Source organism: Paenibacillus sp. FJAT-27812, assembly GCF_001273905.1.
GTDB lineage: Bacteria > Bacillota > Bacilli > Paenibacillales > Paenibacillaceae > Pristimantibacillus.
In genome coordinates this window covers 356,248-413,918 of record NZ_LIGH01000001.1, presented here as the reverse complement: position 1 = coordinate 413,918, position 57,671 = coordinate 356,248, and the positions used below count along the sequence as shown (strand labels likewise).

Below are 57,671 nucleotides of genomic sequence, written 5' to 3'. Positions count from 1 at the left end.
CGCCCTATCAATTCATTCGGCGGGATTGCCCGCCGACCGATACGCTTAGAAATAACGGGAAGGGCATGCCGGTCAATTATACCGGTATGACCTGGTCAGGCTTCCGTCCAAGCGACGATGCTTGCACGCATGGATATTTGATCCCATCGAACATGTTTGCGGCTGTCGTTCTGAGGTACGTGGAGGAAATTGCGGACTCGATCTATAAGGACAGCGATTTAAATGGCAAAGCGGCTGCCTTGAGGGAAGAAATCGAATACGGCATTGAAACCTACGGCGTGATCAACCATCCCAAATACGGCAAAATGTATGCCTATGAAACGGATGGATTCGGAAACTACAATCTGATGGATGACGCCAATGTGCCGAGCCTGCTGTCAATTCCTTATCTCGGTTACAGGGCGAAGGACGATGAGGTTTACCAGAACACAAGGCGGTTTATTCTCAGTGAAGACAATCCGTACTACTTTGAAGGAACGGCAGCCAGAGGGATTGGCAGCCCGCATACGCCGCAATCCTATATTTGGCATATCGCGCTGAGCATGCAGGGACTGACTTCAATTGACGAGCAGGAGAAACGCGACATTCTGGCGATGCTGTCGTCCACCCATGCGGGAACCGGATTTATGCATGAAGGCTTCCATAAAGACGATCCATCTACTTTTACGAGACCATGGTTTGCATGGGCAAACAGCTTATTTGCAGAATACGTCTCTCTAATAGCCGAACAAACATCTTAAGAATGGACGGGATAACATGAAAACAATTCAAATTCAAGCAAGCCAAAACGGGCAGCCGATCGTTAAATCATGCTCACAGCTTATTATGGGCTCTACTAACTTTTTGCGTGCAGACGATATGGACTACATTCACGAGATGTTTGGCGCTTACCTCGCGGCGGGCGGCAATACGTTCGATACGGCACACCAGTACGATGATTGCGAGCAGAAAATAGGCAGATGGCTGGAGGAGACAGGCAAGCGCGAGCAGGTCAACATTATGACAAAGGGCGCGCATCCGGACGACGGCGAGCCTGGCAATCGGGTGAATGCAAAGGCGATTAACAAGGATGTGCTTGAGAGCTTAGAGCGGCTTCGCACTTCTTACATTGACCTTTACGCGCTGCACCGCGACGATCCTTCCATCGAAGTTGGGCCGATTATGGAGGCGCTGAACGCGCATGTGGAAGCGGGACGCATTCATGCGATCGGGGCATCGAACTGGAGCCACGAAAGAATTCAAGAGGCTAACGACTATGCCAAAACGCATGGCTTAATCGGATTCACATTCAGCAGCCCGAACCTCAGCTTGGCAAAATGCCGCATCCCGCGTTGGCCGGGCAGCATATCGGCTGGGCAAGAGATGATCGAATGGCATCAGAGCAATAATTTGCCGCTTCTGTCCTGGTCCTCGCAGGCTGGCGGGTTTTTCTCAGGACGTTATACGCCTGACAATTTGGAAGATGAAGAAATGGTTGACGTTTATTATACAGCGGACAACTGGGAGCGTTATCGCCGCGCGACTGAGCTAGCTAACAGCAAAGGCGCGTCAGCTATTCAAATCGCGCTTGCTTACGTGCTGCACCAGACGTATCCGACGGCAGCGCTCATCGGTCCCGAGAGACTGCCTGAATTGCAATCATCCCTTCAAGGAATGAGCATTCCGCTTACAGAAAACGAGATTAAATGGCTGGATTTGGTTACAGACCGCATTTAACATAGAGAGGAGCAACAATAATGGAACATAAATTTGCCGCTCAGCTATATACACTTAGGAACGAGCTTAAGAAGGATTTCTATGAAACGCTTCGCACGCTGAGCAAGATGGGCTGGAAAGCCGTTCAAATCGACGGCTTGCACGATTATCCGGCAGTCGAAATCGCCGCTGTCCTGAAGGAGACGGGATTATCCGTTGCAGGCATGCATGTCGGTTTGGACCGGATGACGCAGGAGCTTGATGTCGTGCTGGAAGAGGCGCGGCTGTTCGGTACGACGGACTTCTTTAATCATTATTTGGAGGGCGAATTGCAAAATGAGGCAGGTTACCGCCTTGCGAAGCGCCAGTTGCTTGAAATCTCCGACAAAGTAAAGCCGCTCGGCTTCCGCGTCGGCTATCACCATCACGAATTCGAGTTCGAAACGGAAGTCGACGGGAAGCCGGCGCTGGATTTCGTGCTGGAGCCTGAGGGCGACCGCTTCATTTATCCGGAAATTGATACCTATTGGGTAAGCTTTGCAAACCGTGACCCTCTTTCATACATGTCCAAATTCCCGAACAAAATACCGATTCTGCATTTGAAGGATATGTCCGCAGATGAAAGCAGAACGTTCACGGAAATCGGTAACGGCGTCATTGATTTTGAGCCGATTTTGAAGTGGGGCGAGCAAAGCGGCGTTGAATGGTATTGCGTGGAGCAGGATTACTGCCCAGGCAGCCCATTCGACAGCTTGGAGATTAGCTTTAACTATTTGAAAGAAATGACAGCCAAATGGAACAAGTAGATTAGCGGTGGAAATAGGTGGAGTGAGCTTCTTTACAACTCGCTCCCTTTTTTCTTCTCATAAAGGTTGGCTCACATGGATATTAAGGGAGGCCTTGAAACGAATGACGACGATTCGGCTTACGATGGCGCAAGCGCTGCTGCGTTTTCTGGATAACCAGTACGTATCGGTAGACGGCATAGAGACAAAGTTTATAAAAGGCGTTATGGGTATTTTCGGGCATGGCAACGTAACGGGCATCGGCGAAGCTTTAGAGAGAAGCGCCGGTGATCTGGTATATGTGCAGGGGAAAAACGAACAAGGGATGGTGCATGCGGCAGCCGCATTTGCGAAACAAAGCAACCGCAAGCAAATATTTGCCTGCACTTCCTCTATCGGTCCCGGCGCTCTGAATATGATAACGGCAGCGGCGACCGCAACCGTGAACCGCATACCGGTACTGCTGCTTCCGGGCGACAACTTTGCAAGCAGGCAGCCGGACCCGGTGCTTCAGCAGCTTGAGGTAAGCAGCGACTACACAATTTCGGCGAACGAGCCGTTTAAAGCGGTAAGCAAATATTGGGACCGCATCGTGCGGCCGGAGCAGCTGATGTCGGCATGCGCGAATGCGATGCGCGTATTGCTTGATCCCGCAGAGACAGGAGCCGTTACGCTTGCCCTGCCGCAGGACGTTCAAGCGGAAGCGTACGATTACCCGTCTGATTTTTTCGCGCGCAAGGTTCATTATATCGATCGGCGCCCGGCAGCAGCCGATGCCGTTCAACGCGCCGCTGCTGTAATCAAAAGTAAGAAAAAACCGCTAATCATCGCAGGAGGCGGCGTGCTGTACGCCGATGCGATGAAGGAGCTTGAGGTGTTTGCTGAAGCCTTCGGCATTCCCGTATCGGAGACGCAGGCCGGCAAAAGCGCTTTGCCGTGGAATCACCCGTTAAACGTTGGGGCGATAGGCGTTACGGGGACTCTGGCGGCCAATAAGCTGGCAAGGGAAGCGGATGTAATCATCGGTATCGGCACTCGGTATTCCGATTTTACGACATCATCCAAATCGGCATTCGGCAACCCGGATGTCCAGTTCGTGAACGTAAATGTAAGCAGCTTCGATTCCTCTAAGCTAAATGGCGCCGCTATTACGGCTGATGCCAAAGAAGGGCTGAAGGCTCTGCATGCTGCACTGGGTCAAATCGGTTACCTCAGCTCGCATGACCCGTCCGTCATCGCAGCTTTGAAGCAGGAATGGGACAGCGAGGTCGACCGGCTTTACGCGGCTGAGCATGAAGCGGGCTTTGCCCAAACGAGGGCGCTTGGCGTTATTCAAGAAACGCTTGATCCATCCTCGGTCATCGTATGCGCGGCAGGCAGTCTGCCAGGCGACCTTCATAGGCTTTGGAGGCCTGCCCAGCCGAAGACCTATCATATGGAATACGGCTTCTCTTGTATGGGCTATGAAATAGCGGGCGCGTTTGGCGCAGCCTTAGCAGAGCCGGGTCGCGAGGTATATGCTGTCGTTGGGGACGGAAGCTACTTGATGCTTCATTCTGAAATGGTAACGAGCCTCCAGGAGGGGCGTAAAATAACGATTTTATTGTTTGATAACCACGGCTTCCAATGCATTCACAATTTGCAGCGCGGTCATGGCAGCGACGGATTCGGCAACGAGTTCCGCTATCGCTCCCAGGAGACGGGCAAGCTGTCCGGCTCTTATATGCCGATCGATTTTGCAGCGCATGCCCGCAGCTTGGGGGCGAAGGCTTACAAAGCCGGCAATGCAGAGCAATTAAAAGAAGCGCTGCAGCTCGCTAAGCAAGAAACGGTGACGACGTTAATTGAAATTCCTGTCGTGCCGGGCACGAATACGGGAGGTTATGAGTCTTGGTGGAACGTGGGCGTTCCCGAGGTATCCGTCAGCGATGTAGTCGTTAGGGCGGGCAAAGAGATGAATGCCAAAATTCAATCCGTCACCCTCCGCTAACGGCTGAGTAAGTAAAGTCCAAAGAAAGCAGGGAGCTCACAAATGACTTATATCTCTTTTTCAAATAATAAAAAGTTCGATTTTACCGCTATCGGCAGGCTTTGCATCGATTTGAACGCGAATGAAATTAACCGTCCGATGGAAGAGACGATGACGTTCACGAAGTATGTCGGCGGCTCCCCCGCCAATATAGCAATCGGCATGTCCCGCCTCGGCCGAAAGACCGCTTTTATCGGCAAAATCGCAGATGACCAAATGGGACGTTTTATCGCCGATTATTTGAAGCGGGGCGGCATCGACGCTTCAAATGTGGTGACCGATCACACCGGCGCGGTGACAGGACTCGCTTTTACGGAAATAAAGAGCCCTTCTGATTGCAGCATCCTAATGTATCGCGATAACGTCGCTGATCTTATGCTGGAAGCGGGAGAAGTAAGCGAGCAGTTGATCGCCGATTCGAAAATGCTTCTGATTTCCGGGACGGCACTTGCCAAGAGCCCTTCGCGGGAAGCGGTCTTCCAAGCGCTGCACTATGCCAAGAAACATCGGACCGTCATCGCGTTTGATCTCGATTATCGCCCTTATACATGGGCTTCCAAAGAAGAGACGGCTGTCTATTACAATCTTGCCGCTGAAAAATGCGACATTATTCTAGGTACGCGCGAAGAGTTCGATATGATGGAGGCGTTCGAGCAAAACCCGGATCACAGCGATCATTTTACGGCGTCCAAATGGTTCGATTACTCCGCTAAAATCGTCATCATCAAACACGGCAAGGAAGGCTCCATCGCCTACACGGCCGACGGAACGACGCATCGCGCCAAAAGCTTCCCGGCGAAAGTCATCAAAACCTTCGGAGCGGGAGATTCTTATGCAGCGGGCTTTCTATATGGCATTATGGAAGGCTGGACGCTCGAGAAAAGCATGGAGTTCGGAAGCGCAGCGGCCTGCATCGTCATTTCGAGCCATAGCTGCTCCGATGCGATGCCAACAAGCTCGCAAGTCCATCAATATATTGAAGACTGCAACAATGGTAAAATAACGATCTCATAGTCATCCATAGATTTGAAAGGGGCTAACGACAATGACGCAAGTACTGAATAACTGGATTGGCGGAGCTTGGGTTCCATCAACATCTGCGACAACTGAAGAAGTATATAATCCCGCAACGGAAGAGGTGCTGGCGCTTGTTCCGCTTTCTACGCGCGAAGACCTAGACCTCGCCGTTCAAACGGCGAAGGAAGCGTTCAAAACATGGAGCCGCACGCCGGTTCCGCGCCGCGCACGGATTCTTTTTAAATACCAGCAGCTTCTGGTTGAGAATTGGAGTGAGCTCGCGCGCCTCGTTACGCTGGAGAACGGTAAAAGCTACAGCGAAGCTTATGGCGAAGTGCAGCGCGGCATTGAATGCGTCGAGTTCGCCGCTGGCGCTCCTACGCTTATGATGGGCAAGCAGCTCCCGGATATCGCTACGAATCTGGAGTCCGCGATGTACCGGTATCCGATTGGGGTTGTTGGGGGCATTACGCCGTTCAACTTCCCGATGATGGTGCCGTGCTGGATGTTCCCGCTTGCGATCGCCTGCGGCAACACCTTTGTCTTAAAACCTTCGGAGCGTACGCCGCTGCTGGCTAATCGCCTTGCGGAGCTCTTTACGGAAGCAGGCCTGCCGGACGGCGTATTCAATATCGTCCATGGCGCGCATGATGTCGTAAACGGCATTCTTGAGCATAAGGATGTTATTGCCATTTCCTTCGTCGGCTCGCAGCCGGTAGCGGAGTATGTCTATAAAACGGGAACCGCACATGGCAAACGCGTTCAAGCGCTTGCGGGCGCGAAGAACCACTCTATCGTTATGCCGGATGCAGACATGGACATAACGGTCAAAGAAATTATTAATGCCGCATTCGGCTCCGCGGGCGAGCGCTGCATGGCATGCTCCGTAGTAGTAGCTGTCGGCGAGGTAGCGGATACGCTCGTGAGCAAGCTGATGGAAGCGGCGGACCGCATCACGATCGGCAACGGCGCGGAGGAAGGCATTTTCCTCGGTCCGGTCATTCGCGGCCCGCATAAGGAGCGCACGCTTAAATATATCGAGATCGGGGAGAACGAAGGCGCGATTCTTCTGCGTGACGGACGCAAAGATGCTGCCTGCGAGGGCAAGGGTTACTTTGTCGGGCCGACGATCTTTGATAACGTGCAAGGCGGGATGAAAATTTGGGAGGACGAGATTTTTGCCCCTGTGCTGTCGATTATGAGAGTGGATACGCTTGAGGAAGCGATTGAGCTTGCCAACGCATCGGACTTTGCGAACGGCGCATGCCTGTTTACGAAGAGCGGAGGTTATGTTCGCCAATTCCGCGAGACGATTGAGGCTGGCATGCTCGGCGTAAATTTAGGCGTTCCTGCCCCTATGGCGTTTTTCCCGTTCTCGGGCTGGAAAAAGTCGTTCTACGGCGATCTTCATGCCAACGGCACCGACGGCGTAGAGTTCTATACGCGCAAAAAAATGATAACGACGCGTTGGTAAGAATCAAACCGGAAGGCAAGCAGCCGCTGCGCTTGTAATTTGAGGCGAAGCGGCTTGCCTGATGAGCACGAAAAAACGCGGCTGCTCGGCAGCTCCGGCAAAGCGTAAAGGAGGAAATAAAACATGTCCAAACTAATCGTAGCTCCATCGGCTGAACCCAATCATGAAGGCAGCCTTATGCAAATTACACCCGAATCAGCGGAGTGGCAGTATGTTGGCTTTGAATTCATTCGGCTCGCTAAGGGGCAAGACTTACACAGGGAAACCGCCGATAAGGAAGTATGTCTCGTCTTGCTGAGCGGGAAAGCAGATGTGACAACCGCGGAGCAGAAGTGGCAGGCAATTGGCGAGCGGATGAATGTGTTCGAGCAAATCCCTCCTTATTCGGTGTATGTTCCAAACGGCGATCGTTATCACATCCACGCGCTTACTGAGCTTGAGGTAGCCGTATGCTCGGCGCCAGGATACGGAAACCACAAGGCGAGATTGATTGCGCCTGCGCAGGTAGGCACCGAAACGCGCGGCTATGGAAACATCGAACGTCGGATTCATAATATTTTGCCAGAGCAGGATCCTGCGGATAGTTTGCTTGTTGTTGAGGTGTTTACGCCTAACGGACATTGGTCAAGCTATCCACCGCATAAGCACGATCAGGATAATCTTCCATCGGAGTCGCTTTTGGAGGAAACTTATTATTTCCGGGTCCAGCCTGAGCAAGGGTTTGCGATCCAGCGTGTCTATACCGATGACCGATCGCTCGATGAAACGTTGGTCGTGAAAAACGGGCATGCCGTCATGGTGCCGCGCGGCTATCATCCGGTATCTGCCCCTCCGGGCTATGATTGCTATTATTTGAATGTGATGGCTGGCCCGACCCGCATCTGGAAGTTTCATAATGACAAAGACCATGAATGGATCATGACGAAACCTTAAGATGACAGTTGATGAGGCTACGGCTTATGATGATTGTAGAGTCTCGTCAAGCATAGATAACGCATCGAATAAGCAGACCGATGAAGATCAATGGAGGGAAAAGGATGTCCGCCAGCCTAAAATTTCGTGATGACGGCACTTTTAAAATTTTGCAATTTACCGATATGCATCTTGGAGACGGCAAAGAGGAAGAGCGTGAGAGAGACGAGAAAACGGCGGATTTAGTTAGCGGCATCATTGCAGCCGAGAAGCCGGATCTGGTCGTACTAACGGGTGACATGATATGGAGCGACGGCGTTGCCGATCCGAAAGCTTCTTTTCGCAGGGCGATAGCGCCTGTAGTGGGGTCAGGTGTTCCTTGGGCCGCTGTGTTCGGCAATCATGATGCGGAGGCAGGCGTAACCAGGGAGGAGCTTCTGGCTATTCAGCAGGAGGATGAAAAATGTCTTTCTGAAGCAGGGCCTCATGACATCAACGGGATTGGCAACTTTATGCTCAAGGTTGGAAATGCTAACGGAACCAAGGACGAGGCAGCGCTTTATTTCTTCGACTCCGGCATCAATGCTCCGGAACCAATTGGCGGCTATGCATGGATTCACCCGGATCAAATCCAGTGGTATACCGGGCAATCCAGGCAGCTTACCGCTCAAAACGGCGGTCCGGTTCGATCACTGGCCTTTTTCCATATTCCGATTCCCGAATACGACGCGGCGTGGCGCGGAGAGCAAGTGACGGGCACACGTGAGGAAAATGTAGAGTGTCCCAAAGTAAATACAGGCTTGTTCGGGGCGATGGTACAATCAGGCGATGTGGTTGGCACATTTGTCGGCCATGACCATGACAACGACTATTGCGGCACTTTGCACGGTATTCGTCTTTGTTACGGACGGGTAACCGGATATAATTGCTACGGAAAGCTGCCGAGAGGCGCCAGAGTCATTCGGCTCGAGGAAGGGAAAAGGGAGTTCGAAACGTGGATCGTTCAAGAGGATCAAGTGACAGGTTAATCTTGGTTTAAACATCATGGGCGGAGGCGGGGGCTTTTAGACATCAGGAGCTCCTAACCGGGATAGAACTAGAAACTAGCTCTATTTTGTAAAAAATGACCTTAAGCGAGGAAATAAGGCTAGAAAATAGTCTTAATGCATCCGCACACTCCGCCAATTGGCGATTATCGCACCATTTCTTCAAGAATAGAGCTAGAATGTAGATCTATAATGATCAAACGGGCTACTTTTCCAGAAATAAGTCTAGAAAATAGTGTTAACGGAGCGCAAACCTCACCAACTGGCGATGATCAGGCAATTAAAAAGGACGGAGCAGCTATCATACGCTGCTCCGTCCTTTTGTTTATTCGTCTTCGCTTAACACGGGTTTGATATGAAGCTCGAAGCGGAACTGCTTCTCATTCAAGCGATACTGATCCAGCAGCTCCGGTCCGCAAGAATTGGAGCCGACGCCGCTCATTTTGTAATCCAGATGAACGATAGTTTCCTTCCGCGCCTTCAATTCATGATCATGGGCAGCGATTGTAAGGTCAAGCGGCGTATAGTGCGACGCGTTGAACGAGAACGGCTCCGGCGAGGCAAACTTTAAGCCCATCCCTTGCTCGTTCGATATGACCGCCCAATGAGTGCCATAACGCGAGCCGTTTTCCTGCGGCATAATATAAGGCTCAAACATTTCGTCCACGGTCGTAACATATCTGCTTTTGCGCACGCTTTGGCGTTTATCAACGTAGCTCTCATGCGGCCCGTAGCCAAAGTATTCGACTTGTTCATTTCCGCTTGGCATAGTAAGCTGCAGCCCGAAGCGAGGCAAGTAAGCTGCAGATTCCCTTACTTTCACTTGGACGTCAAGCTTGATTTCCCCAGCCGCGTCAACCTGCCAGCTGGCTTCGCCGTGCAGAATCGGATTCTGCGTATACCCGCCTAAAGAGAATGCTGCGCGAACTTCTATTGTGGACTCGCTCAGACGCGTCCATTCACAGCTGTAAACCTTCATAACAGCACGGTCGTATCCTTGCAGCTCCCATTGCTTGCGGATATGCATATCGTTGTCGAGTGGCGCCCGCCAGATGTTGAAGCCCATCGGCTGCTCTACCATTACGATGCCATTGCGGGCAAGCTCCACGAACAATCCTTTGTCCAAATCAAAGGCGTAGCGGAAATCGTAGCCTTCGATGGACAATACGCGATCATTCTCGGCTGCATGCAAGGAGGCAGCGGATAGGTTTGCCGGTTCATCGGAATATTCAGCCTCAAGCAGGGTGAACTGCTTGAACGCAACTTCGTAACCCATCTCCGCCCATGAGGTTTCCTTGTTCATCCAAAAGGATAAGTTGAGCGTATAATAAGCATCCTCAGTTGATGGCCATGCATAAGGCAAAGTTATGAGCTGGTGCTCATGCGCAGCGGCATCGAGCTGCCAGATTTGGCCTTGTTCGATTGTTTGGCCATCCTTCTCTATTTTCCAGTGAAGGCCGAGATGGGACAGATCAATAAAATCATGCAAATTGTTGATCCTGAGCTTGCCGCCTGTTAAGTCAACCGCTTCTATATGAACCGGCGCTATAACCTGCTTTAGCTCAAGCAGGCCCGTATGCGGCCTGCGATCCGGATAAACGAGTCCGTCGATGCAGAAGTTGCCGTCATTCGGCTTGTCTCCGAAATCGCCGCCGTAAGCGAAGAACGGCTGGCCTTCCGTCGTTTCGGTCTTGATGCCATGGTCGCACCATTCCCAGACACAGCCGCCCATAAGCTTCGGATACTGATGGATAACGTCCCAATAATCCTTCAAATCGCCGGGGCCATTGCCCATGGCATGGCTGTACTCGCAAAGGAACAGCGGCTTTTTATTCGATTCTTCCTTGGCATATTCCTCGATATACTGGACGGACGAGTACATGCGGCTCTCTACGTCGAGAGATTCGATATTCTCATGCCCTTCGTAATGGGGGGCCGCACCCTCGTAATGCACAAGCCTGGAGTCATCTCTCTGCTGAATCCATTCCGCCATGGCGATGTGGTTAAGCCCGTATCCGGCTTCATTCCCAAGCGACCACATGACGATGCAAGGCTGGTTTTTGTCTCTTTCCACCATCCGGGCTGCCCGCTCTACGTAAGCTGCTTTCCATGTAGGATCAGTAGCGAGCTTGTGCGCAGACCCGCCAGCTCCATCGTCCGGCACGCCCATGCCATGTGATTCCAAATCCGCCTCATCCACAACATAAAACCCATACTCGTTGCACAATTCATAAAAACGAGCGTCGTTCGGGTAATGGGAGGTACGGATGGTGTTCACGTTATGGCGCTTCATTAGCTTCAAATCTTGAATCATATGGTCCACGGGAATCGTCTGCCCAAGCTCGGGATGGGAGTCGTGACGATTGACGCCGCGGAGCTTCACTGCTTGTCCATTGACTTGGAATACGCCGTCATTAATTTCGACCTTGCGGAAACCGACATGGAATCTAATGACTTCTTCGCCGGCATACAAATAAAGCTCATAAAGGTAAGGGGCTTCCGCATTCCACAATATAGGCTTCTGTATATCCAGGGTGATCGAGCCTTGGTTCGCAATGACGGCTTGTGTGGCCGCGATAAGCTGATGTGCGGAATCCCGCAGCTCGGCTTTGACTTCAAGCGTTCCCGTAGTTTCGATTTCTGTTTGCAGAGACGCCTGCTGGAAATCGTCTGTGAATACTGTTTTGTTAAAAACATCGCGGATATGCGTTTCATCGCGGCCTAGCAAATAAACGTCCCGGAAGATACCGGAAAAACGCCATGCGTCTTGATCTTCCAAATAAGTGCCGTCGCACCACTTCAATACCATTACGGCAATGCGGTTCTGCCCTGGGCGAAGGTAAGGAGAAATAAGAAACTCAGCAGGCATGCGGCTGCCTTGGCTGTAACCGACAAATGCGCCGTTCACCCAAAGGTAGAAGCAGGAATTGACGCCCTCAAATACGGCATATTTCTCCTTGCCTGTCCAGTTGTCCGGCAAATGGAAGTCTCTGACGTATAGACCGGCGGGATTGTCATCCGGTACGAACGGCGGGTCACAAGGGATCGGATAATTGAAGTTTGTATATTGCAGCTGGTCGTATCCGTTTGTCTGCCAGCAAGATGGCACGATCAAATCATCCCAAGCGCTAACATCGGTTTCCTCTTCATAGAAAGCATCCTTTACTTGCTGGACGCTTGGGTAATACTTGAACTTCCAGCTACCGTTAAGCGTCTCATAATAAGGGGAACGTCCTCTTTGGCGTTCTTTGGCCGCAGCAGAATCGGCATATGGAATATAGTAAGCGCGCGGAGCCTCGCGGTTCACGTGCAGCTTCTCCGGGTTTTCCCAAAATTTATCAATTTTGATCATCGGTCACTCATCCTCTCGGTCTTGGCTTGACTTCATTATAAACGTTAGATAGGATGGTTGTTCAGGAGACAAAACAGACAACTTATAGGACAAAATGGACATTTTGGAGGAAATGCATTGGAACTGCTCAGCTTGCGAAGCAACAGCTTATACCAAATAGATGAAGCGCTTCCGTTTGCGGTTTATACGGCAGGAACGGAGATCCAGACGCCAATTACCCGCTTGGGAGGATTCTCGGCGAACCAACTGTTTTTAACCTTTTCGGGCAGGGGTAGATTTCGTATGCCTGGGCAGGATAAATGGGACATCCTACAGCCGCATATGCTGCTGTATATACCGGCCGGCAGGCCGCATGAGTATATGCCGGAGGGCGATGAGCCTTGGTATGTCGGATATGTAACCTTCGTTGAGAAGGAGGCTGGGCTGCTGGCTGGCTGGGGTTTCGGGGGTGATTCGTTTCATTGCCCATTCAAGGAGAAAGAGCGATTATATAAGCTTTTGAAAAAAATATGGTCTTTATCAGGGCCGCAGCATGATGATTGGGCCGCGACGGAGTTTTTATTTGCCTTTTGTCTAGAGCTGAAGAAGCAGCTTCAGCCTAATTCGAAGGTACCTATATCAACGCTCACAGGTCAAACGGAAGGTGCTGCCCATCCCATCGTTGATGTTACCGTTCGTTTTTTGCATGATCATCTGGAGCGCCATATTACGATGGATGAGCTTGCCGCACATATCGGTTATTCGCAGAAGCATCTCACCCGTCTGTTTAGAAATTCGCTGCAAATGACACCGCTGCAATATTTGCAGCAATTACGTCTAAGTACAGCCGCGTTACTGCTCGCCGAGCAGCCGAATCTGACGATCCGGCAGGCGGCGTCTTATATTGGAATGGAGCCGGTTTATTTTACTCGATTGTTCCGCAGGGTTTACGGGATAACGCCTTCCGAGTCACGAACAGCATCGGACAAGGAGAAGGAAAGGAAAGGGGCGCAAGCGCAGCCTCTTAACGAAAATTAAACCTGCTTTGAAAATGCCACGGCACTTCGAAATGGTCGTATTCGCCGGTCAGATATTTGAAGTCCGGGTAGGCTAATGGACGCTTGGCAAAATGCTCGACCCATGGCGAATAAGTGCGAAAGTATATCCGGCCGGCGGCTTCGTCGAATTCCGCCAACCGCATCCAGCCATTCCCGCCGCGATATTCACTCTGGTAGTTGACCAGCAATTGAATGACATCATGCCCGTACCGATTCTGCTTGATGCGATGAGCCGTGTTGAAGTAATGGCCGTTAACCGTCATAAAAATCTGATCATGGCTGTCCACGAGCTGCTGCCAGATGAAGCTGCCGGTCTCGGAGTCAACCGGCAGCCTCCGTCCGCCGCTCATCGTCCAGTCCAACATATCATGCGAGACGAGAATGGTTGGGAGCTTGCTGTTCTCGCTTAGCATATGCTTCGCCCAGTCTAAATCCTCTTTGACATGAAGCATGTCCAGCATGAGGAAAACATATTCATAGGAGCCGGCGGCAATGACCGCACACGAGCTGTAGCGTGAGGGAGAGAAGCCTTTGCAGTACGTTTTATGAGCGAACCTTTCAGGACCGTAATAATGAAGGTAAGGGTCTCCGATTCCGTAATCATGATTGCCGGCTGTCATCATATAGGGCACATCGCTCTCATCGAGCAAGGAAATTGCTTCATGGGATCTTTGCCACTGCGCAGCATCACTGCTGCCGTCAACGATATCGCCTACGAAGGCGGTCATCGCGATTCGTTTGCCGTTGCCATGCTCCGCAGCCCAAGCCATCTGGGCAGTGAACATTTCCGCGTTGTACTGTACCATTTTTTGAGCGTCGGGAATAAACAGAAATTGATAGCTTGCGGCTCCAGAGAGGAGCGGGATCGCATCATTGGTTCCTTGCAGATGCTGCATTTCTACAGGGCCAGTCAGCCACTCCTGCGGGGATAACGCTCTCCCTGTTATGCGTATCTCCTTCAAGCTTCCGGCAAAGCACTGCTCAATCTCATTCGCCCATTCGGATGCCCCGACGTTCCAGCCTTTTCCCGCAACCGCTGCGATTCCATTCGTGATTTGATCGGTAAGCCGGAAATCACAAATGCCATTTACATATAGAGAGGTTAAATGACCGTCATTCACTGCTGCGACATGCAGCCATTCGCTACTTTCTATGCACCGCGACCAATGCGTGATCGGATAGGAGGAGCGAGAGTCGAAGCTGACCCATTGAAATTCCTTATTGTTCGATACCGACAATGTAGCAAGCAGGCCGTTCTCCCCTTGTCTGCCTAGCTCGGCGCCTTGTCCCTGCCTCGTTAGAATGCCCATCCAGCTGTGCTGTTGCTCGTCGAAATGCTCAGGCAGCTTCAAAATGACCTCGATCGTGTAGCCTTCCTCGAATACAGCCTCATTCAAAGGAGAGCCGCTGGCCGTTTGGAAATAATGCCGCACAGCATTGTCTTTCCGATTGTTGAATTGGAGCGAACCGCCATCGGATGACCACTGCAAGATATCGCGGGCATAAGGCTTAGTCTGATCGCCGATAGAGGCGAGCTGCAAAGCATTCCCGTTGCCGCTTAAATCCTCTAGTATTAGGCTGGCGTCTTCTATCGAACCGGAATTAATGCGCGATTGGGCAAATTGCCAATGGGCAAGAGCTTCTATAGGGAAGTTCTTCATATTAATCACTCCTATAATCGATAATGCAACAAAATCAAACATAAACTCACTGCAACCAATCATATAGCTGTACTGTTTTCTTGATGTTAAAACAAGAGCTATCAATTGTAAATAATGCGTTTATTAGTTTACAAGCGGTCTGCTCGTGCGTTAGAATTAAAAACGGAAATCCACAAAAATCCACAATATAAAAACTAATAATCGATAAATGAGGTGCGTACGAGTGTCGGTCCTGGCGGAAGAGCGCAAGCAAACGATTATCAATCTATTGAATTCGGAAGGGAAGGTCAGAGTCGTTCCACTCGCGGAGCAATTTAACGTATCACCCGAAACGATTCGAAGGGATTTGGACGTTCTAGAGAAGGACGGGCTGCTGCGCCGCGTATACGGAGGAGCGACAAAGCCGCTGTTCCAGACATCCGAAGCGCCTTTTACGCAAAGGCAATTTAAGCTGGTCAAAGAAAAGGAAGCGATCGGGCGCTGCGCGGCAGCGTTGATCGAAGATGGAGATACGATTGCGATTGACGTTGGGACGACAGCGCTTGAGCTGGTCAAGGCGATTACGGGAAGAAGACGGCTGACGGTGCTGACGAACAGCGTATCCGTCGCGATCGGTCTGATGGACGGCGTAAACCAAGGCAGGTTTAGCGGAAAGATCATTTTGCTCGGCGGAGAGCTTAATCCGGAGCAGCAGTCAATCAGCGGCTCCATTTGCGAGAGGACGATGCAGCAGTTCCGCGTCAGCAAAGCGTTTTTGTCGTCAGGCGGCGTTTCGATGCCCGGCGGCATCAGCGATTACGATCCGGACGAGGCATCGATGTCGCGTATTTTCGCGCAGACGGCGGAGCGGGTTTATGTATTGGCGGACCACTCCAAGCTTGGCGTCATCTCGTTCACTCATATGCTGTCCTTTGAGGAAGTTGACTCGGTCATATCCGACAGTCCTTGCCCTGAGGGCTGGGCAGAGCATCTTGCGGAAAACGAAGTCGAATGGATAGAAGCTCCCGTAATCGATTAATGGTTTTAATAAAATAGATGGAATAAACAGAAAGAGCCGTACGGCGCATAACGATGCGCGTATGGCTCTTTTTTAATGTGAGATCAAACATTAATAACAGGCAAACAGACATTTTTACATTTGCGAAAGATAAGAGGAAATGTTTGGTCGACGTTGACCGAACGTTGATAAAACGTTGATAAATCAATGAATTTTAACGCTGTCTTAACAAAACATAGATTGTTTATTGAGATTGTGTTAATGTTTGATCAAACATATTGTCAAATGACAACTAACATTATACGATGTGATTGTCTCTCGTATGCGAGGCCAGCAGAAGGGCAGACAACACCAAAAGGAGCAGAAAAATGGTATTAAAATGGGATGGACACACACACACGAATTTTTGCCGCCACGGCAGCAGCTCGAGCATGGAGGAGTATTTGGAGCAGGCGATCCGGCTCGGATTTCAGCGATACACATTCAGTGAGCATCCCCCGCTGCCAGCAGGATACATCGACGATCTTCCGCTGATGAATCAGCTGGCCATGAAAGAAGAAGAACTGCCGCTCTATTTTGACCAAGCAAGAAAAGCAAAGGAGCGCTATGAAGGCAGAATCGAGACGACGATTGGGCTCGAGCTGGATTATTTGCCCGAAGACCCTGATTTTGCATTACGGTTGGTCGACAAATACGGAGAGCGGCTAGAGGATGTTGTATTTTCGGTTCATTACTTGCCTGGAATCGGAGGCAACCAGTGCATCGACTACACGCCTGAGACGTTCATGGACAAGCTGATCAAGTATTACGGCTCAATGGACAAGGCTGCAGAAGAGTATTACAACCATGTCGAAGCGGCTATTGAATGGGCAGCCGACCTACCGTGCCGCAAAAGAATCGGACATATCAATTTGATTGAGAAATTCCGCCTTGCATTGCCGGAACTGGACGAGACACTGGTCACGCGCAGACTAAACTGCATTTTGCCGAAGCTTGCAGCTGCTGGAGCTGGCGTAGACGTGAACACGGCAGGATTCCGAAAGCCAACCTGTGAAAGAGCCTATGTGCCGGAATGGTTCATGGGCGAATGCTTGCAGCGCGGCATCCCGCTCGTATTCGGCTCGGACTCCCATAAGCCGGAAGAGGTTGGGTCAGGCTGGGATTGGTTTGAGAAAACAGTGGCACAAGCGAGTAAACGTATTGGTGAAAATTTAGAGAAGAGGTGACTGCACCCTCATGAACGCGAGTTCGGCAGCCAAGCAGCTAAGAAGAATTGCTACTCATCGTTATTTGTACATCATGGTTCTGCCTTGCCTGTTGTTTTTTGCAATATTTAATTACATCCCGATGGCGGGACTTCTTCTCGCATTTAAAGAGTACAAGTTCAACACGACCATTTTTAACAGCCCGTGGGTCGGAATGGAATATTTCAAAAGGTTTTTTGACGATTATCAAAGCGGGCAGCTCATTCGCAATACGCTCGTTATCAGCTGCATGAAGCTTTTGCTTGGGATGCCTTTTCCGATATTGCTGGCGCTCATGTTCAATGAAGTGAGAAGCAAGTGGTTTAGGGGACTGACACAAAGCATTATGTACTTACCGCATTTTCTGTCTTGGGTCATTATCGTAGGTTTGATGCAGCGGATTTTTGCGCCGGAGATCGGAATCGTTAATGAAGTGATCAAATGGTTCGGCGGCGACGGCAGCACTTTTTTTGCGATGGATGCCAAGTATTTCTACCCGATGATGTTCTGGAGCTACATCTGGCAGACGATTGGCTGGGGCTCGATTATCTATTATGCGGCAATTACCGGCATTAACCCGAATCTATTCGAAGCAGCCAAAATAGATGGAGCAAACAAATGGCAGGAAATTCGCTACGTTACGCTGCCTTCCATTATGCCGACAATCGTTATCGTGTTTATCCTCTCATTGGGAGGCATTATGACTGCGGGCTTCGATCAGCTTTATTTGATGAGAACGCCGGGCAATATGCATCTCTCCGACGTGTTGGACACGTACATTATCCGCGTCGGTATTCAAAGCGCGCAATTTGGTTATGCGACGGCAGTTGGTCTTATGCAAGGCTTGATCGGATTTGTGCTCGTCGTTCTAGCTAACCGGGTAACCCGAAAAGTATCGGACAATTCGTTATGGTAAAGCAAGTATTCCTTCGGAGAAGCGTTTAACACGTTTTTCATAAATCAGACAGATAGGAATGGGAGAGAGATCATACATGAAAAGATGGAGTAAGCTGCTCATTACACCAATTGTTGCTGCTTTGCTGCTAGCGGGCTGCTCGGGGAATGGGAACAATGAACAAGCAAACGCTGGGAACTCGAAGGATAATTCGGCAGCAGGCAAGCCGGAGACTTGGATTGCTGATCGTACGATCAAAGGACTTGTGTTTATGGACAGCGACATCGACACTGAAATGAACCCGGAAATTGCAGCCGAGCTTAAGAAAAAGACAGGCATCACGCTTGAAATGCAGGCGGTTCAGGGAGGTGATTCCACCGAATTGCTGGCAGCCGGCATCGCTTCTGGCGATCTGCCCGATTTCATCGCGTATTATTTGGACAACAGCGGGCGTCCTGAGATGGCGGTCATCCTGAAAGCGGCAGCCGAAGGAATGTTTACGGATCTAACGCCTCTATTTAAAGATACGAAAATATACAGCAAGTATATGGAGGAAGGATACCTCCCGAAGGATACGAAATACGGCTCGATGTTCCGTCCTGAATTCAATGGATCATCCTACCTTGCCCATATGAATATTTGGCGCCAGCCAGGCTACAACGTCCGGAAATATGTTGCAGGCCCGTATATCCGCAAGGATATTGCCGAAGCGCTAAAAATCGATCCAAGAGAAATTCGCACGACGGAGCAGTTCTACGAGCTGGCCAAGAAGATTAAAGCTGGCGGCTTCAAGGATAAAAACGGCAAGGATGTATACCCGATTGGTCCTGACTACCACGGCGGCAGGGAAGACAGCTCGCTGTACGCCGACCTTGTATGGGGGGAGAACGATCAGCTCATTAAACGCGATGCGGATGGGAAAATCGTTCACGAGAGCCAAACGGAGTATCCGATGAAGCGGGTCGCGTACATGCAGAAGCTTTTGAGTGAAAAACTGATGGACCCTGAGTTCTTCACAATGGAAGAGACACGGGCAACAGAAGGCGCCCTGAACGGCTCCTACGCCATCATTGGCATGCACAACTATATGGATTTTAACAAGGACGAGCATTATTTGCCGATGGGACCGATGAACACGACTGATGGTCCTTATCAAATGATGGTACCGTATAAAACGGCTTACGGCGCATGGTCGATTCCAGCAACGACTGAGCATCCGGAGGAAGTCGTGAAATTCGCTGATTTCCTAGCTAGCCGCGAAGGAAAGCTGCTCTGGCAGTACGGAATCGAAGGAAGAGACTATACGCTTGACGAGAAGGGAAATCCCATCGTGAAGCAAGAGGTGCTGGATGTCGTGAAAAACGATCCGGATCAAGGGAAAAAGCTGGGCTTTGAAGTGGCGGGCAACACTTGGGGAGAGCCGCTTGGTGCAACCGACAAAGATCAATTGGTTGATTTTGGTGAAATGTTCTACGGCGATTCCGTTAATCCAGAGCTGAATGCTGCTCCGGAGAGAATGGCGGAATACTGGGGCTGGGACAAGCTTCGCAGCAATGCCCGCCTGGTGGATGGATACAGGCCATTGTCGTTCCTTTCGGTTTTTGCGAAGGGCGAGCAATTGCAGGCGGCTCTTGATAATTACAAGGACAGCATGATCAGAGCTTATTACACCAAATCTTTGGATGAAGCGAAAAAAATCGTAGATTCCGCCTCGGCACAGCTTAATGCCGCGGGATTGGATGAATATTTGACGCTTATAGACCAAAAGGATAAAGATGTAAAAACAAAGCTGATTATGCAATAAGTTGAGGAGCGGGCGCCTTCTTCCGAAGTTGGCTGAAGGCGCCCCTTCTTCCTTTACGCAGCTAGAGAGGATGACCATCGTTGAACGAAACGTATAAATTATCTCCGGGGGAGAAGGCTTTTCGAATCATCAATGCCTTGCTTCTAATACTGTTATGCTTGACTATCATTCTTCCTTTTCTTAATGTAATCGCGCTTGCTTTCAATGAGGGCAAGGACGCTGAGCAAGGCGGCATTTACTTCCTGCCGCGCGCATTGTCGCTCGAAAACTTTGAAGAGCTGTTTTCTTCCGGAAATATTATGCAGGCTTTCTTCATATCTATGTTCCGTACAGTTATCGGCACGGTGGCTAGCGTCATTTTTACCGCGATGGCGGCTTACGCTTTGAAGAGCAGAACGATGCCGGGCGTCAAGCTGTTCACGATGGCTATCTTTTTCACCATGCTGTTTAACGGCGGCTTGATTCCGTATTATATCCTGTTAAAAGATATCCATTTGACCAATTCAATATGGGTTTATATTATTCCATCTCTGTATAGCGTTTGGAATATTTTGATCATGCGGACGTTCTTCCAGCAGATTAGCGGAAGTCTTGAAGAGGCTGCCCGAATCGACGGCTATAATGATTTTGCAATTTTTTGGCGGATCATCATGCCTCTCAGCAAGCCCGTAGTCGCCGTTATTAGTTTGTTTAATGCCGTCAGCCATTGGAACGATTGGTTTACGGGCGCATTTTTTGTGCGGAATGCAGATTTGAGGCCTTTATCTACTTTACTTCAAGAGATGTTGACCAGGCAGGAATCGCTGAAGCGGCTGCTGACCAACATGGCAAGCGGCGCCAATCTCGATATGCTGGATAGAATGCATGTAACCGGCAATTCGCTCAAAATGGCGACGATTGTTATCGTAGTGACGCCAATCATTATGATTTATCCGTTTATCCAGAAGTTTTTTGCAAAAGGCGTGATGATCGGTTCTTTGAAAGAATAGGGAGGAGGAAATGATATGAATGCTATGCCAATCTTTAAGCTAGGCCAGGGCGGTGCGGGCCGGGTGATTATATTTCCTGTCTTTAAAGATAGCTTCGAGCAAGCGCACAGCGGAGGGCTGCTGGCCTCGTTTCTTGAAAAGCATGAGCCGCGTAAGCGGATGGGCGAGCGTGGAGAAGTAACATGGTTCTACGGCCACGGCGAGCAGCCTCATTATCTGTTCGTTGGCGTGGGCGAGAGAAGCCAAAACGCCGCATTCCGTATAACCGAAGCAGCCGGAACCGCTGGACGAGCGGCGGAGCAGGAAGGACTGCAATCGGCGGTTATCTCCTTTGAGGCGCTTGGCAAACGGAAGGACGAGGAAGAAGAATCCTTCGTTGCAGCATGGGTGGAAGGCTGGCTGCTTGGGACGTATGCCTTCGATCGCTACCGTTCGAAAAAAACGCATCGCTCCGTAACGGCTATTTTGATCGAGGCTGAGCGTAAGGAGAGTCTGGCCGAAGCGGTTCGCCTTGGAGAAATCAGGGCGCAAGGCACGATGCTGGCCCGTGATCTGACCAACGAGCCATCGAACGCGCTTACTCCGCTTAAATTTGCCGAACGCGTTCGCGAGCATTTTGAGGGCGTAGAGGTTAGTGTCGATATTAAAACGGGTGAAGAGCTGGAGCACCTCGGCATGGCTGGCCTTCCCGCCGTCGGCCGCGGGAGCATCAATCCGCCCGTATTCATGGATCTTCGATATTGCAGCGATCCGGCAAAACCGCTTACCGTTCTAGTCGGCAAAGGGATTACCTTTGATACAGGCGGCATTAGTCTGAAGCGGGACAACGACATTAGCGATATGCGAATGGATATGGCGGGTGCCGCTGGCGTAATCGGCGCCTTGAGCATTATCGCGGCGCGCGGCATCCCGGCGAACATTGCCGTGTTGGTTGCGGCAGCGGAGAATGTGCCGGATGCCAATGCATTACTGCCAGGCGAAGTGCTTCGGTATGCGAACGGAACGACCGTCCAAGTCGGCAATACCGATTCGGAAGGACGGCTGGTGCTGGCGGATGCGCTTGTGTACGCGGGTCAAATCGGCGCTCAGCGGGTTGTCGACATGGCAACGCTAACCTATTCCTGCGTAGGCGCAATCGGCTCGAAATTAGCAGGCATTTGGGGAGACGATAGGCTGGTGCAGGCGATCCGAACCGCAGGCGAAGGTGTTGGAGAAAAATTGTGGCAGCTTCCACTTGTGGATGAATATGAAGACTATTTGAAAAGCGATTATGCCGATATTTGCAATATTAGCCGTGTTGGCGAAGCCGGAGCGATTACCGCCGCTTTGTTCCTTCGCAAATTCACAAGCCCTTCGTATAAGTGGGCTCATATCGATATGAACGGATTGAAGGAAGCGTCAGGCTGCAGTGGCCATTTGGTTATTGGCGCAACCGGATATGGCGCTAGGCTGCTTGCCGAGTGGGTTGCTAGCGACGTCTAAAGCGCAGTTATAAACTAAGCAAAGGGGAGCCTTCTGAGAGGCTCCCCTTTCCTATGCTTTAATGGCCTGAAGCTTCATGGTCATTGGATATTTTAAGTACATCAAACACTTTAAACAGGAGGCTAAGCAGAATCGCAACGACAGTTGCGAGTGCCATTCCGGACAAAGAGAAATCGCCAATCGTAAGAGTCACGCCGCTAAGGCCCGTAACAAGCACGACGGTTGTTAGAAACAAGTTGGTTGGCTTGCTGTAGTCCACCTTCGATTCTACGAGCATCCGAAGGCCGGAAGCGGCGATAACGCCGAACAGCAGCAAGGAAACGCCGCCCATAACCGGTCCTGGAATCGCGGAGATGAGCGATGAAAATTTTCCTGAGAACGAAAGCACGATGGCAATGAGGGCCGCCCCTCCGATAACAAAGGTCGAATACACCTTCGTAATCGCAAGCACGCCGATATTTTCCCCATACGTCGTGTTAGGCGTGGAGCCTACAAACCCGGATAGGATGGTAGAAATCCCGTTGCCCAGCATGGAGCGGTGAAGGCCGGGGTCCTTCGATAGATCTTTGTCTACGATGTTGCCGGTAACGACCAAATGCCCGATATGCTCGGCGATGACGACAAGCGCCGCAGGCGCAATGGCAATGATCGCCGTCCACTCAAACACAGGTGTGGTGAAATGCGGCAGCTGCACAACACCGCTCGCTGCAACGTTGCTGAAATCGGTAAAGCCCATGAAATAAGCGAGAACATAACCGGTTACGATACCGATCAGAATCGGAATGATGCGCATGAATCCGCGGAACAGTACCGAGCCGAGCACCGTTACGGCAAGGGTAACCGTCGAGAGCGCTACCATTTTAGGGTCAGGCGACCATGCCGCAGTAGAGGAAACATCCGTAGGCCTAATCCAGCCAGCCATGCGTGCTGCGACCGGAATAAGCTCTAAACCGATAATCGCGACGATTGCACCCATCGCTGCAGGTGGAAATACAACGTTGATCCAGCCCGTCCCGGCTGCTTGAATGATAAGCGCAACGACCGTGAAAATGACGCCCGATATGATAAATCCGCCTAGAGCAGCCGCATAGCTGCCGCCAGATGCATGATCACCGATAACGGCGCCTGCTGGCGCGAGAAAGGCAAAGCTGGAGCCCAGATAAGCCGGAATTTTGTTATTGCATATCCAGAGATAAAGCAGCGTTCCGATTCCGTTCATGAGCAAACAGATTGCCGGATCGACGCCGAGTATATTCGGAACAAGCACGGTTGAGCCGAACATGGCAAAAAGATGCTGCAGGCTAAGCAGAAAGCTTTGCAGAGCTGGAGGCCTTTCGTGAACCCCAATAGCGTTTTTCATGAGAATAAGCTCCTTCAATATGATAGGTTGTCTATTTTTGACCCTTGTCGATTCTACATAGTCAGCATCGGTTTGGCAAGTGTTTTCTTATCATACGATTGACATCTACGAATACATTAATGAAGAAGGGGAGGTGACAGGATGGAATTGTGGGTGATCTGGCTCATTCTCGCTGGCATATTGGTAGTCGTGGAGATGCTAACGCTTACGTTTTACTTGCTGTGGCTAGCCATCGGGGCAGCGGTTGCTGCTGTCATTGATTGGATTTGGCCGGGCTCCTTTGTGCTTCAGCTGGTTGCTGCCTGCATCATTGTTCTTGTGCTTACGGTCTTTACCGGGCCGATCGCTAGACGTTTTCACTCCTCACGCGGCTATAAGGATGTCGTGGACGAGCTGGTCGGCAAGCAGGGTATTGTGCTGGAGCAGATTGCGGCGGAAACGCCCGGCATCGTCAAGGTAGGAAATGAAACGTGGAGCGCAGTGTCCGCCGAGACGCTGGAAAAAGGAGATGCAGTAGTCGTCGTTAGTCGTGGAAGCGCAGTGCTCCAAGTTGAAAAATGGGGAGGCTAATGGTTAATGGGTATAATTGTAGCGATCATTTTGCTGGCTATCGTCGTTGTGTTCGTTGCTTTGTCGATCAAAATCGTCCCGCAGCAAAGAATAGGCGTCGTTGAGCGTCTAGGCAAGTTCAATCGGCTGCTGACGCCTGGCGTCAACATCCTGATTCCGATCATCGACCATGTCCGGACGTATCATGATTTGCGCATTCAGCAAGCGAATGTGCCGCCGCAGACGGTCATTACAAAGGATAATGTACAGGTGAAAATCGATACGATTATTTTTTATCAGGTGACGGGCCCAGAGCAGGCAACCTACGGCATTTCCGATTATGTATACGGGGTACGCAATATTAGCACGGCCACGATGCGGCAAATTATCGGCAAAATGGAGCTTGACGAGACGCTGTCCGGACGCGAGAAAATCTCATCCGATATTCGAATCGCGCTTGACGAAGCGACCGAGAAGTGGGGCGTGCGCATCGAGCGTGTAGAGGTCATCGACATTCAGCCTCCGGTCGATATTCAAGATGCGATGGATAAGCAAATGAAAGCGGAGCGAAGCAAACGGGCGATGGTGCTTGATGCGGAAGCGGCGAAGCAGGATATGATTTTGCGGGCAGAGGGCGATAAGCAAAGCAAGATTTTGAAGGCAGAGGGCGATAAGGAAGCCCGTATCCGCCAAGCGGAGGGGCAGCGCCATGCCCAAGAGCTTGAGGCGCTCGGGGAGGCAAAGGCGATCCAAGCGATTGCCGAGGCGGAGAAAAACCGGATCGAGCTTATCCGCTCCGCCGGCCTTGATGAGAACGTGCTGACGTACCGCTCGCTCGAGGCGCTCTCCGATATTGCTCAGGGCGCGGCGAATAAGGTGTTCATTCCAACTAGAGCGGTCGAGACGCTTGGCAGTATTGGCGCAATTGGAGAAATGCTTAAAGCAAGTAAAGGATAAAGCTTTACAACCAAATAGATGCCCCATTTGCGGCTGTGGCTGCTTTGGGGCATTTTTTTATGGCGCTGCAAGGAGTTGCGATGAGGGGGCGGAGAGAAGAAACTAGCGAAAGTTAGTTGGTTTGGAGTACGAATCGTAACATTCTTGGCTAGTTCTGCCATTTGATCGGCTTTACACTGATTTAAGAAAGCGCTTTATAAATGAAACGAGGCAGAGGAGGAAATGATGTTGAGCAAGATGAAATTCGGGCGAGGCTTGATCGTTATTTTAGCATTGGTTCTGTTATTTGGGGCGGCAATGAACGTTCCTAATGCGCAAGCCGAGGACCAAGCGGGGGCTGTGAGCTATTCCTTTGAGGCTGAGGCAGCAGGCAATCTGCTGAGCGGCAAAGCGGAAATTAAAAATTGCGAGGCGGCTGTTGGCTGCTCAGGCAATCAGCTGGTTGGAAGCCTTTGGGGAGGCTCGGCGCTGCAATTTAATGGTGTAAATGTTGCCGCCGCCGGTGTTTATACGATGACGGTGCATTATATTTCCGGCGATCCGAGATCGTTTGCCGTTTTGGTGAACGATGGGACTAGCGACCGCTATGATCTTCCGAAAACGGCGGATTGGAGCACACGGGGCAGCTACGAGATTGAGATTCCGCTTAAGGAAGGCAATAATACGATCCGATTCGATGACGAGAGCGGCTATTCCCCCGACATCGATAAAATCGATTTGCGCTTATCGGATGGAGGAACAGATCCGGGCGAGCCGCCGGTCGGCAGCGGACAAGTCTATGAGGCGGAAGCGCCAAGCAACCAGCTTACAGGAAATGCTGCGGTACGTGCTTGCAAGGCGGAAACCGCATGCTCGGAAGGGAAGAAGGTAGGCGATATTTGGGGCGGTTCAACGCTGCAATTCAATCAAATAAACGCGCCTTCCGAAGGCAACTATACGTTAAAGATCAGCTATATCTCAGGTGATCCTAGAGCTGTATCGATAAAGGTGAACGGCGGCGAGCCGGAAGCCTATTCTTTACCGCAGACTGCAAACTGGGACACAACGGGCTTGTATACGATCGAAGCCAGGCTGCAGGCAGGCAGCAATACGATTCTGTTCGACGATAACGGAGGATGGTCGCCGGATATAGATAAAATTGAAGTGATCGGCTCGGAGGCGCCAGGCGAGGAGCCGGGTGAGGTTGGAGAGATCGGCAATATCGGCGCGAAGATCGATTCTGCCAAGTATGGCCCGATTAAGGTGGAGGAGCATAAGTCGGGCTTGATCTTGTCGAACGGCGAATACAAGCTGACTTACAACACGAAATCCGGGCTTGCGGCATACGAGTGGAACGGCAAGACCATTGCCAACGGCGTATACAGCAGCATCATGCTGGATAAACAGCTGGACAGCAAAAGCTACGCTGAGCATCTGTTCGCGATGAAAAAAATCGAGAAAATAAAAGACGGCCATGGCAAAGGCATTCGGGTAACGATTGAAAACAAGCAGGCAGGCCTGCCGACGATGAAGCAGATTTATCACATTTATGAGAATCTGCCATACTTCTTGGTGAGTCAACAAGTGGTGAGCGATTCTGCGCTTAGCACGAATGATATCGCACCGCTTGTTGTAAGCAACAAGGGCGGCATCGATATCGGCAGCTATTCGGACAATAGAGTGCTTGTTGCTCCGTTTGATAATGACGCGTGGTCGAGATACCAATCGCGTACGATTAATACAAGCCTGAACAATAATAACTATGTCAGCTCCGAATTAACGGCGATTTACGACAATACGAGCCGCAGCGGCCTTATCATCGGTTCGGTTACCCATGACAATTGGAAAACGGGCATTTTTTGGAGCGGCTCGGATGATCGTTTGAACAAGCTGAAGGTATATGGCGGGTTCTCATCGTCTACCTCAACGCATGATACGATTCCTCACGGCAAGGTGACGGGAACGACGATAACATCGCCGCAAATTCTCGTAGGCTACTATGGGGACTACCGTGAAGGGCTGGAAAGCTTTGGCGAGGCGAATGCGGCGGTTGCGGCACCCCTTGAATTTGACCACGGCGTTCCAAAAGGCGTGCCGGTGGGCTGGAATAGCTGGGGCGCATACGAGAGTGACCTGAGCTACGATAAGGTTGTTGCCGTTTCCGATTTCTTTAAGGCGAATTTGCAAAAATCCTCCTTCGCAAATAAAGGCGACGTCTACATTAATATGGATTCCTATTGGGATAACCTGACCGAGCAGCAGCTTAAGCAAGCCGTCAAGGTCATTAATAAGAACGGACAGAAGGCAGGCATTTACTATGGTCCATTCGTCTATTGGGGCGATAATATGGATCAGCCTGTCGAAGGCACGAATGGAAAATATACGTACGGCGAAATCATTCTGCGTGACCAAAGCGGCAATCCTTTGCCGAAGGTAGACGGCGCCTATGCGATTGATCCGACCCATCCTGGCTCGAAGCAGCGGATCGAATATTATTTTAATCGCTTCATCGATTACGGCTTTACGTATATCAAGATCGACTTTCTAAGCCATGGCTCCTTCGAGGGCAAGCACTTTGATCCGAAAGCGCAAACGGGCATTCAAGCTTACAATCAAGGAATGGCGCATATCAATAAGGTGCTGGGCGGCAAAATGTTCATCAGCGCGTCGATCGCGCCGTTGTTCCCGAGCCAGTATGCTCATGCAAGGCGCATATCATGCGACGTTGACGGGACGCTCTCCAAGACGGAATATCAATTAAACAACCTGACCTACGGCTTCTGGCAAAATGGAACGATCTATCCGTACACGGACCCTGACTATATGACGCTCGTGAAGGGCGGCTCGTTCGATGCAGCGCAGACAAGAGTCAATTCCGCCGTCATCTCCGGTACAGTATTTATGAATTCCGATGATGTAAACAATCCGGCAGCGCAGGAGCTTATGAAGAAGCTGCTGACGAACAAGCAGGTCAATGAAGTGGCGCTCAAAGGCAAAGCTTTTAGGCCGATTGAGGGCAATACCGGGACGGGTGCCGCGGATATGTTCGTCATGAAGGACGGAGCGGATTATTATGTCGCGGTGTTCAACTATACGAATGAGCCTGCAACCAAGACGTTAGATTTCAAACGCGCAGGCATACCTGCAACTTCTAAAACGAAGGCAACCGATCTCTGGACGAATAAGGCCAGCGATATTACAGCAGGACAATTGAAGGTAGAATTGAACGGCGCGCAGTCGAAGCTATTCAAAATTAAAGCCAAATAAATTTTAAAATCCCCCGGGCGGAAGCAACGACGCTGCCCGGGGGATTTTTTTGAGCCAAGAGGATGTAAGGTCACTTTCCGGGAATACGGATCGTGACGGTCGTGCCAATGCCTAATCTGCTATAAATCGAGATGCCATAGGAGTCGCCATATAACAGCTTAATCCGATTGTCGACGTTGCGGATGCCATAGCCCGACAAGGTGTCGCCGCTCGTTGGAAGCTCGCTGCCGAGCTCTCCCTGCATGCGCATGCCCATGCCATCGTCAATGATTTTAAGCAAAATATCGGGTCCCTCGCGGTAAGCCTTGATCATAATGTTAATACCAAGCTTGTCATCCCATATAGCATGGTTCATTGCATTTTCGACGAACGGCTGAAGCGTCAGCTTCACGATTGGGCACGGCAGCACCGACTCGTCGATTTGATAGTGGACACGGATAAGATCGGCGAAGCGCACCTGCTGAATAGCTACATAGTAGCGGGTCAGCTGCATCTCTTCATGGATCGATATTTGGTTTTTGCCCTTGTTAAGCGATATCCGGTAAAACTTAGCCAGATCGGTCACCATCTTATTCATCCGCTGGTCCGAATTGCGAATGGCGAGCGATGAGATGGATGCCAGCGTATTGTATAAAAAATGGGGATTGATTTGAGCTTGAAGCACATTCATCTCTGCTTCCCGCTTATCGATTTCCTTCTTATAAACGTCAGAGATCAGATTGCTGAGCCGCTGCGCCATTTTTCGCAGCACGTTGCCCAGCTGCCCGATCTCATCCCGCCCAAGCGGCCGAATGTCGACGAGGTCAAATTCCTCCCGTTCGATGCGGCGGATCATGCCAACCAAGTACTCGACGCGTTTGGTGAACAGCCGCGCTGTGACGTAGATAAGCAGAGCCATAACGCCAAAGCTGATTAGCGCATAAATCAATATCCGCTTAGCGGTGTTATTGGCTTTGGATAGGAAGCTGCTGTAAGGAACGAGAGAGACGCTCTTCCAGCCAAACTTGGTCGTGTTGTAGACAACAAGCATTTTTTCTCCGTTAAAGGTGCTGTCGAATCTGCCTTGACTGCTGCTCGGAAAATCATCCTTCACATATTGCTCAAGCGGACGGTTCAACATCGACTTGTCCTTCGCCGACATAATGATTCCTCTTTCATTTGCGATGAGTACCGTTTTCTCCGATGTTTCCTTCTCCATTAAGCGGTAAATATCCGATTCCAAAATGTTAATGGTTAATATTCCGTACGCATTGTCGAGATTGCTAATGTTAAGCATGCGCGTCAACGTGAACATAGACGGCTGATCGGCGGCCGGCGGCGTAGAAACAAAGCGTACGTTGCCGTAGCTGTTGAGCAGCGAGCGATAAATGACCGAATTTCTGAACGACTGATCCATTCTTTTGATATAGATGCCGTCAGCCGGCAAAGAATCATTATTGATATATATCGATATGGATTGAATGTCAGGATTCGTTGTGAGCATATTGGAAAACGTATTATTGATGTATTGATAGGCATCAACAAACAGAGAAGGCTCTACCGAGTAATTATTCGTTAAATAAGCGCGCAGCGTAGTGTTCAAATAAAGGGTCGCGGAAAGCTTCGTGTACGAGTCCAGTTTATTTTCCAGATTGGAATTGATTTGCGCGACGGACGATACGGAATTTGTATACATTTGGTCCGAGAGCTCGCTCTTGATCGTTTGATAGGAATATAAGACAAAAAACAGCAGCGGGATTATCGCGCCGAGCAAAAACATGACAAACAGCTTTTCCCGCAGCCGCAAATTGTTAAAAGGCCTAGTCAGCCATCCTGTTAGCCTTTTCATGCACGCTCACTCCAGCCTATAAATACATTTTCCGATATTCGTTAGGGGTGCTGCCTCTATGCTTTTGGAAGATGGAGCAGAAATACGAGACATTCTCGTACCCGACGTTGTGGGCAACCTCGCGAACCTTTAACGATTTATCCTTTAAAAGGTCAGCAGCCCGGTTCATTCGGATCTTCGTTAAATAATCCAAAATCGTCTCGCCCATCTTTTCCTTAAAAATCGTACGAATATAGTTCGGTGAAAGGTAGACCTCCTTAGCGATCTCTTCAACCGTAAGCGGAAGATGATATCTCTCGCCGATGAGCTTTACGATTTGGTCGGCAACCGATTGGTTGCGGTCAACATCGCGCTCGCTTGCCGCCTTTCTCATCTCATCGCAGAAATGGCTGACATATGCTTGAATATGGGCGGCTGAGCTCATCGACGATATTTCCTTCCAATGATCCATAAGCAGCAGCTCCTTGAGCGAGCCTGCCAGCAGCATGGAGAAATGCTGTTCCAGAGCGGTTAATAACCGCAGAATCGTCCGGATGGCATAATTGCGATCGATGCGCTCGTCTCTAATCGTTTGGAAGAACGCTTCCAGCTGCAAGGCTAACTGCTCGGCGTCGCCAGACTGTATAGAGGACGCAAGCCGGGCTGCGGCCTGCTCGCCGTCTTCATCCTTTTGCTTGTACGGCTTCAAATCATTAGTCGTTATTACACCCCCATTTAGCTTGTAAAATTTCTCGTCATTGCATGACCGCGCTTGCAAGTAGGCCTCCCAGATTTGGTGAAAGCCGATAAACGGATTGGACAAGCCAATCGTCATTTGCGATCCATCGGCGGGTGCTGCCTGCTCGCGGAACAGCTCCCAGAAATCTGCTGCAGACTGAGCCGCGCGCTGCTCGCTCTTCCATTGAAAGAGGACGAATATGGCGTTAGGCTCGGCCTCCACGATGACATAGGAATCGAGTTTTTGCCTCGCAACGCTGCGGAATAGCTCCGTCCGGTCGGTTGCTGCCGGGCTCGAAGGGAGCGCTGCTGCATTCGGATATGCCGGCGGCAAGTCGAAGGTGGCGTATACGGCCGCATACGGCTTGCTTTCGATAAAATCGGCTGCGCTCAGCGCCCACTGCCGGGTATAGTCATAACGTTTCTCCTGATCGGGCTCCCGTATAATGCGCATCATCAGCTTCTCCCGTACCCAGTCGCCGCCCTGATCCGCTAATTGATCCTCCTCGCATTTCTTCTTCACCTTCTCCAGCAAGGAGAGCAGCTCCTCCATATCGATGGGCTTCAATAGATAGCCGGTCGCTTCGATATTAAGCGCCGCCTTAATATATTGAAACTCATTATGTCCGCTCAGATATATGATTTTGACATTTTTATCGATTTGCTTTGCTCTTCTTCCGAATTCCAGTCCGTCCATAATAGGCATGCGCACATCCGTTAAGATGATGTCGGGCTTTAATTCGGCGAGCTTGCCGAGCGCTTCCTTCCCATTGCGTGCGGTTCCCGCGACCGTAATGCCGATTTTGTCCCATGGCACATAATGCTCCATCGTCTCAAGCTCAATGGCTTCGTCATCCACTATCAATATACTGTACATGGTTGTCCCCACCTTTTATCCTGTATCAGGATGTTTTACTAGTTTATCCGCTATGACGCATTTCAACAATGGAGCTTATGGAACTCTGTCGTTTTCGGATACGAATCGTTAAATGCTTGTATAGAATGAGCTGCATGACGGGGCCTATAATGAGAGCACAAAGCAACGCAAGACTGGCAGGAGGCTATAGCATGGAATCAATATTGAAAGCGGAACCAAGTAAATCCGTTCCACCAAAAAGCAAGCGCAGCATTCGAAATTCTAACGTATGGGGCAGGTTGAAGGAGCAGCGGTTATTGTATCTACTGATGCTTCCGGCCTTGGTCGTTACACTCTTATTCTCTTACGTGCCAATGTTTGGCTTGTACATGGCTTTTATTAACTATTCGCCAGGCGGAGGATCATTTTTTGGGCAGTTTTTCACGACGGAGTTTGTTGGCCTTGAGTGGTTCAACTATTTTTTTACGAACGGTGATTTTTACCGAGTGATGCGCAATACGCTGGCTCAAAGCTTCCTATCGCTCATCTTCGGGTTTCCGATGCCGATCATACTAGCGCTGATGATTAACGAGCTGCGCAACGGTTGGTTTAAACGGACATTTCAAACGGTATCCTACATGCCTCATTTCATTTCATGGGTCATTGCAGCCAATATCATCATTACGGTACTCTCCTCGGGAGGCGTGCTTAACAATATTTTAACGGGGCTTGGGTTCATCGACGAGCCGATCCAATTTATGCAAAAAGGTCCGTTGTTCTGGTGGATTATCGCTATTGGCAACACTTGGAAGGACATGGGCTTCAACGCCATTATGTATTTGGCCGCTATCTCGGCAATCAATCCTGAGCTTTATGAGGTGGCGAAGGTTGATGGCGCCAGCCGGTTAAAGCAAATGCTTCACATCACGCTGCCGTCGATTAAACCTACGATTATCATTCTTGCCATTCTTGCGGTAGGCGGCATTTTGAACGCGGGCTTCGATCAGCAATATTTGCTGCAAAACAATACGGTGCTTCAATACTCTGAAGTTATCGATACGTACACGTACAAATACGGTTTGCAAAATGGAATGTTCTCTTACGGCGCAGCAGTCGGTTTGTTCAAGTCGGTCGTCGCTTTCATCTTAGTCTTAAGCGTCAATACGATGGCCAAAAAAATGAACGAGCAGTCGTTGTTCTAGTGCAAAAAATGAAAAGGAGAGCATGTCATGATAAAAGCTAAAAATGATTTTCTGTTTATGTCCGTTGTTTATATTTTCATCATAGCGGTGTTTATCGTAACTTTTTATCCATTCTGGAACATCTTTATTATTTCGCTTAACAGCGCAGAGGACACGCTCCGCGGAAACTTATATTTGTGGCCGCGAGATTTCAGCTTGGCCAGCTACAAACAAATCTTGTCCGATAGCGAGATTTGGCTCGCGATCAAAGTTACCGTGCTGCGGACCGTAATCGGTACGCCGCTCGCGGTCGTCGTCATCAGCATGCTTGCGTTTTCTCTGAGCAAGCGCGAGCTTGTGGGCAACCGCTTCTGGTCGCTGTACTTCGTGTTCACGATGTATTTTGGCGGCGGGCTCATCCCTTATTATATGGTGCTCAAAAGCTTGCATTTGATCGACAGCTTCATGGTGTTTATTCTGCCAAGCATGATGAACGTGTTTTATATGATTATCGTTCGAACCTTCATGCAGCAGCTGCCGCAGGAGCTTGATGAATCGGCTAAAATCGATGGCGCTAATTATTTGCAAATTTTCTTTAAAATCATTTTGCCGCTCACAACGCCGGTGCTGGCGACGATCGGCATGTTCACGGCGATTATGCATTGGAATTCGTGGTTTGATTCCTATGTCTTTACGTATAACCCCGATCTAAAAACGCTGCAAGCGGTTTTGGTCAAAATTTTGAACCAATACCAAACGAGCGCGATGGTCGGCGATGCGCAGCAGGCTGCCGATGCCACCAAACGTTTGGCCGTTTCGCCGGATACGATTCGCATGGCTGCCACCATGGTCGCGACTCTTCCTATAATAATGGTGTATCCGTTCCTGCAAAAGTATTTCGTTAAAGGCATGACGCTAGGCGCAGTAAAAAGCTAAGCTTTTCGGATTAATTGCTGGAGGTGATGCGAGCGGGAACAACATGCTTTTTTGTTAGAAAAGGGATTATAATAAAATCACAACAAGGGGGATTTCTAAGATGAAAATTAAAAAACGGATCGTTCTTTTTCTAAGCTTAATCGTTGTAATATCCGTATTATCGGCTTGCGGCTCCAACAATACAAAAAATAACGGAAACACAACTGCAAATGGAAACGGTTCAGAAAGCGCGAATTCGAACGAGCCTTTAACGCTAACCTTCTTTGATAAAAATACATCCGACAAATTCACAAACACCGTTGCGGCGGAAATTACGAAGCGCACGGGAATTTCGATTGAAATTCAGCAACCGACCGGCAATCCGGCAGAAAAGCTTAACCTGATGCTTGCAAGCGACGACTTGCCCGACATTATATTGTTCGACCGCAGAAGCGATCTGGTCAACAAATATATCGACTCCGGTGCAATTATCCCATTGAATGAATTGATCGAAAAATATGGTCCAGATGTAACGACCATGTATGGCGACGTGCTGAACAAGACGCGCTATAAGGATGGGAAAAACTACTATCTATCCAATTGGTACGGATTTGAGAACGAACCCGTCTACAGCTTCAACATTCGCAAAGATATTTTGAAGGAGCTGGCTCCTGATAAAGCGGAAGGCGGCGTGCCTTTCACGCAGTCGGAATTCAAGCAGCTGCTTGTAGATTTCAAAGCAAAATATCCGAGTATGGATGGCAAGGATACGATCCCGCTCACGATGGACGGAGAAAACTTCGGCGGTTCGTTCAACACATTCAAAGGGATGTTTGGCCTAATGCCTATGTTCGAGGACAACGGGAAAATCAAGTTTGACGTAAAAGACCCGAAATATCGCGACATGATTCTTTATATGAATGATTTGTACCGCTCCGGCTTGATGGATAAGGAATGGGCAATCAATAAAAAGCAGGTTTGGGAGCAGAAGCTAGCAACAGGAACGATTCTGTCGACTACAGGCTCTTTCTGGGATCCCGGTGCCGCTAATACCATTTTGTTGAAGGATCGCGGCGAAGAGTCGCAGCTGTTCCCTTACAAAGTTGTAGCGGATGGCGTAGATCCAGGTAAGACGACTTATGGCGGACGGAGCTCACTGGGCTGGGATGCCATCACGATTACGAAGAAAAACAAAAACCCGGAACGCACGATGAAATTTATGAACTTCTTGGCAAGCGAGGAAGGCCAATATTTGCTGATGTGGGGTATTGAAGGACAGCACTGGGATATGAAGGACGGCAAGCATACGCCTCGTCCGGAAGTGCTGCAAGGCTTTAAGAACGATTGGAATGCATACGCGAAAGAAACGGGCATTCGCAAATGGACTTGGTTTATTAAAAACGGCAATGGATCGGACGGAACGCCTTATGATTTACCGGGCCGCTATCAACGGGGTGCAGTAGATCAAATGGCGCTCAAGAACCTATCTGATTCCGTATACGACTCGGTTATCTACGAGGGTATAGGGCCTCAGGGCGGAACGCCTGAAGCGCTTAATGAGCAGAAAGTAACCGATATTGTTAAGCAGGCATTGACGAAAGCGATTATGGCGAAGACTGCTGATGAAGCAAGCAGCATCTTCGATAAAATGCTGAGCGATATGAAAGCGGCTGGCGACGAGAAGGTAGAGGCAATCTACACGACCAACTACAATAGCCGTCTGGAGCTTTGGAAATAACGAAAGCTTGTTTGACGAAGGCCGGCGCAGCCGGCCTTCTTTAATTCCAACTTAGGAGCTGATTAACAATGAACATAGGAACATTCGAGCTGAGGCAAGCAGAAGGCGAATACATCGTAGACAATGGCATCATTCAGGCGAAGGCGAATGCGGGGGATGGAACAGTGACGCTGCGCTGGAGCACTGGCGAAGCGCTGATCGGACTTTATGCGGAAGCGCGTTACGGGCTGGAACAGCTGCGCTCAACGTATTATAGCAAGCATATCGTGAACGAAACCTCGGTTCAGCCGATCGAGGATGGCTTCGGCAGAGGCGTGAGCTGGAGCTTCGAGCATGAGGAGCTTGGGAAGCCGGCGATGCGCCAGCATTTTCGCATGTATGAGCAGCTCCCTTATTTGCTGACTGAGCTCGAAGTGGAAAGCGAATCCGAATGGGAGACCAATGAATTGACTCCGCTTGCTGCTTATTTGAATGATGGAAGCGTTGTGCAATTCGCTGAGGGTACAGACACTAGCGAGGAGATCAGAGCATTGTTCGTTCCGTTCGATAATGATAAATGGGTTCGCTTTGCATCGCATGCCATTCCTTGCAGCGTGCATAGCTACGAGACGACAGCTATTTATCAATCGACAAGCCGCAACGGCTTTGTCCTTGGATCGGTAACTCATGATACCTGGAAAACAGGCTTAGTCGTGGAGGGTACGTTTGCGGAAGCGGTTGGCAGACTTCGCGTTTACGGCGGAGCAGCTGATTTGCAAACAAGGGATACCATTGCTCATGGCTCTCTTCGCGGCAAAAGTATCGTATCGCCGACGATTTTTGTAGGGGCTTTCCCTGATTACCGCGAGGGGCTTGAGGCGTACGGCAAGGCGAACGCGGTGCTGTCCCCCGCTCTCCCATGGGATGGCGGCGTGCCGATGGGCTGGAACAGTTGGTCTGCTGTCATGGGTAAGCTGGATTATGACGTTTATACGCACACTTCGGATTTTTTCTCCAAGGAGCTGCAGCAAAACGGTTTTGCTGACGACAATGGAAGTTTGTACGTGAACTTTGATGCCTTCTGGAATAGTCTGAGCGAGGAGCAGTTGAACGATGCGGTCAGACGGGTGAAGGCTAACGGCCAGAAGCCGGGCATCTATTTCACGCCCTTCGCGTTTTGGGGAAGCGATCCGATGACGCCGGTTGAAGGAACGGACGGTGCTGTGCTCTACCATGACATCCTAATTAAGGATCGTGCAGGGCGGCCTCTTCCGAAGCTTGATGGCGCATTCGCCATCGATCCGTCGCATCCCGCAGCGCTTGAGCGGATTAAGCGAATGCTGGATCGTTTTGTAGAGCAGGGCTTTGATTATGTGAAGCTGGATTTTCTGACGCACGGCGCTATGGAAGGCGTATTCCATGATCCTAAGGTAAGAACAGGCATTCAGGCGTATAACATTGGCATGGCTGCTATCTGTGAGACGCTTGCTCCAGAGCGTATTGGCCGACCTTTCCTGATCAATCTGTCTATTGCACCGTTATTGCCGCATGGTTATGCACATAGCCGCCGCGTATCCTGCGATGCATTCGGGACGATTGATGATACCGAATATATGCTGAACGCACTCACTTACGGCTGGTGGATCAATGATAACCTCTATCGCTTTAACGATCCCGATCATGTTGTCCTATACAAAAGCGATAATCAGCGTGCGATCAGCGAGCATGAGGGAAGAAGCAGGTTGAACAGCGCGGTTATTGCGGGTACCTCGCTGCTGCTTGGCGATGATTACCGTGTGGAGGAAGCTGCGCGGCGTGCGAAGCAATTGGTGACGAATAAAGAGGTTATGGCGCTTGCGCGGCGCGGCGAAACCTTCCGTCCGGTCGAGGGAAGAAGCGGCAGCAAGAGTGAAGGGCTGTTCGTATTAAGCGCAGCGGAGGGCACATACGTTGCCGCGTTTAATTTTGACGTAGAGAACGAGAGCGCAAAGCTCGCATCATTTGCCAGAATGGGCATAGATTCCTCTAAGGGGATAGTCGTTCGGGATTTATGGAGCGGAGAAGAATGGCGCATAGAGACTGCTGGCGATGAGCATCGTATTGCGCTGGCGCCGGCTGAGTCTAAGCTGTTGTTATATAGGCAAGCTTAATAGCAATAAAGACGGCTTAATTCGCAGATAAATGAAGGGATTTGCTTATTTATCCAGTAAAATAAGAAAATTTGCCAAAATTCCGTGACCTTTGCCTGACTTTCTCGTATTATCCCCTAGAGGCATTTATTTCTAAATGATAATAGACGCTTGAAAGGGGAGAGATGTCATTGAGCTTTACGGATCAAGATCAGAACCAAGGGCCTAACCTTGGCATGAGCGGCCGCCGGCCGCCGGAATTAAAACCAGGCACGGTGAAGAAAATCGTCATTGGTGCCGTTGCGGCAGTGGTTGTCATTTTTCTAGGAATGTCATCCTTTTATACGGTGCAGGAGCAGGAACGGGCGGCTATTTTAACGTTCGGCAAATATTCGGGGGAAACCTCGGCAGGTTTGCATTTCAAATGGCCTTATCCGATCCAGCAGGTGATTACCGTGCCGGCGGAGCTGACGCAGCGGATCCATATCGGCTACCGCCAGGAAGGGTCGGCAGCGATTCCGGTCGATGAGGAAGCGATGATGATTACCGGTGATGAAAATATCGTCTCCGCAGACGCGGTCGTACAGTGGAAGATAAGCAACATTCACGACTACTTATACAATATTGCGGATGCGGAGCAGTTTTTGCGCAATGCGGCAAGCTCCTCGATCCGTTCTGTCATCGGCTCAGAGAAGCTTGACTATGCCATTACAGACGGTAAGACGGTCATTCAGGATAAGGTCCGCGAGAAGCTGATCGAGCTGCAGGCCAAGTACAAAACAGGCATCCAAATTATTGATATTAAGTTCCAGGATATCGAGCCGCCAAGCGGTCAAGTAGCGGAAGCCTTCCGCGAGGTGACGAACGCGCGCGAGGAGAAAAACACCAAAATCAACAACGCCGCCAAGTATGAAAATGACCGCATACCGAAAGCGCGCGGTGAGGCGCAAGCGCTGCTTGAGAATGCGGAAGGCCAGAAGAAGTCACGGATTTTGAACGCAGAGGGTGACGTTGCCAAGTTTAATGCGATATTCGGTGAGTACAAAAACAATCCGAACGTTACGCAAAGCCGTTTGGTGCTGGAGACGCTTGAGAAAATATTGCCGAATGCAAAAATCTTCATTACGAATTCAAACAGCGATACGGTAAATTATTTGCCGCTGAATGAGCTGCTGCGCAGCGGAACGGGCAGCACGGCGACACCGCCGGCAACAACTCCGCCAGTCACAGAAGCTCCGCAAGGAGGTGACGCACAATGAAAAGAAACCAATGGTTAACGTTGATCATCGTGCTCGTAGTCGTTATTTTGGGCTCAGGCTCGATGTACATCGTGAAGGAAGGCGAATATAAGGTTGTGCTTCGTTTCGGTGAGGCGATGAGAGCTGTACCTGAGCCAGGCCTAAAGTTCAAGCTTCCTTTCATTGAGAATGTATCGACGCTGCCGAAGTACCAAATGACTTATGAAAGCAGCCCGACTACGATTCTGACGAAGGATCAGAAGCCGATCGTAGTGGATAACTACACGGTGTGGCGGATCACCAACGCATCGCAATTTTTGAGAACGGTGCAATCGGTCAGCGGCGGCATTCAGCGGATTGACGAGGCGGTATACAACTCCGTTCGCCGCAAGCTGTCGGAGGTCAATTACGATAATATCATTAGCGAGAACACGGCGCGCGGCAACATTAACGACGAGATTACGAAGGACGTTATCAGCGCTTTGACAAGAGATAACTACGGCATTGAAGTTATCGATGTCCGCATCAAGCGTACCGACTTGCCGGAGGAGAACAAGCAAAGCGTGTACAACCGGATGATTTCGGATCGCCAATCGATTGCGGCCCGTTATTTGTCCGAAGGCGATGAGGAGTCTCGCAAAATTACGTCCAAAGCGGATCGTACCGCTACGGAGCTGCTCGCGCAAGCGCAAGCCGATGCGAAGAAGATCGTCGCCGAAGGCGAGCGTGAAGCAGCTGTTATTTATAACAAAGCTTACGGCAGCGATCCGCAGTTCTACAATTTCTACCGGACGCTGGAGAGCTACGCAACCACCTTGCAAAATGAACCGGTCATTATGATTCCGATTGATTCGCCATATGCGAAAATATTGCTAGGCCAATAAAAGAAACGTGTTCTATTCGTTAGTTGAATAGGACACGTTTCTTTTTGTATGGCTATAGGCTGCCGCATGATTGGCGAATGATTAGCTCGGTATCAACGATGATGCCCTGCGCTTTCGTTTGTTTGTTAATTAAATCAAACAGCATCATCGCGGCGAGGCGGCCAAACTTCTCCTTGTCCTGTCTAAGCGTCGTTAGGGAAGGATCCGTATATTTGCTGGCGTCGATGTCATCGCAGCCTATGAGGGCAATGTCGCCGGGGATGGCAAGGTTATGCTCCTTGATTGCCCGCATGGCGCCGAAAGCTAATATGTCAGAGATCGTAAAGATCGCTTTCGGAAGCGCGGAGCCGCTAGCAAGCAGCGCTTTCATCGCCAGATAGCCGCTTTCCTCGTCATACTCCTTGCTATGCAAAATCCATTCCGGCCTCGCAGCGATGCCGAAGCCGCGAAGCGCCTCCATAAAGGCATTTTCCCGGATGGTCGCGACCTCCGACTTGCGCTCAATTCCGATAAATCCAATCTCCCGGCAGCCATTCATATAGAAATGCTCGACGGCCTTGGAGGAGATCTTGGCATTATCCGACATGATGTAAGAGAAATTAGGCCCGGTAAATTTAATATCAAGTCCTACGCACGGAATTTCGGATGCGGCGAGTTGATGGACGCTAGGCTCGATATCGTCGCCGGCAATAATGATGCAGCCGTCTACATGAAAATGCCGGCAGCGCGCGAGATAATCCTCTTTTGCATCAAAAAACTGCTCATTCGAGAACAGCAGGACATCAAACCCGAACAAGCCGATTTGCTTCTTGAAGGAATCGATAACGTTAATGAAAAAAGGGTGCTTGAGCTCTGAGTTCAATTTGCCGGCGAATACGACGCCGATCAGGTTTGATTTTTTCGTTGCAAGCGTTCTCGCAGAAGAGGACGGCCTGTAGCCGTTTTCCTCCATAATCTTCATAACCCGCTTGCGAGTGTCTTGGCTTACGTCTGAGTAGTTGTTAATAATCTTCGACACCGTAGCGATGGACACCCCGGACAGCTGCGCAATGGTTTTAATGTTCATCACAGGACACTCCTTAACAGCAAGTACGAAACGGTTGCAAAATCGCCTATCAGAGTACGATCTTGAGCGCACTCTTTCATCCGTTATTCGATTTATCCAGTAAATAGTAGAGGATAACCTACCTCTTGTCAATTGAGATAACTAGAATCAGAATGCTCAAAAGCTTGATCGGCAACACGGATACGTAGAACGAAAGCACGAATAATCTAAGCATTTTAGAAAAGTGATTAAAATACCTGCATAAATCTTGCATTTGTGTCGCTTGTAGAATCATCCATATCCTTTAAAGTTATAGATGCAACCCGGTAGAGCGAGCTGGCCTTGAATTATGACAGCGCTTTATTTGGACAGCGCGTTTGAAGGGGGATCCATAACAGAAAAAAGGGAGTGACAAAAGATGAGCAGAATGAGAAGGGGTCGCCAGGTTTTAAGCATTTTTATGATGTTTTGCATGGTGCTGGCATTATTTGCAGGCATTGCTGCACCGTCAACTAAGGCGGCCAGCACCTCGATATCCGTGCCAAACGGGAGCTTTGAGAATGATATCGAGCTATGGCAAACAAGCTATACAACAGGTGATGGCACTACGCCAATCACCATTCAAGGAAGCTGGATTCCTACAGGTGGAGGTGCCAAAAGATTGGATTACTGGAACGCAGGCGCTTATACGGCAAGGACGGAGCAAACGATCACAGGCTTAAAGAATGGCAGCTATACGTTATCGGCATGGGTAGAGCGAGGCGCTGGATTTAATGAAAGCTATATGTATGCCAAAGATACAGGGGGAGCCCAAGTAAAAGCGGAGCTGCCTCAAAGCGGCGACTGGGTGCAAATGCATTTGCCCGTTGTTGTTGCTAACAATCAGCTGACGCTTGGATTTTTTGCGGATGCGATGACGTCATCGTCCAACTTTATGGGGGTAGATTTGGTTACGCTTGTGCTGGATGAGGCTGCTCCGGCAAAAGCGCTGGAGAACGCTAGTTTTGAAAGCGGTTTAACCGGATGGGAAACGGCTTTTGGCCCAGAAGGCAGCACATCGCCTATTTCAATTGCCGCGGGCTGGTCGCCGGAAAACGGCGGAACGAATCGTCTGAATTACTGGAGCGATGCCGCTTTTACCGCCGATACGCACCAAACGGTAACAGGATTGGAGAATGGTACTTATAAGCTAACAGCCTGGGTTTCTAGCGGCGGCGGTTTTGCGCAAAGCTATATGTACGCCAAGGAAACAGGCAGAGCGGATACGAGGATTACGATTCCGGTCAGCAGCTCTTCATGGACGCAAATAAGCTTGCCGGTCATTATCGAGAACAATGGCGCAACGATCGGTTTTTATGCCGAAGGGGCCGCGAATAACTGGCTTGGCATCGATATGGTCGCACTGGTTAAGGAAGAAGAGACCGAGCCTCAGCCTATCGGCGTAGCGATCGGCAACTTCGGCTTTCAAGCGAACGGTAAAGCCCAGGAGATGGATTCGTGGTCTGAGGAAGGCGATCTAGCTGCTTCCTTTACGTATGCGCCGGGTTATTTGAGCAGCTACAGCTTAACGCATTCCTCGGAAAGCGATTATAAAGTAACGACTTCCCAGACGGTTAGCGGTTTGGAGAACGGTTATTATACGCTGACCGCATGGGCGCAAAACAGCGGAGGACAGCATGCAAGCTATCTGTTCGCACGGGACAACGGCAGCTCGGAGGCGAGAGCGGCACTGCCGATTGGCAGCGCATGGACGAAGGTTTATTTGAGGGGCATCCATGTTACGAACGGTACGGCAACAATCGGACTGTATTCGGACGCCAAAGCGGGCAATTGGGCGAAGCTGGATTTTGTCGAGCTGGTGAAGGATGATAAACCGTACAGGTTTCTTAAAGGCGGCGATGTCTCGGAGCTTACGTACGTGGAATCGCAGGGCGGGAAATTTTTTGACAGCGAAGGAAATGAGAAAGACTTATTTCAAATTTTAAAAGAAAACGGCCATGATATCGTACGTTTGCGCGTCTATAATGAGCCAGGCAAAGGACATGGCGACGGCAGCTATTATCGTCCAGCGGGCATTATGGATAAGGATGATATTTTAAAGCTGGCACGACGCGCCAAGGCTGCTGGCCTGCAAATTCAATTGTCGTTCCACTATAGCGATTACTGGACAAACGGCGCTACGCATAACATTCCTCATTCATGGCAGGCCGCCATTGACGGCTTGGCGACTGACGCCGAAAAAGTAGATAAGCTTGAAGCGCTTTTGCATGCCTACACGCTAGAGGTTATGGATGCGATGGTTGCGCAGGGAACGGCGCCGGAGTTTGTTTCGTTAGGCAATGAAATGCAATCGGGCATATTATTTCCTTACGGCAGAGCCTCGGGAGATAATTGGGCGAACCTAGCGAGATTCCTTCAGGCCGGAGCGGAAGCGGTCAAAACAGCGTCTCCGCAATCGAAGATTATCCTGCACCTTGATGATGCGGGGAATACGGGCAAATACGAGAGCTTTTTCGATCAAGTCGAGGCTAGAAAGGTCGACTACGATATTATCGGGCCTTCTTATTACCCATTCTGGACAGATAAGACGATTGAGGAAATCGTAGCTTTTTGCAATTATTTTAGCGCTAAATACGATAAAGATATCATGATCATGGAGACGGGATTTAACTGGAACCAGACGCTGCCAAACGGCACGATCGGCCAATTGAACGACAATGGCCCTTATCCGGCTGAAGACAGCTCGCCTCAAGGGCAAAAGGAATTTATGATCAATTTATTCAATGGCCTGAAGAGCGTGGACAATGGCAGAGTGATTGGCGACCTTTACTGGGACCCGATCATGATTGCAGTGCCGGGAGTGGGCTGGGCGATCAAGGAAAGCGATGATCAGCCAGACTTAAATGTAGTGTCTAATACGACATTGTTTGATTTTAACGGCAAAGCGCTGCCTGCTCATGACGCGTATAAGCAAAATACGGAAGGAACGACGAAGGGGCATATATCGGGTGTTGTGCGAGGCTCATCCGGCCAAAACATAGCCCATGCCGCAATAACCGTTGCAGCAGGCGGTACAAATTATTCAACCAAATCAGATGCGGCAGGCCATTATTTCGTTCCTGATTTGCCTGTTGGTACGGCGTATAACATCGCTGCTTCAAAAAGCGGATATCAAGGCGCTACGATTACGGTAAACCTCACGCAAGCAGGGGAATTTACGGCAAATCAGGATATTTTGTTGATCGGCGGTTCGATCACGGGAACCGTTAAGGATAAGAATGATCATGCTGTCGCGAATGCGAAAGTCAGCACGATTATAGATGGCATTACTTATAGCGCGCTTACGGACAAAGAAGGCCGGTATACGCTTGCCGATTTGCCTGCCGCTTCCAATGTAACGGTGTCCGCCGCCAAAGACGGCTATGCGCATGGGGAAGCAAGCGGAGTTTCGATTGCGATTGGCGGCAGTACAGCTTCTATTAATATAGGGATCGAGTTAAATTCAGGTTCCATAACCGGGATCGTCGTGGGTAGCGGCCAATTACCGATTGCACAGGCAAAGGTCAGCGTTACCGCAGGAGGGAAGGTTTATTCCGCCGAGTCGGATGCGGCTGGCGGGTTTACGATTGTAAATGTGCCCGCAGGCGAGGGCTATACCGTTAAAGCAGTAAAGGCTGGCTTTTTAAACGGCGAGTCATCCGGCATCTCCGTTGCAGTTGGCGGGATAACGGCCGATGTCCGAATAGAGCTGATTAACAATGCTGGCTCCATAACAGGAATAGTGAGGGACAGCATGAATGCACCTGTTGCGGGAGCAACCGTCCTTATTGCTAAAGGTGAGCAGAAATATACCGCGCAAACGGATGCGTCGGGCAAATATGCGCTTGAGACCGTATTAGGCGGCAGCGGCTACAAAGTCACAGCCAGCAAAGCCGGTTATTTGAACGGCACAGTACAGGCAGTAGCTGTTACAGCCTTGAAAAATACGGTCGTAAATGTGAAAATGCCTACTCTCATTCCATTAACGAATGCCGGTTTTGAGTCGCAGGGAGAGAACAAATATACGATTCCCGGCTGGACGATCACAGGAACGGAAAATGCCACCTTCACGCAAACGCACGCGAATGCGAAGGATGGACGTTATGTCTTCTCCCATTGGCTGGCTGGAGCCTATAAATCCGATGCCAACCAAACGATTACGGGTCTTGCTAACGGATATTACAAGGTCGAAGCATGGTTCTATAATGGCGGGGACCAGAAGGAATATTACATGTACGCCAAGGATTCGAGCGGCGAACTTGCGCGGTTTAATATTCCGAAAACCGGCTCGATGACCGCTTATAGCATGGATGTTAAAGTGGAGCACGGTGAGCTAACGATTGGATTCTACGCGGATGCCTTGGCAGGCAACTGGGCGCTGATTGATGCTGTAACATTAGGTTATTTAGGAGCCGGAACCGGAGCTGTCACGGGAACGGTTCAAGACGAGGCGGGCAACAAGCTTGCAGGAGCCGAGGTTAAAGCGACGGTAAACGGCTTGGATTACACGGCTGTTACGAATGCTGCCGGCGAGTTCAGCTTGACTGAAATACCGGAGGGATCAGGCTATTCGGTCTCGGCGAGCAAAGCTGGATTTGCAGCTAATACAGTTATAGGGATAGGCGTAGCCGATAAGCAGACGACATCAGGCGTGACAATTGTGTTGGCGGAAGAAAAAGTCGAAGTAACACCGTCACCAGCTGCAACGACAACACCGTCAGAACCGCCATTACCGACACCGACGCCAACGTCGCCGCCGGTGACGCAGCCGTCATCGCCGGCACCAACGCCGGCAACGCAGGTGGTGAAGGTTGATCTGAAGCAAGGAACAAAAGATGAAGCAGCACGTAAGATTACGGTGAACGCTGCGCTTCCCGCGGGGGCTGCGGGAGTGACCATCGCGATTGCTGCACAGCAAGTAGCGGAGGCGGCCGAGGGAGCGGTAAAAGCGATTATCGTAAAAACAGACTTAGCGGCCATATCGCTATCGCCTGAAATGCTTAAGAAAAGCTTGGATGCGGCATCAAGCAGCGTGCTGCTTACAATGGTTAAAATAGACCCGACATTATTAGGGGGCGATGTCCAGAAGGCGATCGGCGAGAATACGGTATATGATTTCAATCTGGCCGTCGATGGGGTGAAGGTGCCGTATTTTGGACCTTATCAGGTTAAGGTTGAGCTGCCCTATACACTGCGCCAAGGAGAAGATCCTCGGAGCGTTGTAGTGTTTCATATAGACGATGAAGGCAAGCTGGTTGTCGTGAAAAACGCTGTTTATCATCCAGAGACGGCAACCGTTACGTTTGCTCCGCTGCACTTTAGCCAATATGCCGCCGGTTATTCGGAAATCGTGTTTAAAGATGCTGACAAAGCGGATTGGGCGAAGCAGAGCATTGGATTTCTAGCAGCAAGAGGCATTATCAGCGGCTTTGCGGATCACAGCTTTAGGCCGGGAGAAGCGGTAACGAGAGCACAATTCGTTCATATGTTGATGGAGCTTCTGGATGGGCAGGCCAATAGCGACAGCTCGACCTTCTCGGATGTAAAAGAAGGAGCGTGGTACGCTTCTTCCATAACAGCTGCGCAAAAGCTTGGTATTGTGAAGGGCAAAAGTGATGGAAGCTTCGGGGTAAATGACGAGATCAGCCGCGAAGAAATGTCGGTTCTTATTTACCGCGCCGCACAAGCGGCAAATGCCAAGATTGACGAACAAGCGAGCCCAGAAGCATTTACCGATCAGGCTCAAATTTCTGCATATGCGTCAGAGGCTGTTCAGGCAATGCAGCAATCGGGGCTTGTCCTCGGCGTAGGGCAAGGCGCGTTTGCTCCAAAAAGCCATGCTACGAGAGCGCAGGCTGCCGTCATTTTGGAAAGATTGTTTCACAGGGTTCATGAATTAAACGATTGATAGGAGCAGCAAAGTGGGCGCATCCGTTAACGGTTGTGCCTTTTTTGTTGCTGCACCTAGCCGTTTCGCATATGTCCTTTCAAGTTGCCGCGATATCCGGCAGGCAGCCTTCTTGTCCCGCATAATGCCGTCGAAGCATGTCCGATGGATGCCAGAGCATATTATTTCCTGGGCAATTTTGACTAGGATAAGAGAGTTGAAGCATTGGAGCTGCTGTTCATATGGTTTAATTAGCAACCAAAATGTTGTGAAATTACTCTATATGAAGCGCCAGCGGTTTGATACGATTGCATGTAATATTCTGCAATCCGCCATTCATCCTATAAACGTTCTATTGAGGAGGAGTTATACCCGTGACTACTTATTCGCTTAAGCTTGATGGTCCAAATAAATCAATTAAGCCCGGCAAGCTTTCCGGCAGCAAAGGCATGAACCCAAAAGGGGAAAGTTTTGGGTTTACGAATTTTTATATGACCCGCAATGAGCAGCCTATTATTCCGGTTGTAGGTGAATTTCATTTCTCGCGTTTTTCTTATCTGCACTGGGAGGAAGAGCTGCTGAAGATGAAGGCAGGCGGGGTGAATATCGTCGCTACCTATATATTCTGGAACTACCATGAGGAAGAGGAAGGCAGCTTTAACTGGAGCGAAAATCGCAACTTGCGCCACTTCGTAGACTTATGCGCCAAACACGAGCTGCCGATTATTCTCCGCATTGGACCATTTTGCCACGGCGAGGTCAGAAACGGAGGCATTCCGGATTGGGTATTCGGCAAGCCGCTCGAAATTCGCTCGAATGACGCGCAATATTTATTTTATGCGAAGCGTCTTTATCGCCAAATTGCGAAGCAGGTTAAAGGCACGATGTTCGCCGAAGGAGGGCCGGTTATCGGGGTTCAGCTCGAGAACGAATACATGCACTGCGGTGCGCCGCTTGATTCTTGGGGCTATAAAGCAGGCGTGTTCATGTCAGCGGGGAAAGGCGGCAATGCGCATTTGGCCGAGCTGCGAAGGCTTGCGGAGGAAGCAGGCTTTGCGCCTATGTTCTTTACAGCTACCGCTTGGGGCGGAGCGGCCGTTCCAGAGGAGGATACGCTGCCGATGCTGGCAGGTTATGCCTACACGCCATGGATTCCGAACCAGCCGCCAAGCGGCGAATATATTTATCGCGATTTGCATGTGAAGCCGGCAGAGGCTGTTCATTACGATACGCTCGAGTATCCAGTCGCGTATTGCGAGATGGCAGGAGGCATGCAGGTCAGCTATACGGCTCGCCCTAACGTTAGCCCGGAGAGCGTGGAAGCGATGACGCTCGTTAAGCTGGCAAGCGGAAGCAATCTGCTTGGTTATTATATGTATCATGGGGGCTCCAACCCGCAGGGCAAGCATGGATTTTTGAACGAGTACGGGCTTCCGAAAATAACTTACGATTATCAATCCCCGCTCGGTGAATTTGGCCGTGTCGGCAAATCGTATGACCGTATCCGTTCGCTCTCGCTGTTCATGGACGCGTATGGCTCGATTCTCGCGCCGATGGGTACGGTGCTGCCTGAGGGACAATCTGATATACATCCGGAGGATACGGAATCGCTGCGCTGGTGCGTCCGCCAGAAGGACGGCTCCGGTTTCCTGTTCTTAAACAACTTTCAGGATCATCTTGGGCTGCCTGACCGCGAGGGCGTGCGTATCGAGCTTGTTACCGCAAAGGGAAAGGTTGCTTTCCCGCATACAGGCACGCTCACTTTGAAGCGGGACGTAAGTGCGGTGCTGCCTTTCAATATTGAGCTGGAGGGAGCCTTGATCGTGACGGCTACCGTTCAGCCATTGACGAGACTGCATGCCGACGGACAGCCGATCCTCGTATTTTATGCCCAGCAAGCGCTTCAGCCTGAGCTTGTATTCAGCCGTTCGACGGTAGCGGCGGTATCGATGGAGTCGGCAAATGTTGTACTTGAGGAGGATGTTCTCGTTGTACAGCCGCTGGTTGGCAAGCAGCATGCTTTTACACTGGTGCTGACGAATGGAGATCATGTGCATGTCATCGTCCTGTCCCGTGAAGAGGCGCTGGCCACTTACAAGTTCCGCATTTGGGGCGAGGATCGATTGTTCATTAGCGACAGCCGCCTTTATGTGAAGGACGAGCGCTTAATCTCAACCTCTGAGGGGGAGGAGAGCTGGAGCGTATCGGTTTGCCCTGCTTTGCCGGAGCATGGCTTGCTGTCTAGCCAAGGCCCGGCAAACGCCCGGCAAGAGGGGCTGTTTCATACGGTTGAGCTGGCTGTTGCTGCGTATGAGCCTTCTCTATCGGTCACTAAACCGCTGGAGCGAAGCGCGCTTGTGGAGATCGATACGAACTGGCCTAGCCAGGTATCGGATGTGTTCCTGCAGGTGGAGTATGACGGCGACGTAGCCGGCGCGTATCTGGATAATCGACTGCTGACGGATCACATTCATTACGGTGAAGCATGGCCTATCGGACTAAAGCAATTTAAGGATGATTTGGAAAATAAGCAGCTTCATCTAGCGATCACCCCGCTGCGCAAAGGAACGGTTCATACATTCGAGAATCAAGCGCTTGTTGAACGGTTTGAAGGGGTTGAGATTGCGATATTCCATCGCATTCGGCCCGTACCCTACTACACCGCAGCTTTGTATAGATCGTTTAATTAGCTTCATATTAAACACAAATGAACCAGTAATTCGGGAATTTAGCCGGATTTCTGGTTTTTTTTTGGATTACTTATGTAGATGATGAAGCAAATATAATGAAATGGTTGCAAAAACATAACATACATTTCGATTTTACGGGTTGAATTGAGCGGTTTGTCCACGTATGGTGAAGAGGGCGATTAGACACTCTAAACGGCTGCCCATATGACATCATGCAGAGGTGCGAAGCTATTATGCCTAAAATTAATTTATTTACTAAAATCGTCGCGCTGATCATCATTATGCTGGCGCCGATTATGCTCCTTTATTTTTACTCGAACAAGACCAGTACGGATATACTTGGCGAGGAGCTTAACAAGTCGAATACGAATCAGCTCATATTTTTTCAGAACGAAGTGGACACGAGCATTGATTCGATGGCTCTATGGCCTGATTTGCTTATCCAAGACCCCGATATATCGTCCCTCCGAGATATTTTTACGGAAACGATTGAACTGAACCTGAACATGATTACTTTAATTAAAAGAATCCAAACGAAGCTCGCGATACAAGAAAATTCATCGAAGTGGCGCAGCAGCCTGCACATCTATTCGCCGAATCTTCACCGGGACATTTCCGATAACGATGTCATCCTTTATGACGATGCGGATTTGAAAAAGAGATTAAAGCCGAACTGGCAGGTGAAGGCAGACGAAAATGGGCAAAACGGACAATTTGTTTTCTCGCGTTATGCGGTAACGCCTTATTCCAGCTACTTGGACCCAAGCGGCTCCAACCTGATTATTGAAGTGCAGTTCGACAGCTCGAACATTAAGGATATGCTGGACAAGTTCAAAAGCGGCGGCCGAAGAGAGCCCTTCTATTACAAGGAGGATGTTGGGGTTATCTATAACCGCTCGGCGGATAAGGAGCTGACGAATGCGGTCATAGACCTGCTGAATTCGCAGCCGCTGAAGGATATGGAGAGCCGGACCGTTGAGGTTGGCGAAGAAAAATATTTGGTCAATGTTGTAAAATCAGAGACGATTGGCTGGCATTTGATCGACTATATTCCTATCTCCGAAATTATAAGGCCGATTAAAAAGACGAACCAACTCTTTTATGTGTCGATGGCGGGTTTGCTGTTGTTATGCTGCATTGCTGCTTATCTGCTGTATGCGCAGGTGCAGGTGCCGATCAAACGGCTGGTCATCGGATTTCAAAAGCTGAAGAATGGCGATTACTCCGTTCGCATGAAGCCGCGAGGCAAAAGCGAGTTCGGTTTTTTATATACGCGGTTTAACCTGATGGTCGCTCAAATTCAGGAGCTGTTCGAAACCGTCTATTTGGAAAAAATTCATGTGCGGGAGGCACGGCTCAAGCAGCTGCAGTCGCAAATTAATCCGCATTTCTTCTATAATTGCTTTTCCTTCATTTCGAGCATGGCGAAGCTTGAGAAGCATGAGGCGGTCGTCGCGATGTCGCATCATCTGTCCAACTATTACCGGTATACAACGCGGCAGGAGCGTGACCTCGTTGCGCTATCAGAGGAAATCAACTTTGTGACCAGCTATTTGGAAATTCAAAAAATGCGCATGGCTAGGTTAAGCTACTCCATTGACTTGCCTTCAGAAATGCGGCATCTGGTAATTCCGCCGCTTATGCTGCAGCCGCTCGTCGAGAACGCGGTCATCCATGGCATTGAAGCTTGGTCGGATGCGTCCCATATTCAAATAACGGGCGAATGGAACGAGAACGAGGCGAAGCTGATCGTTGAGGATGACGGCAAAGGATTAAATGCCGAGGATGTTCTCATTCTTCAATACAAAATGCAAAACCAAATGGATGAGCATATGGGCTGCGGGTTATGGAATGTGCATCAACGCATGCATTTGCGCTTCCGCGGCTCGGCAGGGGTCACCTTCTCCGCCTCGCAGCTTGGAGGTCTGAAAGTCACGATTACTTGGTCGCCAGCTTAGATAGGAAAGGGGAATTCACATGATTGAAGTATTGTTGATTGATGATGAGTCTTATGTTACGGGAAGCCTGGAGAAGACGATCCCTTGGCTGTCGATAGGCGTGAAGAGCGTTTATCAAGCGGCTTCCGCCTTCGAAGCGCTGGAGCTGCTTGAAGAAAATGCAATCGATATCGTCGTAACGGATATTGCGATGCCGGAAATGAACGGGCTTGAGCTCATACAGGAGATCGGCCAGCGCTGGCCGCATATCAAATGCGTGCTGTTAACGGGGCATTCTGATTTTGAATACGCCAAAAAGGCTGTCCAGCTGCAAGCCTTTGATTATATTTTGAAGCCGGTTAATGACGATGAGTTTGTGAAGACGCTGTCAGGCGCCATCGAGGCGCTGAAGGACGAATGGGAGCAGGCGGAAAAATACCAGCAGCTGCTGTACGACCGCAAATCCGATTTTAAAGTGCTGCGCGCGAACTTTATGGTCGATTTGGTGCTCGGCAGGCAGTTGTCGCCCAAGACGATCAAGGAGAAGCTGCTGCAATACGAAATTCCGCTTGCGATAGAACGCCCAACCGTCATGATGCTCGTTCAGCTCGGCAAGCAGTTCTCTCATCTGGATTACAGCTCAGCTTCGCTTATGGAATTTGCCGTTGGCAACATTGCCGAGGAATCGTTTGCGGACCATTTCCATGTGTGGCATTGCAAGGCACCGCATGAATATTTGCTTATAATGGCACAAGCTAAGGTTGAGACGCTGGAGAAGGCAGATAATCGGACGGAAGCTCGCAATATGCGCAAAGCCAATCTAGCCGAAGCGGCAAAAATTCTTCGCGCGAACGTCAGCAATTATCTTAAAGGCGAAATTTCGATCGTCGTGACCGATTGGTTCGAATTTCCGGATGCGATTCCGACAGCGTATCGTTCAGGCCTTGGCATGATGTTCATGATCGCGAATGAAGAGCAGCATTCGATTCATTATTTGGAGGAGAGAACGAGCAAGGACAATACCTACGTTAAATCGATTGAAAGCTTGTATAAGCCGCCAACGATCATTACGCTGCTGGAATCGAAGCGCTGGGATGCGGTGGAGCAGAAAATTAAAGATGTTTTTGCCGATTTGAAAAATACGCGTTACTCAAGAGAGCATCTCTATGAGGTGTACCTCGCGCTGACGAACGCATTCATGTATATCGCGCATAGGCAGGGGCAATATGTCTCCCAAATCAATGAGCTGGGCATCGATTTCATTATGGATCAGACGGTTGTGCTGTCTCCGGATCGCTTGGAGGACTGGTCGATTGGCGTGTTGAACAAGCTGCAAGGCGAGCTCTCCGTGAAAGAGGAAAGCGCCAAAAGCTTTATCGTCAAGCAAGTGATAGAGATGGTTACGGGCAATCTAAGCCAGGATACGACCGTAAAGACGATTGCGGATCATGTATTTCTGCATCCGGTGTATCTCTCCAAGGTGTTTAAAGCGGAAACGGGCGAGAGTCTCAGCGAGTGGATCATTGGCATGAAGATGGAGCGGGCGCTCTATTTGCTCAAAAATACGAACAAAAAAATATATGAAATAACGAGCGAGCTTGGTTATCAGAATCCGCAATATTTTAGCAAAACGTTCAAAAAGTATTATGGCATGACACCTCAAGAGTTCCGCGAGCAGTAAAGTGGTTGCAAAAGGTGCTGATATGTTCGCTTTGTGTCATAGGCTGTCAACCTTGCCCGGCCTATAATTGAACATGTAGAACATAATCATGAGGGGGATTACAATGAAGACAAAAACAAAAAAACGGTTCATGTTTACGCTTTGTATGCTTCTAATCGTATCAGCCATCATTGGCTGCTCGAACAGCGGCAGCAAGACTGAGCCGTCGAATACGGCAAACGGCAGCTCTGCTGCGGGCAATGAGGAAAACCCTTACAAAGAGAAATATGATCCGCCGGTTACGATCTCCACGGTATGGGGAGTGGATCCAGCGCTTACCTTCCGCGAGGGAGAAACGATTGAGAACAACGTTGCTACGAAATGGGCGCTTGATACGCTAGGCATTAAAGTAGATTCGTTGTGGTCAGTGACCGACACGAACGGCGCTTTTGCAACCAAAATGCGGCTTGCGATGTCCTCCGGACAAAAAATGCCGGATGTTGCCGTTATAGGCGACAAGCTGCTGGCGCAAGATCTTATTGATTCGGGCATATTCCAGGACGCAGGCGAGTTGTTTGACAAATATGCCAGCGAAAAATGGAAGGCAGCGATGAACCTTGATTCCAGCGTATGGAACGCATATATGCGGGATGGCAAACGGATGGGTATTCCTGTGCTTGATTATGCATACAACAATGATTACGTGCTATGGATTCGTCAAGACTGGCTTGATAAGCTTAATCTGAAAGCTCCAAAGACGATAGCGGAGCTTGAAACGGTCATGGATGCATTTAAAAACAAAAACCCGCAAGGATTGGCGCCTGATAAAGTCGTTCCGCTAAGTATCGGCTTTAAAACGTCCATGAACACTTGGATGGGCGACCCATCGTGGGTATTCGGCGCTTACGGCACGCTTCCTGCACAATGGAACGTGGCAGCGGATGGAACGCTAGAATATGGCTCCACAAATGCAGGCATGAAGCAAGGTCTGGAGAAGCTGAAGGAATGGCGCGATAAAGATTATATTCCGAAAGAAGCAGCGCTTTGGGATGAGAACAAAACCTCTGAACCGGCTGTAGCCGGGACAGCAGGCATTATCCCTGGTCCTTACTGGATGAGCGGCTGGCCGCTGCTCGATACTGCCAAAAATGCGGAGGGCGCGGTATGGAAGCCATACGCGATTCCGACTGGCGAAGACGGTACGGCGATGCGTCACGGGACACATTTTGTAAACGGCGTAATTCTCATTAATAAAGATATGAAAAACCCGGAAGCTTTCTTTACTTACGAGAACTACCTGTTTGATAATTTAGCTGACCCGCAAGCCGGAAGCCCGTTTGAGCTTGGGGCATTCGAAGGGTATGATTATGCGCTTGATGCAAGCGGCAAACCACTGTATTTGGATGATGTCCCTGGTGGCGCAATTACGGCACCGCTTCGGTACTTCATCGTCCGTGACGGCGCGCGTATTCCAGATGCGCAGTTCAACGCACTTCTAAACCTAGCGGAGGGCAAGGAAGCGACTACCTACCGTGAGAAAGAGGTCGTTGCGCAATACGGCCCAGAAACCGCGCTTGCAGCGACCGTTGTCATGGAGCAAGAAGCCATTTCCAAAAAAGATATGTTCGTAGGTCCGCCGACCAAAACGATGAAATCACGCTTGGACTATTTGAAGAAAATCGAAGCGCAGACGTTTAACGAAATCATTTATGGCGCGAAGCCGGTAGAAGCGTTTGATGAATTCGTGAAAAGCTGGAAATCGTCCGGCGGCGACGATATGACGAAGGAAGTCAACGAGTGGTATGCGAGCGTTTCGAAATAACATGATGATCGGAATGAGAATGCGGCTCCTGAGGGGGCTGCATTTTTTTGTCGTTATGCTAGTTGATTTCTTGGGTGCGCGTGCGAAAGTGGTTGCATTTGTGCCATGAATGTTGGGTTTGTTAGCTACTTCGATTTTTTGCGCGCTGATATAATTTTTATATAAGGAACGCGGTGCATACGCGCCTGCTCGCAGGCTGATTGCGTTCTACATTTCATCCAGCGGGAGGAACAAACATGTCTCAGCAGCCAACGCTTCAGGACGACATCTCGGCAGCATCAGCCGCAGCCGCCGTCGTCAAAACAAAAGGAAAACCGCTGTTTTATTACCTCATAAAACAATGGCCATTTCATCTAATGGTGCTTCCATCCCTCGTCTTTCTGATCATCTTCGCGTATTTGCCAATGGGTGGACTTGTCATGGCCTTTCAGGATTATAAACCTTGGCTCGGCCTGACCGGCTCGGAATGGGTCGGACTCGATCAGTTCCGCTACTTGTTCGAGAGAGAAGATAGCTTGCAGGTCATATGGAACACGTTAATTATTGCTATTTTCAAAATGGTGCTGAATCTCTTTGCGCCATTCGTGTTCGCTATTCTTTTGAATGAAATTAGGAAGCAGCTCGTAAAACGTTTCGTGCAGACGCTTGTTTATTTGCCTCATTTTCTATCATGGGTCATATTGGGCGGCATTTTGACGGATCTTCTGTCAACGGAAGGCGGATTAGTAAACCGTCTTCTGACCGGCATATTCGGGATTGAACCGATCTTCTTCTTAGGCGATGGAGACTGGTTCCGCTTTACCGTCATCCTCTCCGACGTGTGGAAGGAGTTCGGCTTCGGCACGGTCGTATTCCTAGCTGCGCTCGCTAACGTCAATCCTTCGCTCTACGAGGCGGCTGAGGTGGATGGCGCAAGCCGCTGGAAGCAGACGCTTCATATTACGGTGCCTTCGATGATTCCGATCGCGATCGTAGTGGGCACGCTCGCCCTTGGCAATGTGCTGAACGCCGGGTTCGATCAAATCTTCAATTTATATAACTCCCTCGTGTATGCGAAGGGCGATATTATCGATACCTTTGTATACCGTACAGCGATTCTTAGCGGCGAAATGGGCTTTGGTACGGCGATCGGATTGTTCAAATCCGTCATCAGCTTTGTGTTAGTCGTCATCTCATACCGTCTAGCTTACAAGCTTGCGAACTACAGAATTTTTTAAAAAAGGAGGCTGTGCGGCATGTATCATAAATCACCATCCTATCGCGTATTCAACACGTTTAATACCGTCCTATTGATCGCCTTATCGCTGCTCTGCGTCATCCCGCTGCTGCATGTGTTTGCCGTCTCGCTGAGTGCCAAAGCTGCAGCGGATGCCAATATTGTCGGACTATGGCCGGTCGATTTCACGCTGGAGGCTTACAAAAAAACGACGAGCAATCCGATCTTTCTAAACTCGATGTGGATCGCCGTCAAAAGAACAATAATCGGCACGCTGTTAACGCTTCTCTTATCGTTTTTGGCAGCTTATCCGCTGTCAAAAGAGAACTCCGCTTTCCGCGGCAGAAACGTGTACGCATGGTTGTTTGTGTTCACGATGCTGTTCAACGGCGGACTTGTCCCGTTTTATATGGTTATTCAGAAGATCGGCCTGATGGACAATTTCTGGGTGTTGGTGCTGCCTGGAGCAGTAAACGTATTTCTAACGATTCTGATGCTCAACTTCTTCCGCGGCGTCCCTAAGGAGCTGGAGGAAGCGGCGCTGATCGACGGGGCAGGCCATTTCCGCACCTTGTTCAGCATCTACCTGCCGGTTTCGTTGCCGGCGATCGCGACGCTCGCTTTGTTCAGCATGGTGTTTCACTGGAACTCGTGGTTCGACGGTTTGCTGTACATTGGCGATCCGAAGCAGTATCCGCTGGCGACCTTCCTCCAAACGGTCATCATCCAGCGCGATATGAGCTCCATGAGCATCAATCCGGCAGATTTGGCGCTCATTTCGCAAAAAACAGTTAAGTCAGCCCAAATCTTCATCGGCGCTCTCCCAATCCTAATCGTCTACCCCTTCCTCCAAAAGTTTTTTGTCAAAGGGCTGGTCATGGGCTCCGTAAAAGAGTAGTGGCTGCTTCAACGATACCACCATGGACACCGAGCAAGCGCTCGGTGTCCATGGTGGTACTTTCTGCACAGAAATCCCATATTAACCCCTAACTAGCTGTAAACAATAGAAACAACCCATCCCACCATATCAAGCCCCAAGTTACCCGCTTACGCTGCACAAACGACAACGTAGCCCAGTAACCAGCTCATTGAGCCCCATTACATTGCACAAACTGCAACCTATCTGATAACAAGCGCAAAGAACCCTGATAAATTATCCGGCTAGGATAACTAATCAGGGTTTTTTAGAAAAGTTATTAAAAATATAACCGCCCAATTAAAGCGTGTCCCCCAGGGACGAAAGCGCTTCGACTCAAACCTCACCATTCAGCGTCTCTCTAGCACCATCGTTACTCATGCGGGTGTCCAGAGGGCGCAGCGCCTCGGGGCCCTCCCTAGGCAGGGAGGGTTTGGGAGGGTACGAAACGCCTTTGAAGGTT

The 57,671-nt window shown here is 50.0% G+C and carries 37 protein-coding genes (1 of these 37 running past the window's edge); 31 read left to right on the top strand and 6 right to left on the bottom strand.

Annotation, left to right across the window (positions count from 1 at the left end):
- The 8 genes from ADU23_RS01785 to ADU23_RS01750 all read left to right on the top strand — a co-directional run.
- On the top strand, positions 1-740 hold the 3' portion of the coding sequence (locus ADU23_RS01785; RefSeq protein ID WP_053372176.1) for a glycoside hydrolase family 125 protein. 544 nt of this gene lie to the left of the window's left edge; 740 of the gene's 1,284 nt are visible here — the last part of the coding sequence; its start codon lies off the left edge, out of view; its stop codon occupies positions 738-740.
- A gap of 16 nt (positions 741-756) precedes the next feature.
- Positions 757-1,716, top strand: a complete 960-nt coding sequence (locus ADU23_RS01780; RefSeq protein ID WP_053372175.1) for an aldo/keto reductase — start codon at positions 757-759, stop codon at positions 1,714-1,716.
- A gap of 20 nt (positions 1,717-1,736) precedes the next feature.
- Complete coding sequence (locus tag ADU23_RS01775; RefSeq protein WP_053372174.1) at positions 1,737-2,501, top strand: sugar phosphate isomerase/epimerase family protein; 765 nt, start codon at positions 1,737-1,739, stop codon at positions 2,499-2,501.
- A gap of 103 nt (positions 2,502-2,604) precedes the next feature.
- The gene (gene iolD / locus ADU23_RS01770) at positions 2,605-4,470 is read left to right on the top strand and encodes a 3D-(3,5/4)-trihydroxycyclohexane-1,2-dione acylhydrolase (decyclizing) (RefSeq protein WP_053372173.1); all 1,866 of its coding nucleotides are present in this window, start codon (positions 2,605-2,607) and stop codon (positions 4,468-4,470) included.
- Between the two features lie 42 nt (positions 4,471-4,512).
- On the top strand, positions 4,513-5,523 hold the full coding sequence (gene iolC, locus ADU23_RS01765; protein ID WP_053372172.1) for a 5-dehydro-2-deoxygluconokinase: 1,011 nt from the start codon (positions 4,513-4,515) through the stop codon (positions 5,521-5,523).
- 31 nt (positions 5,524-5,554) lie between these two features.
- Positions 5,555-7,000, top strand: a complete 1,446-nt coding sequence (locus ADU23_RS01760; RefSeq protein WP_053372171.1) for a CoA-acylating methylmalonate-semialdehyde dehydrogenase — start codon at positions 5,555-5,557, stop codon at positions 6,998-7,000.
- Between the two features lie 123 nt (positions 7,001-7,123).
- A complete protein-coding gene (gene iolB / locus ADU23_RS01755) occupies positions 7,124-7,933 on the top strand; it encodes a 5-deoxy-glucuronate isomerase (RefSeq protein WP_053372170.1) in 810 nt (269 codons plus the stop codon).
- 104 nt (positions 7,934-8,037) lie between these two features.
- Positions 8,038-8,940, top strand: coding sequence for a metallophosphoesterase family protein (locus tag ADU23_RS01750; protein WP_053372169.1), 903 nt, complete (start codon positions 8,038-8,040; stop codon positions 8,938-8,940).
- A gap of 343 nt (positions 8,941-9,283) precedes the next feature.
- Here the strand turns inward: ADU23_RS01750 and ADU23_RS01745 are convergent, their stop codons facing one another.
- A complete protein-coding gene (locus ADU23_RS01745) occupies positions 9,284-12,310 on the bottom strand; it encodes a glycoside hydrolase family 2 TIM barrel-domain containing protein (RefSeq protein ID WP_053372168.1) in 3,027 nt (1,008 codons plus the stop codon).
- 117 nt (positions 12,311-12,427) lie between these two features.
- On the opposite strand from ADU23_RS01745, the gene ADU23_RS01740 reads away from it, so the two are divergent.
- Positions 12,428-13,327 (top strand): AraC family transcriptional regulator, encoded by a 900-nt coding sequence (locus tag ADU23_RS01740; protein ID WP_063845926.1) that lies wholly within the window; start codon positions 12,428-12,430, stop codon positions 13,325-13,327.
- Here the strand turns inward: ADU23_RS01740 and ADU23_RS01735 are convergent.
- On the bottom strand, positions 13,314-15,008 hold the full coding sequence (locus ADU23_RS01735; protein WP_082310962.1) for a LamG-like jellyroll fold domain-containing protein: 1,695 nt from the start codon (positions 15,006-15,008) through the stop codon (positions 13,314-13,316). The two genes, ADU23_RS01740 and ADU23_RS01735, sit on opposite strands and share 14 nt — an antisense overlap.
- 223 nt (positions 15,009-15,231) lie before the next feature.
- On the opposite strand from ADU23_RS01735, the gene ADU23_RS01730 reads away from it, so the two are divergent.
- From ADU23_RS01730 to ADU23_RS01705, 6 genes are all read left to right on the top strand, one after another.
- Positions 15,232-16,026: a DeoR/GlpR family DNA-binding transcription regulator gene (locus ADU23_RS01730; RefSeq protein WP_053372167.1), complete on the top strand. Its 795-nt coding sequence runs from the start codon at positions 15,232-15,234 to the stop codon at positions 16,024-16,026.
- A gap of 347 nt (positions 16,027-16,373) precedes the next feature.
- Positions 16,374-17,231, top strand: coding sequence for a histidinol-phosphatase HisJ (gene hisJ, locus ADU23_RS01725; protein WP_053372166.1), 858 nt, complete (start codon positions 16,374-16,376; stop codon positions 17,229-17,231).
- Between the two features lie 10 nt (positions 17,232-17,241).
- Positions 17,242-18,165, top strand: a complete 924-nt coding sequence (locus tag ADU23_RS01720; protein WP_053372165.1) for an ABC transporter permease — start codon at positions 17,242-17,244, stop codon at positions 18,163-18,165.
- A 76-nt stretch (positions 18,166-18,241) separates the two neighbouring features.
- The gene (locus tag ADU23_RS01715; protein ID WP_053372164.1) at positions 18,242-19,948 is read left to right on the top strand and encodes an extracellular solute-binding protein; all 1,707 of its coding nucleotides are present in this window, start codon (positions 18,242-18,244) and stop codon (positions 19,946-19,948) included.
- Between the two features lie 80 nt (positions 19,949-20,028).
- A complete protein-coding gene (locus ADU23_RS01710) occupies positions 20,029-20,937 on the top strand; it encodes a carbohydrate ABC transporter permease (RefSeq protein ID WP_053372163.1) in 909 nt (302 codons plus the stop codon).
- A 15-nt stretch (positions 20,938-20,952) separates the two neighbouring features.
- Complete coding sequence (locus ADU23_RS01705; RefSeq protein WP_231637287.1) at positions 20,953-22,419, top strand: leucyl aminopeptidase family protein; 1,467 nt, start codon at positions 20,953-20,955, stop codon at positions 22,417-22,419.
- Positions 22,420-22,477: 58 nt separating this feature from the next.
- Here ADU23_RS01705 and uraA read toward each other — a convergent pair whose 3' ends face one another.
- Positions 22,478-23,779 carry a uracil permease gene (gene uraA, locus ADU23_RS01700; RefSeq protein WP_053372162.1) on the bottom strand — a complete coding sequence of 434 codons (1,302 nt, stop codon included), beginning with the start codon at positions 23,777-23,779 and terminating at the stop codon, positions 22,478-22,480.
- Between the two features lie 141 nt (positions 23,780-23,920).
- Here uraA and ADU23_RS01695 point away from each other — a divergent pair, with 141 nt between their 5' ends.
- From ADU23_RS01695 to ADU23_RS01685, 3 genes are all read left to right on the top strand, one after another.
- A complete protein-coding gene (locus ADU23_RS01695) occupies positions 23,921-24,349 on the top strand; it encodes an NfeD family protein (protein ID WP_053372161.1) in 429 nt (142 codons plus the stop codon).
- A 6-nt stretch (positions 24,350-24,355) separates the two neighbouring features.
- Positions 24,356-25,285 (top strand): SPFH domain-containing protein, encoded by a 930-nt coding sequence (locus ADU23_RS01690; protein WP_053372160.1) that lies wholly within the window; start codon positions 24,356-24,358, stop codon positions 25,283-25,285.
- A 237-nt stretch (positions 25,286-25,522) separates the two neighbouring features.
- The gene (locus tag ADU23_RS01685) at positions 25,523-28,531 is read left to right on the top strand and encodes a carbohydrate-binding protein (RefSeq protein ID WP_231637570.1); all 3,009 of its coding nucleotides are present in this window, start codon (positions 25,523-25,525) and stop codon (positions 28,529-28,531) included.
- 70 nt (positions 28,532-28,601) lie between these two features.
- On the opposite strand, the gene ADU23_RS01680 is transcribed toward ADU23_RS01685, so the two are convergent.
- Both ADU23_RS01680 and ADU23_RS01675 read right to left on the bottom strand, forming a co-directional pair.
- Positions 28,602-30,359 carry a sensor histidine kinase gene (locus tag ADU23_RS01680; protein ID WP_053372158.1) on the bottom strand — a complete coding sequence of 586 codons (1,758 nt, stop codon included), beginning with the start codon at positions 30,357-30,359 and terminating at the stop codon, positions 28,602-28,604.
- Between the two features lie 16 nt (positions 30,360-30,375).
- Positions 30,376-31,953 carry a response regulator gene (locus ADU23_RS01675; RefSeq protein WP_053372157.1) on the bottom strand — a complete coding sequence of 526 codons (1,578 nt, stop codon included), beginning with the start codon at positions 31,951-31,953 and terminating at the stop codon, positions 30,376-30,378.
- Between the two features lie 191 nt (positions 31,954-32,144).
- Between ADU23_RS01675 and ADU23_RS01670 the strand changes: the two genes are divergently transcribed.
- From ADU23_RS01670 to hflC, 6 genes are all read left to right on the top strand, one after another.
- On the top strand, positions 32,145-33,134 hold the full coding sequence (locus tag ADU23_RS01670; protein ID WP_082198519.1) for an ABC transporter permease: 990 nt from the start codon (positions 32,145-32,147) through the stop codon (positions 33,132-33,134).
- Between the two features lie 27 nt (positions 33,135-33,161).
- Positions 33,162-34,049 carry a carbohydrate ABC transporter permease gene (locus tag ADU23_RS01665; RefSeq protein ID WP_053372156.1) on the top strand — a complete coding sequence of 296 codons (888 nt, stop codon included), beginning with the start codon at positions 33,162-33,164 and terminating at the stop codon, positions 34,047-34,049.
- A 100-nt stretch (positions 34,050-34,149) separates the two neighbouring features.
- Positions 34,150-35,766, top strand: a complete 1,617-nt coding sequence (locus tag ADU23_RS01660; RefSeq protein WP_053372155.1) for an extracellular solute-binding protein — start codon at positions 34,150-34,152, stop codon at positions 35,764-35,766.
- Between the two features lie 68 nt (positions 35,767-35,834).
- Positions 35,835-37,895: an alpha-galactosidase gene (locus tag ADU23_RS01655; RefSeq protein ID WP_053372154.1), complete on the top strand. Its 2,061-nt coding sequence runs from the start codon at positions 35,835-35,837 to the stop codon at positions 37,893-37,895.
- A 170-nt stretch (positions 37,896-38,065) separates the two neighbouring features.
- On the top strand, positions 38,066-39,133 hold the full coding sequence (gene hflK, locus ADU23_RS01650; RefSeq protein ID WP_231637286.1) for an FtsH protease activity modulator HflK: 1,068 nt from the start codon (positions 38,066-38,068) through the stop codon (positions 39,131-39,133).
- A complete protein-coding gene (gene hflC / locus ADU23_RS01645; RefSeq protein WP_053372153.1) occupies positions 39,130-39,996 on the top strand; it encodes a protease modulator HflC in 867 nt (288 codons plus the stop codon). The genes hflK and hflC overlap by 4 nt, the downstream gene beginning before the upstream one ends.
- Before the next feature lie 52 nt (positions 39,997-40,048).
- Here the strand turns inward: hflC and ADU23_RS01640 are convergent, their stop codons facing one another.
- The gene (locus ADU23_RS01640; RefSeq protein ID WP_053372152.1) at positions 40,049-41,062 is read right to left on the bottom strand and encodes a LacI family DNA-binding transcriptional regulator; all 1,014 of its coding nucleotides are present in this window, start codon (positions 41,060-41,062) and stop codon (positions 40,049-40,051) included.
- Positions 41,063-41,459: 397 nt separating this feature from the next.
- On the opposite strand from ADU23_RS01640, the gene ADU23_RS01635 reads away from it, so the two are divergent.
- The 7 genes from ADU23_RS01635 (at position 41,460) to ADU23_RS01605 (ending at position 57,190) form a co-directional block, all read left to right on the top strand.
- Positions 41,460-46,988: a glycosyl hydrolase 53 family protein gene (locus tag ADU23_RS01635; protein ID WP_053372151.1), complete on the top strand. Its 5,529-nt coding sequence runs from the start codon at positions 41,460-41,462 to the stop codon at positions 46,986-46,988.
- A 353-nt stretch (positions 46,989-47,341) separates the two neighbouring features.
- A complete protein-coding gene (locus ADU23_RS01630; RefSeq protein WP_053372150.1) occupies positions 47,342-49,657 on the top strand; it encodes a beta-galactosidase in 2,316 nt (771 codons plus the stop codon).
- Between the two features lie 233 nt (positions 49,658-49,890).
- Positions 49,891-51,615 carry a sensor histidine kinase gene (locus ADU23_RS01625; RefSeq protein ID WP_053372149.1) on the top strand — a complete coding sequence of 575 codons (1,725 nt, stop codon included), beginning with the start codon at positions 49,891-49,893 and terminating at the stop codon, positions 51,613-51,615.
- Between the two features lie 19 nt (positions 51,616-51,634).
- Complete coding sequence (locus tag ADU23_RS01620) at positions 51,635-53,275, top strand: response regulator transcription factor (protein ID WP_053372148.1); 1,641 nt, start codon at positions 51,635-51,637, stop codon at positions 53,273-53,275.
- Between the two features lie 103 nt (positions 53,276-53,378).
- Positions 53,379-55,076 (top strand): extracellular solute-binding protein, encoded by a 1,698-nt coding sequence (locus ADU23_RS01615; protein WP_053372147.1) that lies wholly within the window; start codon positions 53,379-53,381, stop codon positions 55,074-55,076.
- 356 nt (positions 55,077-55,432) lie between these two features.
- Positions 55,433-56,293: an ABC transporter permease gene (locus ADU23_RS01610; protein ID WP_053377412.1), complete on the top strand. Its 861-nt coding sequence runs from the start codon at positions 55,433-55,435 to the stop codon at positions 56,291-56,293.
- Between the two features lie 18 nt (positions 56,294-56,311).
- Entirely contained in the window at positions 56,312-57,190 is an 879-nt protein-coding gene (locus ADU23_RS01605; RefSeq protein ID WP_053372146.1) for a carbohydrate ABC transporter permease, read from the top strand.
- The last annotated feature ends 481 nt before the right edge of the window (positions 57,191-57,671 follow it).

What these genes read in the sequence shown, in the direction of transcription:
- ADU23_RS01775 (WP_053372174.1), top strand. Translation starts at nt 1,737, where the DNA reads ATGGAACATAAATTTGCCGCTCAGCTATATACACTTAGGAACGAGCTT.
- ADU23_RS01695 (WP_053372161.1), top strand. Translation starts at nt 23,921, where the DNA reads ATGGAATTGTGGGTGATCTGGCTCATTCTCGCTGGCATATTGGTAGTC.
- ADU23_RS01720 (WP_053372165.1), top strand. Translation starts at nt 17,242, where the DNA reads ATGAACGCGAGTTCGGCAGCCAAGCAGCTAAGAAGAATTGCTACTCAT.
- ADU23_RS01675 (WP_053372157.1), bottom strand. Translation starts at nt 31,953, where the DNA reads ATGTACAGTATATTGATAGTGGATGACGAAGCCATTGAGCTTGAGACG.
- ADU23_RS01745 (WP_053372168.1), bottom strand. Translation starts at nt 12,310, where the DNA reads ATGATCAAAATTGATAAATTTTGGGAAAACCCGGAGAAGCTGCACGTG.
- ADU23_RS01615 (WP_053372147.1), top strand. Translation starts at nt 53,379, where the DNA reads ATGAAGACAAAAACAAAAAAACGGTTCATGTTTACGCTTTGTATGCTT.
- ADU23_RS01735 (WP_082310962.1), bottom strand. Translation starts at nt 15,008, where the DNA reads ATGAAGAACTTCCCTATAGAAGCTCTTGCCCATTGGCAATTTGCCCAA.
- iolB (WP_053372170.1), top strand. Translation starts at nt 7,124, where the DNA reads ATGTCCAAACTAATCGTAGCTCCATCGGCTGAACCCAATCATGAAGGC.
- ADU23_RS01780 (WP_053372175.1), top strand. Translation starts at nt 757, where the DNA reads ATGAAAACAATTCAAATTCAAGCAAGCCAAAACGGGCAGCCGATCGTT.
- ADU23_RS01660 (WP_053372155.1), top strand. Translation starts at nt 34,150, where the DNA reads ATGAAAATTAAAAAACGGATCGTTCTTTTTCTAAGCTTAATCGTTGTA.
- ADU23_RS01655 (WP_053372154.1), top strand. Translation starts at nt 35,835, where the DNA reads ATGAACATAGGAACATTCGAGCTGAGGCAAGCAGAAGGCGAATACATC.
- iolD (WP_053372173.1), top strand. Translation starts at nt 2,605, where the DNA reads ATGACGACGATTCGGCTTACGATGGCGCAAGCGCTGCTGCGTTTTCTG.
- iolC (WP_053372172.1), top strand. Translation starts at nt 4,513, where the DNA reads ATGACTTATATCTCTTTTTCAAATAATAAAAAGTTCGATTTTACCGCT.
- ADU23_RS01610 (WP_053377412.1), top strand. Translation starts at nt 55,433, where the DNA reads ATGGTGCTTCCATCCCTCGTCTTTCTGATCATCTTCGCGTATTTGCCA.
- uraA (WP_053372162.1), bottom strand. Translation starts at nt 23,779, where the DNA reads ATGAAAAACGCTATTGGGGTTCACGAAAGGCCTCCAGCTCTGCAAAGC.
- ADU23_RS01620 (WP_053372148.1), top strand. Translation starts at nt 51,635, where the DNA reads ATGATTGAAGTATTGTTGATTGATGATGAGTCTTATGTTACGGGAAGC.
- ADU23_RS01705 (WP_231637287.1), top strand. Translation starts at nt 20,953, where the DNA reads ATGAATGCTATGCCAATCTTTAAGCTAGGCCAGGGCGGTGCGGGCCGG.
- ADU23_RS01750 (WP_053372169.1), top strand. Translation starts at nt 8,038, where the DNA reads ATGTCCGCCAGCCTAAAATTTCGTGATGACGGCACTTTTAAAATTTTG.
- ADU23_RS01690 (WP_053372160.1), top strand. Translation starts at nt 24,356, where the DNA reads ATGGGTATAATTGTAGCGATCATTTTGCTGGCTATCGTCGTTGTGTTC.
- ADU23_RS01685 (WP_231637570.1), top strand. Translation starts at nt 25,523, where the DNA reads ATGAAATTCGGGCGAGGCTTGATCGTTATTTTAGCATTGGTTCTGTTA.
- hisJ (WP_053372166.1), top strand. Translation starts at nt 16,374, where the DNA reads ATGGTATTAAAATGGGATGGACACACACACACGAATTTTTGCCGCCAC.
- ADU23_RS01605 (WP_053372146.1), top strand. Translation starts at nt 56,312, where the DNA reads ATGTATCATAAATCACCATCCTATCGCGTATTCAACACGTTTAATACC.
- ADU23_RS01635 (WP_053372151.1), top strand. Translation starts at nt 41,460, where the DNA reads ATGAGCAGAATGAGAAGGGGTCGCCAGGTTTTAAGCATTTTTATGATG.
- ADU23_RS01715 (WP_053372164.1), top strand. Translation starts at nt 18,242, where the DNA reads ATGAAAAGATGGAGTAAGCTGCTCATTACACCAATTGTTGCTGCTTTG.
- ADU23_RS01680 (WP_053372158.1), bottom strand. Translation starts at nt 30,359, where the DNA reads ATGAAAAGGCTAACAGGATGGCTGACTAGGCCTTTTAACAATTTGCGG.
- ADU23_RS01640 (WP_053372152.1), bottom strand. Translation starts at nt 41,062, where the DNA reads ATGAACATTAAAACCATTGCGCAGCTGTCCGGGGTGTCCATCGCTACG.
- ADU23_RS01760 (WP_053372171.1), top strand. Translation starts at nt 5,555, where the DNA reads ATGACGCAAGTACTGAATAACTGGATTGGCGGAGCTTGGGTTCCATCA.
- ADU23_RS01625 (WP_053372149.1), top strand. Translation starts at nt 49,891, where the DNA reads ATGCCTAAAATTAATTTATTTACTAAAATCGTCGCGCTGATCATCATT.
- ADU23_RS01665 (WP_053372156.1), top strand. Translation starts at nt 33,162, where the DNA reads ATGATAAAAGCTAAAAATGATTTTCTGTTTATGTCCGTTGTTTATATT.
- ADU23_RS01670 (WP_082198519.1), top strand. Translation starts at nt 32,145, where the DNA reads ATGGAATCAATATTGAAAGCGGAACCAAGTAAATCCGTTCCACCAAAA.
- hflC (WP_053372153.1), top strand. Translation starts at nt 39,130, where the DNA reads ATGAAAAGAAACCAATGGTTAACGTTGATCATCGTGCTCGTAGTCGTT.